Annotated in this window: 42 protein-coding genes; 33 read left to right on the plus strand and 9 right to left on the minus strand. The window is 26.6% G+C overall.

What is annotated here, in order from left to right; translation table 11 throughout:
• The coding region (locus X275_RS08125) for a PD-(D/E)XK nuclease domain-containing protein (protein ID WP_047268354.1) at nucleotides 1-416 on the plus strand (416 nt) is incomplete at its 5' end.
• Nucleotides 417-454: 38 nt separating this feature from the next.
• Here the strand turns inward: X275_RS08125 and X275_RS08130 are convergent.
• The 5 genes from X275_RS08130 to X275_RS08150 are packed head-to-tail and all read right to left on the minus strand — an operon-like array spanning nucleotide 455 to nucleotide 5,103.
• Nucleotides 455-772, minus strand: a complete 318-nt coding sequence (locus X275_RS08130) for a hypothetical protein (RefSeq protein WP_047268355.1) — start codon at nucleotides 770-772, stop codon at nucleotides 455-457.
• Between the two features lie 9 nt (nucleotides 773-781).
• Nucleotides 782-1,246 carry a 23S rRNA (pseudouridine(1915)-N(3))-methyltransferase RlmH gene (locus X275_RS08135; RefSeq protein ID WP_052913747.1) on the minus strand — a complete coding sequence of 155 codons (465 nt, stop codon included), beginning with the start codon at nucleotides 1,244-1,246 and terminating at the stop codon, nucleotides 782-784.
• A gap of 27 nt (nucleotides 1,247-1,273) precedes the next feature.
• Nucleotides 1,274-2,386 carry an FtsW/RodA/SpoVE family cell cycle protein gene (locus X275_RS08140; RefSeq protein ID WP_052913749.1) on the minus strand — a complete coding sequence of 371 codons (1,113 nt, stop codon included), beginning with the start codon at nucleotides 2,384-2,386 and terminating at the stop codon, nucleotides 1,274-1,276.
• A complete protein-coding gene (locus X275_RS11140) occupies nucleotides 2,383-4,422 on the minus strand; it encodes an HD-GYP domain-containing protein (protein ID WP_052913750.1) in 2,040 nt (679 codons plus the stop codon). The genes X275_RS08140 and X275_RS11140 overlap by 4 nt, the downstream gene beginning before the upstream one ends.
• Nucleotides 4,423-5,103 carry a substrate-binding periplasmic protein gene (locus X275_RS08150; protein WP_052913752.1) on the minus strand — a complete coding sequence of 227 codons (681 nt, stop codon included), beginning with the start codon at nucleotides 5,101-5,103 and terminating at the stop codon, nucleotides 4,423-4,425.
• A 201-nt stretch (nucleotides 5,104-5,304) separates the two neighbouring features.
• Between X275_RS08150 and X275_RS08155 the strand changes: the two genes are divergently transcribed.
• The 19 genes from X275_RS08155 to rpsT all read left to right on the plus strand — a co-directional run bounded on the left by X275_RS08155 (nucleotide 5,305) and on the right by rpsT (nucleotide 23,136).
• A complete protein-coding gene (locus X275_RS08155; protein ID WP_052913754.1) occupies nucleotides 5,305-6,012 on the plus strand; it encodes a DUF2520 domain-containing protein in 708 nt (235 codons plus the stop codon).
• Nucleotide 6,013: 1 nt separating this feature from the next.
• On the plus strand, nucleotides 6,014-6,829 hold the full coding sequence (gene panB, locus X275_RS08160) for a 3-methyl-2-oxobutanoate hydroxymethyltransferase (RefSeq protein ID WP_047268357.1): 816 nt from the start codon (nucleotides 6,014-6,016) through the stop codon (nucleotides 6,827-6,829).
• The gene (locus tag X275_RS08165) at nucleotides 6,807-7,553 is read left to right on the plus strand and encodes a biotin--[acetyl-CoA-carboxylase] ligase (protein ID WP_231588303.1); all 747 of its coding nucleotides are present in this window, start codon (nucleotides 6,807-6,809) and stop codon (nucleotides 7,551-7,553) included. The genes panB and X275_RS08165 overlap by 23 nt, the downstream gene beginning before the upstream one ends.
• Complete coding sequence (gene hpt, locus X275_RS08170) at nucleotides 7,554-8,084, plus strand: hypoxanthine phosphoribosyltransferase (protein WP_047266039.1); 531 nt, start codon at nucleotides 7,554-7,556, stop codon at nucleotides 8,082-8,084.
• Between the two features lie 55 nt (nucleotides 8,085-8,139).
• Nucleotides 8,140-8,970: a purine-nucleoside phosphorylase gene (locus tag X275_RS08175; RefSeq protein WP_047268358.1), complete on the plus strand. Its 831-nt coding sequence runs from the start codon at nucleotides 8,140-8,142 to the stop codon at nucleotides 8,968-8,970.
• Nucleotides 8,971-9,072: 102 nt separating this feature from the next.
• On the plus strand, nucleotides 9,073-9,963 hold the full coding sequence (locus X275_RS11145; protein ID WP_156168737.1) for a lytic transglycosylase domain-containing protein: 891 nt from the start codon (nucleotides 9,073-9,075) through the stop codon (nucleotides 9,961-9,963).
• Nucleotides 9,964-9,973: 10 nt separating this feature from the next.
• Entirely contained in the window at nucleotides 9,974-11,524 is a 1,551-nt protein-coding gene (gene fliF / locus X275_RS08185; protein WP_047268359.1) for a flagellar basal-body MS-ring/collar protein FliF, read from the plus strand.
• A 12-nt stretch (nucleotides 11,525-11,536) separates the two neighbouring features.
• The gene (gene fliG / locus X275_RS08190) at nucleotides 11,537-12,499 is read left to right on the plus strand and encodes a flagellar motor switch protein FliG (protein ID WP_047268360.1); all 963 of its coding nucleotides are present in this window, start codon (nucleotides 11,537-11,539) and stop codon (nucleotides 12,497-12,499) included.
• Nucleotides 12,500-12,545: 46 nt separating this feature from the next.
• On the plus strand, nucleotides 12,546-13,232 hold the full coding sequence (locus tag X275_RS08195; RefSeq protein ID WP_047268361.1) for a hypothetical protein: 687 nt from the start codon (nucleotides 12,546-12,548) through the stop codon (nucleotides 13,230-13,232).
• Nucleotides 13,219-14,541 (plus strand): flagellar protein export ATPase FliI, encoded by a 1,323-nt coding sequence (fliI, locus tag X275_RS08200; RefSeq protein WP_047268386.1) that lies wholly within the window; start codon nucleotides 13,219-13,221, stop codon nucleotides 14,539-14,541. Before X275_RS08195 ends, fliI begins: the two co-directional genes overlap by 14 nt.
• A gap of 138 nt (nucleotides 14,542-14,679) precedes the next feature.
• Complete coding sequence (locus X275_RS08205) at nucleotides 14,680-15,981, plus strand: carbohydrate ABC transporter permease (protein ID WP_047268387.1); 1,302 nt, start codon at nucleotides 14,680-14,682, stop codon at nucleotides 15,979-15,981.
• Nucleotides 15,982-15,993: 12 nt separating this feature from the next.
• Nucleotides 15,994-18,213: a carbohydrate ABC transporter permease gene (locus tag X275_RS11370; RefSeq protein WP_084825154.1), complete on the plus strand. Its 2,220-nt coding sequence runs from the start codon at nucleotides 15,994-15,996 to the stop codon at nucleotides 18,211-18,213.
• 2 nt (nucleotides 18,214-18,215) lie between these two features.
• Complete coding sequence (locus tag X275_RS08215) at nucleotides 18,216-18,560, plus strand: hypothetical protein (RefSeq protein WP_047268362.1); 345 nt, start codon at nucleotides 18,216-18,218, stop codon at nucleotides 18,558-18,560.
• Complete coding sequence (locus tag X275_RS08220) at nucleotides 18,487-19,248, plus strand: class I SAM-dependent methyltransferase (RefSeq protein WP_047268363.1); 762 nt, start codon at nucleotides 18,487-18,489, stop codon at nucleotides 19,246-19,248. Before X275_RS08215 ends, X275_RS08220 begins: the two co-directional genes overlap by 74 nt.
• Nucleotides 19,245-20,147: a tRNA (adenosine(37)-N6)-dimethylallyltransferase MiaA gene (gene miaA / locus X275_RS08225; RefSeq protein WP_047268364.1), complete on the plus strand. Its 903-nt coding sequence runs from the start codon at nucleotides 19,245-19,247 to the stop codon at nucleotides 20,145-20,147. Before X275_RS08220 ends, miaA begins: the two co-directional genes overlap by 4 nt.
• Nucleotides 20,148-20,180: 33 nt before the next feature.
• Nucleotides 20,181-20,420 carry an RNA chaperone Hfq gene (gene hfq / locus X275_RS08230; RefSeq protein ID WP_047266047.1) on the plus strand — a complete coding sequence of 80 codons (240 nt, stop codon included), beginning with the start codon at nucleotides 20,181-20,183 and terminating at the stop codon, nucleotides 20,418-20,420.
• 84 nt (nucleotides 20,421-20,504) lie between these two features.
• Nucleotides 20,505-21,497, plus strand: a complete 993-nt coding sequence (locus X275_RS08235; protein WP_047268365.1) for a M23 family metallopeptidase — start codon at nucleotides 20,505-20,507, stop codon at nucleotides 21,495-21,497.
• Between the two features lie 129 nt (nucleotides 21,498-21,626).
• Nucleotides 21,627-22,823 carry a methionine adenosyltransferase gene (metK, locus tag X275_RS08240; protein ID WP_047268366.1) on the plus strand — a complete coding sequence of 399 codons (1,197 nt, stop codon included), beginning with the start codon at nucleotides 21,627-21,629 and terminating at the stop codon, nucleotides 22,821-22,823.
• Nucleotides 22,824-22,854: 31 nt separating this feature from the next.
• A complete protein-coding gene (gene rpsT, locus X275_RS08245) occupies nucleotides 22,855-23,136 on the plus strand; it encodes a 30S ribosomal protein S20 (protein WP_047268367.1) in 282 nt (93 codons plus the stop codon).
• Between the two features lie 71 nt (nucleotides 23,137-23,207).
• Here the strand turns inward: rpsT and X275_RS08250 are convergent, their stop codons facing one another.
• Nucleotides 23,208-25,367 (minus strand): metallophosphoesterase, encoded by a 2,160-nt coding sequence (locus X275_RS08250; RefSeq protein WP_047268368.1) that lies wholly within the window; start codon nucleotides 25,365-25,367, stop codon nucleotides 23,208-23,210.
• A gap of 202 nt (nucleotides 25,368-25,569) precedes the next feature.
• Between X275_RS08250 and X275_RS11155 the strand changes: the two genes are divergently transcribed.
• The 4 genes from X275_RS11155 to sdaAA all read left to right on the plus strand — a co-directional run bounded on the left by X275_RS11155 (nucleotide 25,570) and on the right by sdaAA (nucleotide 29,974).
• Nucleotides 25,570-26,235, plus strand: coding sequence for a TetR/AcrR family transcriptional regulator (locus X275_RS11155; RefSeq protein WP_052913758.1), 666 nt, complete (start codon nucleotides 25,570-25,572; stop codon nucleotides 26,233-26,235).
• Nucleotides 26,235-28,373: an efflux RND transporter permease subunit gene (locus X275_RS08260; protein ID WP_047268369.1), complete on the plus strand. Its 2,139-nt coding sequence runs from the start codon at nucleotides 26,235-26,237 to the stop codon at nucleotides 28,371-28,373. The genes X275_RS11155 and X275_RS08260 overlap by 1 nt, the downstream gene beginning before the upstream one ends.
• Before the next feature lie 91 nt (nucleotides 28,374-28,464).
• Nucleotides 28,465-29,121 carry an L-serine ammonia-lyase, iron-sulfur-dependent subunit beta gene (gene sdaAB, locus X275_RS08265; RefSeq protein WP_047268370.1) on the plus strand — a complete coding sequence of 219 codons (657 nt, stop codon included), beginning with the start codon at nucleotides 28,465-28,467 and terminating at the stop codon, nucleotides 29,119-29,121.
• Nucleotides 29,111-29,974 carry an L-serine ammonia-lyase, iron-sulfur-dependent, subunit alpha gene (gene sdaAA, locus X275_RS08270; RefSeq protein ID WP_047268371.1) on the plus strand — a complete coding sequence of 288 codons (864 nt, stop codon included), beginning with the start codon at nucleotides 29,111-29,113 and terminating at the stop codon, nucleotides 29,972-29,974. The genes sdaAB and sdaAA overlap by 11 nt, the downstream gene beginning before the upstream one ends.
• Here sdaAA and X275_RS08275 read toward each other — a convergent pair whose 3' ends face one another.
• Nucleotides 29,975-30,730 carry a patatin-like phospholipase family protein gene (locus tag X275_RS08275; RefSeq protein WP_052913760.1) on the minus strand — a complete coding sequence of 252 codons (756 nt, stop codon included), beginning with the start codon at nucleotides 30,728-30,730 and terminating at the stop codon, nucleotides 29,975-29,977.
• Between the two features lie 401 nt (nucleotides 30,731-31,131).
• Between X275_RS08275 and nadX the strand changes: the two genes are divergently transcribed.
• Genes nadX through nadC form a run of 3 tightly spaced genes read left to right on the plus strand, consistent with a single transcriptional unit; the run spans nucleotide 31,132 to nucleotide 33,654 of the window.
• Complete coding sequence (gene nadX / locus X275_RS08280) at nucleotides 31,132-31,884, plus strand: aspartate dehydrogenase (protein ID WP_047268372.1); 753 nt, start codon at nucleotides 31,132-31,134, stop codon at nucleotides 31,882-31,884.
• Nucleotides 31,885-31,886: 2 nt separating this feature from the next.
• On the plus strand, nucleotides 31,887-32,825 hold the full coding sequence (gene nadA, locus X275_RS08285; protein ID WP_047268373.1) for a quinolinate synthase NadA: 939 nt from the start codon (nucleotides 31,887-31,889) through the stop codon (nucleotides 32,823-32,825).
• Between the two features lie 4 nt (nucleotides 32,826-32,829).
• A complete protein-coding gene (nadC, locus tag X275_RS08290; RefSeq protein WP_047268374.1) occupies nucleotides 32,830-33,654 on the plus strand; it encodes a carboxylating nicotinate-nucleotide diphosphorylase in 825 nt (274 codons plus the stop codon).
• A 147-nt stretch (nucleotides 33,655-33,801) separates the two neighbouring features.
• Here nadC and X275_RS08295 read toward each other — a convergent pair whose 3' ends face one another.
• Nucleotides 33,802-35,835, minus strand: coding sequence for a methyl-accepting chemotaxis protein (locus tag X275_RS08295; protein ID WP_047268375.1), 2,034 nt, complete (start codon nucleotides 35,833-35,835; stop codon nucleotides 33,802-33,804).
• A 175-nt stretch (nucleotides 35,836-36,010) separates the two neighbouring features.
• On the opposite strand from X275_RS08295, the gene trmB reads away from it, so the two are divergent.
• Both trmB and X275_RS11160 read left to right on the plus strand, forming a co-directional pair.
• Entirely contained in the window at nucleotides 36,011-36,955 is a 945-nt protein-coding gene (gene trmB / locus X275_RS08300) for a tRNA (guanosine(46)-N7)-methyltransferase TrmB (protein WP_052913762.1), read from the plus strand.
• Nucleotides 36,956-36,995: 40 nt separating this feature from the next.
• A complete protein-coding gene (locus tag X275_RS11160; RefSeq protein ID WP_052913765.1) occupies nucleotides 36,996-38,831 on the plus strand; it encodes a diguanylate cyclase in 1,836 nt (611 codons plus the stop codon).
• A 16-nt stretch (nucleotides 38,832-38,847) separates the two neighbouring features.
• Here X275_RS11160 and X275_RS08310 read toward each other — a convergent pair whose 3' ends face one another.
• Entirely contained in the window at nucleotides 38,848-39,975 is a 1,128-nt protein-coding gene (locus X275_RS08310) for an MFS transporter (RefSeq protein WP_047268376.1), read from the minus strand.
• A gap of 622 nt (nucleotides 39,976-40,597) precedes the next feature.
• Here X275_RS08310 and X275_RS08315 point away from each other — a divergent pair.
• The 4 genes from X275_RS08315 to X275_RS08330 all read left to right on the plus strand — a co-directional run.
• Nucleotides 40,598-41,836: a hypothetical protein gene (locus X275_RS08315; protein WP_047268377.1), complete on the plus strand. Its 1,239-nt coding sequence runs from the start codon at nucleotides 40,598-40,600 to the stop codon at nucleotides 41,834-41,836.
• Nucleotides 41,837-41,859: 23 nt separating this feature from the next.
• Nucleotides 41,860-43,614, plus strand: a complete 1,755-nt coding sequence (locus X275_RS11710; protein ID WP_197072629.1) for an HD-GYP domain-containing protein — start codon at nucleotides 41,860-41,862, stop codon at nucleotides 43,612-43,614.
• A 55-nt stretch (nucleotides 43,615-43,669) separates the two neighbouring features.
• A complete protein-coding gene (locus X275_RS08325) occupies nucleotides 43,670-45,250 on the plus strand; it encodes a Gldg family protein (RefSeq protein ID WP_047268378.1) in 1,581 nt (526 codons plus the stop codon).
• A gap of 141 nt (nucleotides 45,251-45,391) precedes the next feature.
• On the plus strand, nucleotides 45,392-46,010 hold a 619-nt coding region (locus X275_RS08330), incomplete at its 3' end, for an AAA family ATPase (RefSeq protein WP_047268379.1).

Genomic DNA, 46,010 nt, shown 5'->3' on the forward strand with positions numbered 1-46,010 from the left:
TATCAGATGGAGAAATAAAAAGCTTTGCCAAAGAAATAGAAAACCTATTGAGCAAAATGGACAACAGAATATTCATGGGATTAGATGAAAAATACATAAAAGCGATAATGTATAGTTATCTAATACTAACGCCATATGCAATGGTAAAAATGGAATATCCAGTAGAAAATGGGTATATAGACATAGCAATGTTCAAAAGATACGAAGAAGTACCATATGAAGCAATAATAGAAGTAAAATACATAAAACAAAAAGAATACACAGAAGAAAAATTAAAAAGGAAAATAAAACAGGCAAAAGAACAAATAGAAAAATACAAGAAATCATATGAATTGGATTATAAAAGAGAAGACTTAAAAAAATTCATAGTTATTTTTGTTGGTAAAGAAGCAAAGTATATTGAGGAAGTAAAATAAATCGGGCATTTCGCCCCGATTTATTATTAAATATCCTTTTATTTCTCTTTTACTTCTATTATAATTTCCAACTTCAGTGCTTGATCTCTAAAATTTGGCGGATTTTTTTTCCACATTTCAAATTTTTCTTTGCTTTTGTCAATATATTCTTCGTAACATAATTCACAACTGCCAGAACGATAGAATTTCAAAAATCTTATACTATCTTCATTTTCTATGAGACTATAAGCTTCATCTTCCTCATCAAATAAAACTTTTTTCATTAAGTCTAAAGCATTTTTATCTTTTATTTCATCTTTAAAATATTCTTCAACTGCTTTATAATTTTCTAATCTTTTAAATACTCTTTTATGCATAGCTACCTCCTAATAATGATATTTTTCATTGTTATTTATTTTAAATGCTCTATATATTTGCTCTAATAATAATAAAACTGCCATTTCATGTGTAAAGGTCATATTTGAAATTGAAAGCAAAAAATCCGCATTTTTTTTGATATATTCATGATGTCCTAAAGGTCCTCCTATAAAAAATGATATATTTTTTCTTCCTATTCTCCATTTTTCAATCTTATTTGCAAAATCTATTGAACTTAATTGTTTTCCTTTTTCATCCAGAACAACTTTAAAAACTTGGGGTAAAAAATATTTTTTTAATTTCATTTTATCCTGATTTTTATATTCTTCAACTGTTATTTTATTTAAATCATTTGATAATGGTAACTCTACCAATTCAATTCTATCATATTTTTTATTCCACTTTAAATATTGTTCTATTCCCATTTTTATAAACTTTGTTTTGGGTTTTCCTATGACATATACTTTTATCATTAAAATCATCCTTTATTCTTTAGTTTTTTATTCATTATCCAGATAATTATTCTCAGTAAACATTTCTGTTGTCGCAATTCCTTTTGTTACCAATCCCAATAAAAAGGAAAATGTTATTATTTGACTTCCACCATATGAAATTAATGGTAAAGGTACCCCTGTAACAGGCATTATTCCAAGATTCATACCAATGTTTTCATATACGTGCAAATATATAATTACTATTGTCCCAAAATATATATATTTCCAAAATTTTCTTTCTGTTTTTTGAGCATATATATATAATCTATAAATTAATAAACCATATAAAAATATAATCAAAATGATTCCTAAAAAACCTAATTCTTCACCAATTACTGCTGTTATAAAATCATTGTGATCTTCTGGAACAAAGTTTGATAGGTTCATAAATCCATTTAAATAACCTTTTCCAAATAACCCACCTGATCCTATTGCTTTAACTGCTTGTAATGTGTTATAAGCCACACCAGCTGCATTTTTTTCTGGAAACAAAAAACCTATTATTCTTGCTCTTTGATAGTCTTTCATAAAATAAAATGCAAATGGCATTGAAAATAACATTAAAAATAAAGATGTTTTCCAGGTTTTTTCATGTTGTCCTGAAACATATGTCAATAAAAACCATAATGTAAAGGTGAATAATGTCATACCTAAATCAGGTTGTTTAAAAATCAATGCAAGACCTATTAATGTTGTAAAGGATAATATATAGTATGCTTTTTTATTTTTTTCTGATAAATATTTTGCTAAAATAATTAGCGTAAATATTAAAAATAAGTGAGAAGGTTGAATTCCAACCGGACCTATTCTTATCCAGCGTCTGGCACCATATCTTGCCCGTTCAAAAAACAATACATATATTAATAATAATAATGTTATACCATATAAATGAGGTATTATACTTTTCAAAATTCTTTCTTTCAAAAAATATGTAAAGAAAAAAACTACTATTCCTAGAATGGAAAAGATTATTTGTTTATAATAATTATCCTCTATATATTCACCATAAGTCGCTGTTCTTACCATAAAAATACCTATAATCAATAAAGAAATATATATTAAAGGAACAATATATTCAAATCTTCTCATTCTTTCAAATGGCTCTACCTTTATTTTCACAGATATTTCCTCCTCAAAAATTCAATAAATTTAGATGCCAAAATAGGATCAAATTGTGTTCCTTCATTTTTTCTGATTTCTTCTATTATTTCTTCAATACTCATTTCTTTTTTATACGGTCTTTCTGTTCTCATTGCATCAAAACTATCTGCAAGAGATATTATTCTAGAAAAGTATGGTATATTTTCTTCTTTTAAACCATCTGGATAACCTGTACCATCCCATTTTTCATGATGATGTCTTACTATTTTTGTATATTCTAAAAGATATTCGCTACTGGAAAGTATTTCATAACTTTTTATTGGATGTTCTTTTATTATTTCATATTCTCTATCATTTAATTTTCCTGGTTTGTTTAAAATAGTTTGAGGAATAAAAAATTTACCTATATCATGTGTTATACTTGCCCAATATATTTTCCTTATTTCTTCTTTATTTAAATTCAAAAATTCTGCAAATTCTGTTGCGTACTTGGCAACTCTCTCAGAATGACCTTTGGTATATTTATCATAATATTCTAGTGCTTTAATAAGCGCTAATATAATATTTTTATGTAACTTTCCCTCTTCCTTAGACAATCTTTTTAATCTTATAAATGCAGATGTAAGACTGCTCAATGTTTCAACAAATTTTATGCTCTCATCTGAAATCTCAACATCTTCATCAGTATCAAGAGAAAGTTGACCAATTATAACTCCTTTTATTTTTAATGGTGACATTATACTTTTTCTTATTGACATACTTGCATTTTTCACTATTTCTAATGTTCCATCATCTAAAAGTTTTTTATCTTTTTGTATAATATTATCCATTACTTTGGTTTTTTTTGCGTATATAAAATTATCTTCAGATAAATTAACTTTTTTTAAAATTTCGAAATTGTGCCCATATGTTGAAATAAATTTCCAATTATTTTTATCTTTAATGGCAATACTGCCATATTTCACTTCAGGGATACTGCTTATTGATATTTTTAAAAATTCATCAAAAAATGTTTTTTCATCTATATTTTCCAAACTAATTTTTCCAATTATCTTAATAATGCTCTCAAACTTGTTTATATATTCTTCCAATCTTCTATTTGTTTCTATTAATTCTTCATTCATCGCATGTGCTTCTTCATATGCTGATTCTAACTCAATTTTATCATTATTTATTCTATACATCATCTTATTAAATGCTTCTCTTAAAATTTCGAATTCATTTATTTTAAATTTTTCAGTATATAACTCTTCTTTTCCTTTTTCTAGATGTTCCGAAAAAAATTTTACAGGATTTATAATACTCTTTTCTAAAAATCTAATAAAAAGATTTTTTACTATATAATAAAATAGAATCACTATAAAAAATAAGCTCAGGGATACTTTAAAAAATGAATAAATCTTTTCTTTAAAATTAACAATATAATAGTATTTTTTTGAATAAAATATAAAATTTTTGTACATTACAAATTTTTGAATAGGTTTATTCAAAGTAATTTTTTCATCATTTAACAAAAGATTTTTTATTTGACTCAGTATAGCTTCTTGATTTATCTCAAAAATCAAAAGGCCCTGAAATATTTTCTGATTAGAAATTAGTTCATAAAAATACGGAACTATATAATACGAACTATTGTCAATATTAATTTGAATATATTTCTCTTTTTCTAATTCATTTAACTTATTTTTTATTTCCAACTTTAGATTATTACTCAATTTCTTTTTTGGATATGTTTTATCAATTATATCAACATACGGCTTATAGTCAATGATTGATACTATATATTTATTACTATTTACTATATCTTCTAAAATTTTTTGAGAATTAACAACATAAGCATACGAATTGGTTATCAATTTTATATTGTTAAAAATCAAATCCTCTTGGATTTTTATTGTTTTTAATATTTTTTTATATTGTATATCCATTCTTCTTTCCGCATCAAAATAAATAATGTGGAAGGTAAATATTACCCACATTAAATAAAGGATTAAAAATAAAGATAAAAATATTAGTTTTATGTTGTTTTTAAACCATTTTTTTAAAGAAATCATCTAATCACCTATTAATTTATTCCTTCTATATTTTAGTATTAAAGGATTTATTTTTTTTAATAATTTTTCTGATCTAGCTCCTATACCTACATCACTTTTTGTTAAAGGCTCGCCATATATTTCAACAGGAAATTTTTTCATCAAATATATTGCATTCACCAAATCAAAAAAAGCTCCATCAACTTTTTTGTTTAAAACAGCATTTAAACATTCTTCATTGGTTTTATATATAGTATAAATAATATCTTTTCCAGATTTTTTCCATTTTAAAACAGTTTTATAACCAGTAGAATCTTTTTTTACAGCAAAAGTTTTCAATTCATTATTTTTATTATCTTTTAATTTTAGAATAACGAGACCTGTTGTTAAATAGGGTATGGAAAAGTTGATATATTTTTTTCTTTCAGTAGTTATGTGAATACCCCCTATTATAATATCCATATCATTCAATGCATTTTCTATTAGATCTGGAAAAGAATAAATATATATATCGACCTTTTCATTTAAATCTTTAGAAAGCATCTTTATTATATCAATATCTATACCTTTTAACAAATATCCATTTGTGGTTTCTTCAAAGTAGGCATAAGGCTCTGTTAATGCTATTCCAACCTTTAATATAGGAAAAGATATTGTTGTAAGTAAAAGTAAAAGTACAATTACTATTAAAAACTTATTCATTTCTTCACCTTCCTAATTTTTTATATTACAATTATATCATACTAATTTTGATTATCTTAATATATAAAATGAATGCTGTAAAAAAAATTGTTTTTTTGACAATAATTTTAAAGATAAAAATCGGGCTACCTAAGTAAATTTGACTTTTTGGATATTCTTAATGTTATAATATAAATGACAAAAAATTTTCAGGAGGTTATTATGATAAATATTATTGGACCGGGTAGGGTTGGAAAAACTTTATTCAACTGTTTTAAAAAGAAAAATATTTCTATTAAATTATTTTCCAAAGATGATGATAAAAGTAATATTTCTGGCATTGTTATAATAACAACACAGGATGAAAAAATTAAAAATGTATGGACTGAAATAAAAAATTACAATATAGAAGCGGTTGGACATTGCAGTGGTATTTTAGATTCAAATTTTTTTGGTGATATTCCTCATTTTTCTATGCATCCTAATTTCCCGTTTTCTTCACCCTTAAAATGTGATGCTTTAAAGAATATAGTATGGGGTATAGAAGGAAATTCTAAAGGAATTGAATATGCAAAAAATTTAATTGATATTTTAGATGGAAAATATGTTATAATACCACAAAATAAAAAAGTTTTATATCATCTGGCTGCAGTTATAGCTTCTAATTTTTCTTATGGATTAATTAAAATGTCAAAGGTTTTATATAATGAAATTGAAATTGATAATATTAACCATTTAATTGACCTTTCCATTATATCTTTAAATAATATAAAAGAAAAAGGTTTAAAAGGCGCTTTAACTGGCCCTGTTTCAAGAAATGATTTATATACTATAAACAAAGAACGTGAAGAATTTAATAAAATTTTTGGAAATGTTGAAGTTTATGATTTTTTTATAGATTTACTCTATAAAATTAAGGAGGATGAATGATATGAGTATAAAAAAAATACTAAAAATGAAAAATAAGGAAAAAATCGCAATGATAACAGCCTATGATTATATCAGCGCCAAAATTGCAGAAGCTGCTGGAATTGATATGATTTTAGTTGGAGATTCTGCCTCTAATGTTATGCTTGGTAATGAGGATACTATCAAAATAGGTATGGATGAAATGTTAATTTTTATAAAAGCTGTAAAAAAAGGGGCTCCTAATACATTTGTTGTTGGAGATATGCCGTTTTTGAGTTATCAAATTTCTGAAAGTGAAGCAATAAAAAATGCCGGATTAATATTAAAAGCTGGAGCTGATGCAGTTAAGCTTGAAGGAGGTTATAATGTTGCTCCTTTAATAAAAAAAATGGTAGAATTCGGAATTCCTGTAATGGGTCATATTGGATTTACCCCGCAATCATATAAACAAATAGGTATTTCTTCTAAAGGTAAAACTAAAACAGAAGAAGATTTACTTATAGAAAGTGCTGTTGCACTTGATGATGCTGGTGCATTTTCTCTTGTTTTAGAAATGGTTACAGAACCTGTTGCAAAAAAAATTACAGAATCTATTTCTATTCCAACAATTGGCATTGGTGCTGGAAGATTTTGTGATGGGCAGGTGTTAGTATGGCACGATTTTCTTGGTCTGAATAAAGACTTTGAACCTAAATTTTTAAAAAAATATTTGAATGGTTTTGATTTATTTAAAGAAGCTATTGAAAATTATTCGAAAGAAGTAAAAAATGGTATTTTTCCTGAAATAAAAAATGTTTTTAAACCCATTGAAGGCAGTGATCAAAATAATAGGAGATAATATTATATATTTTGATACAATAGATTCAACCAATGCATACTTAAAAAAATACTGGAAAAAACTTCCTTCTGAAACTATAGTCTGGGCTTCTAAACAAACAGGTGGTTATGGTAGAATGAAAAGAAAATGGATATCCCAAAGGGGAGGTTTATGGTTTTCTGTATTATTTAAACCAAAAAATCGACCCATGAATCCCTGGCATTATGTAAGGTTATACACCATGTCTATTAAATATGTTTTATCTAAATATAGACTTGAAACAGTTATAAAATGGCCAAATGATTTATTGGTAAATAATAAAAAAATATGTGGTATTTTAGGCGAAGGAATATATGTCGGAAATAACATTTCTGCTATTATTGTTGGCATTGGACTAAATGTGAATAATATAATTCCAGACGATTTAAAAAACATAGCTACAAGCTATGTTGAAGAAAAAAACAAAGAGTTAAATCTAAAAAAGTTGTTAAAACAGATTAATTCGACGGCATATTATAAATATTATCTAAAATATTTTAAAAAAGATAAAATTTCCATTTTCACAAAGTTATGGATAAAAAATCTTAACATTAGACATGGAGATTTTATAAAAATAATATCGCAAAGTATTGAAAAACGTGGTAAAATTGTTTCAATACATGGTGATTATTTGGAAATAGATTTTGATGGGAAAATTGAAAAAATTTATGCTGGTGAAGTTTCAGTAAGAAAGGAGAGGATTTAAATGGAGATTAATCCAAAAAAATTAAAGGTATTATTAACTGAAAAACAAATACTTGAAAAGGCAAAAGAATTAGGAAAACAAATAACTGAATATTATAAAAATATTGATGAAGAGATTGTTGCTGTATGTGCATTAAAGGGTTCTGTTCATTTTTTTTCTGATTTAGTTAAACATATAAATCATGATATGGTATATTATTTTGTAAGGGTTTCAAGCTATCATGGAGGTACATCTTCAACAGGTAAAATAACCGTAAATAGCTGGACAAATGAACCACTTGAAGGAAAACATATACTTCTCATTGAAGATATTGTGGATACTGGCAATACAATTAGATTTTTAATCAATGAATTTAAAAAGCAAAATCCTGCTTCAATAAAACTAACCTCTCTCCTTATAAAAAATGCTCATGATCACGGAATAAATGTAGACTTTCCCGGTTTTGAAATAGATAATTATTTCGTTATTGGTTACGGACTTGACTACGAAGAAAAATATCGAAATTTACCATTTATTGGTTATGTAGAATAATATTTGTGATATAATAATAATATATAATGTTATTATTATCTCTGGAGGTGTTTTTATGAATGATATTAGCGAATATGTAAAGAATGTAAAAGAAGCTTCTAAATATATAAAAGAAAAAATATCAAACCAACCAGAAATTGCAATTGTATTAGGATCAGGACTACACGGTATTTCTGAAAAATTAGAAAATTCATTAAGTATATCATATACCGATATTCCGAATTTTCCTGTTTCAACAGCACCTGGTCATAAAGGTGAATTAATGTTTGGTAGCATATCTGGAAAAAACGTTATGTTAATGAATGGTAGATTTCATTATTATGAAGGATATACTATGAAGGAAGTTACATTTCCAATTAGAGTTATGCAAGAATTAGGCATAAAGATTTTAATAGTTACCAATGCAGCAGGTGGTATGAATCCAAATTTTGAAGTTGGTAATCCTTGTATAATTACAGATCAGATTAACTTTATGGGAGATAATCCATTAATTGGACAAAATTGCGAAGAATGGGGACCAAGATTTCCTGATATGAGTGAACCTTATGATAGGGAATTAACAGAAAAAGCTATATCCGTAGCAAAGAAATTAGGAATTCCTGTATATACCGGTGTTTATCTTGGTATTACCGGTCCTACATTTGAAACGCCTGCTGAATTAAAAATGATGAGAAATTTCGGTGCTGATTTAGTAGGAATGTCTACAGTTCCTGAAGTTATTGTTGCAAATCATGGGGGAATAAGAGTTTTAGGCCTATCCGCTGTTACTGATAAAGCTGTACCGGATGAATTAAAACCGGTTACTGCTGAGGAAGTTATAGAAATAGCAAATAAAACTGGTGAAAAAATAGCTGAAATAATTTTATCTTTATTGGGTGAATTATAGGTGAGAAGGTTTTTTTTTCTAATATTTCTTTTTATCTCTATATTCTCATTTTCAGAAAAAATTGATATATACAATAAGATTTTTTATAAACCTGGATTACACATGGAGTTATATACAGACTCCATGTTTTTGAATTTTGAATACACATTTTTAGGAAAATATTCTTATATGAGTTCATCCGAACTACTGAATTACGTCTGGTCACAGGATAGAAATTTAATAGGAGGCCAGATGTATGTTGAGTCTAATTATTATACACATGCTATTTCTTCAAGTCATGCCGTTGGACTTCTACAATTAAAACCTATAGTTGCACAAGATTTTGGTATTCATAATTTATTTAACCCAATTGATAACATAACTGGTGCCACTGCTTATCATAGTTATTTATATAAAATTTTTCAATCTGAAAAACAGCAGATAGCAGCCTATTATCAAGGACCAACATCTGTTTTAAAAAGTGGTATAAATTCTTCTGGTTTGAATTATTATAAAAAAGTAAAAAAAGCTCAAAAATTTTATAAAAATACCGAAATTTACTCTCCGTTTTTAATTGGGATTAATGGAAAAGTATCGTTAAATTACTTTGAGCTAAATACATATTCTGGACTTGCTTATAAGAATTTTGAAGTTTATTCCACCCAAAATTTATCTTTTATCAAAGAAAATAATTCCACTAAATTTAATAAATTAAGTGTTACCTATGGATTGATGTATTTTCCAAAATCTGATTTCTCAATAGGATCATCATATGGAAATAATTTAAACCTCTATTTACGTCTTGGCTATCCCTGGTCACAAAATATATTATCTTTAAATAACTTAAAATTTATGAATTCTTATTATCTGAATATTGAGTATAAAAATGGAATATGGATAAAATCTTATATAGATAATAATTTTATCTTTATTACTGGTTTTTCTATATACGACATAAAATTCGGAATAATTATAAACTCTGATTATAGAATCGGTATTTATATGAGTCTTTAGAGGTGAGTTCATGGGATTTTTTCAAACTATAAAAGATTATTGGGAAAATTTTTCTCTAAATCAAAAAATTATATATTCTATCTTAATTGCAACTGTTATCTTTTTGTTAACAATTTTAATTATATTAAACTTAAGACCTAATTATCAGGTCTTAATAAGTGGTGTTGACGAACAACAGGGTGGAAAAATTATATCGAAATTAGAAGAGTTAAATATTCCATATAAGGTTGGTCCAGGTGGCTCTATTCAGGTGCCGGAAAAATACAATAAATATGAACTATGGATGAAATTAGCTTTAAATGGTGTTTTAGGAAATCAGATACAGGGGTATGAATTACTTCAAAAACAGAATTTTGGAGCAACAAGTTATGATAAACAGGTAAATTATCAAATTGCTCTTGAGGGTGAATTATCTAAATCTATTTCAACTATGAAGGGCATACAGTATGCAAGGGTGCATATTGTTCTGCCTCCAAGAACTTATTATACTCCTGCTGAACAATCAAAACCAACTGCATCTGTTTTATTATTTCTTGAACCTGGTGCTACAATAGACTCTGCACAAGTTAAAGCTATAATGGATTTTGTTGCAGGCGCTGTACAGAATCTTGAGTCTAAAGATGTAAAGGTTGTCGATAATAATTCCAGAAATTTAAGCGCTCAGGTTATATCAGAAGGTAATATTGCAGATGCAGCTACAAAATTTGATTTAAAAAGAAAGATAGAAGAATATTATACAGAAAAAATAGAAAATAAATTACAAAGAGTTTTCGGTATGGGAGCCATTGTTGTTATTCCTGAAGTTGAATTAAACTGGCAAAAAATAGAAGAAGAAGCAAGAAAGGTTCAACCTGTTAATAAAAATACAGGAATTATTGTTAGTGAACAAAGAGAATCTGAAGAAAAAAAGAATTTTTCAGGTATATCAAATGTTCCAGGTGTGGATTCAAATGTTCCTCCTTATACCACACAAACACCGGATAATCAAAATAGTGATACTTATAAAACCTCTAAAACAATTACAAACTACGATTTCAATGAAATATACCAAAAAGTTACTGACGATAAAAATGGCGAGATTGCTCAAAAATCTATTACTGTTTTCATAGATTTAGATAAGTCACCTATTCCAGAAAATGAAACTACTAAAGCTCAAATTAAAAGTGCTATTTCAACTGCTACTGGCGCAACTCCTGCTAATATTAATATATTATTCACTAAATTCAACAAAGATTTAGAAGCTGAATATCAAAAAATTATTCAACAGTCTAAAAGGGCTAAAACAATTACTGCTATAACCATTATTTCTGTAATTTTGATTTTTGTTTTAATATTGTTGATTATCGGAATAATAAATGTTAATAAGAAAAGAAAAGCAAGAAAAACACTTATTGAAAGAAAGAAAAAACTTGAAGAAGCTGCAAGTAGAATTATTGAGGAAATTGAACCGGAAACTACAGAAATTAGTGAAGATCAAAAGGTTTTTGAAAAACTTGAAAAAACAGTCGATCAAAATCTTGATGATGTTGTCGAAATATTAAAATACTGGATTAATCAATAAAGAGGTGATTTTATGGCTGCAGATAAAGGTAACGCTACTACAGGTTTGAGAAAAGCAGCTATTCTTGTGGTTTTAGTTGGACCGGATAGAGCTTCAAAATTATTACAAGAATTAAATGAAGAAGAGGTGGAAATGCTGACACTGGAAGTCGCCAATCTTGGTAAAATTTCAGAAGAAGAAAAAAGCGCCGTTTTAAATGAATTTTTTGAATTAATGAAAGTAAAAGAATTCATTAAAGAAGGCGGGGTTGATTATGCCAAAAAATTGCTTGAAGAAGCTTTTGGTCCTGAACAGGCAATTAAAATTATTGAAAATCTCGTTACAAATTTACAGGTTAAACCTTTTGATTTCTTAAAAAGAATCGATATTACTCAAATTACAAACGTTTTACAAAATGAACATCCACAAACCGTTGCACTGGTATTATGTTATCTGCCACCATCTGCTGCTGCGCAGGTTATTGCTGGCTTGCCTGAGGATCTTCAGGTTGACGTAATTAAAAGAATTTCTATTATGGATAGAGCCACTCCAGATGTTGTTAAGGAGGTGGAAAGTCGTATGAAAGATAGATTATCATCATTTGCTGCCCAACCTTTTAGTCAAGTTGGAGGAATAGAAACAACTGCCGAAATTATGAATAATATTGATAGAACCGTATCAAAAAATATTTTTGATAGATTATCAGAATCAGATCCAAAATTATCAGAAGAAATTAGAAAGAAAATGTTTGTATTTGAAGATATTCTCAAACTTGATGACAGAACTATTCAAAGAATACTCAGAGAAGTTGATACTCGTGATTTAACGCTATCTCTAAAAGGTGCGTCTGAAGAATTAAAAGATAAAATTCTATCTAATATGTCCCAAAGAGCCAGTCAAATGATTGTGGAAGAACTGGAATTCATGGGACCTGTCAGACTAAAAGATGTTGATGAAGCACAACAAAGAATTGTTGCAATTATCAGAAAATTATAAGAATCCGGTGAAATTATTATTGCTGGTGGAGGAGGAGAAGAATTAATTGTTTAATAGAAAAATAATCAAAGGACAGTATATTATTTTTGAATCACCAGAAAATACACAGGAATTAGAAAAAGAAAGTGCTGAAGAAATTGCAAAAAAAATTATTGAAGATGCTGAAAGAAAAGCCTCAGAAATAATAGAAAATGCAAAACATGAGGCAGAAAATATTGTTAACGAAGCTCATTTAGCCTATGCAGAGGAAATTGAAAAAGCAAGAAGAGAAGGCAAAGAGAGAGCAGAAAATGAGCTTAATTTATTGATTGAGCAATATTCACAACAGCTCAATCAATTATTGTCCTCTTTTGAAAAATCTATAAATTTAGAACTATACAATGTAAGAATGCTTTTATTTAATATATTAAAATTATTAGTCAATAAATTTCTGGATATTGAAATCTTATCTTCTCCAAAATGGATAGAAAATTCATTAAATAAAATTATAGAAAAATTTATTAATTTTAATAAAATAAAAATACATATTAGCTCTAATATTATAAATAATTACTCGCAATTGATAGAAAAATTTGACTCTCTGGATAATATTGAAATAATAGAAGACATCACTTTGCCGGATTTTTCTCTTTCTGTACATACGGATATGGGAAAAATTATTATTAATAAAGATAATATTATTAAGCAAGTTAATACTATAATCGAGGAAGAATTAAATGATGAAAGATTATAATGATATTTATGAAAATATAAACAAAAAAATTACCTCCTTAGATTTTTTTTCGCTGGAAGGAATTGTAGATAGAATCACAGGCGTTGTTATAGAATCCAGGGGACCAGATGTGTCTCTTGGTGATTTGTGTTCTATAACATTAAAAGATGGAAATACTGCACTATGTGAAGTTGTTGGTTTTGTTGGAAATAGAGTTTTATTAATGCCTTTTGAAGATGTTCATGGTCTTTATGTTGGAGCTAAAGTAAAAAAATTAAACAGAAAGGTATCAATTGGAATTACTCAAAATCTATTAGGAAGAGTTTTAGATGGAATAGGAAGACCAATAGATGGAAAGCCCCTACATATTGAAAAATATCGTTCTATATATTCTCCGCCTCCAAATCCTTTAATAAGAAATAAAATAGAAAAACCTTTATCTGTTGGAGTTAAAGCTATAGATGGATTAATAACTCTCGGGCAGGGTCAAAGGATTGGAATTTTTGCCGGTAGTGGTGTTGGAAAAAGCACATTATTGGGTATGATTGCAAGAAATACATCTGCTGATATTAATGTAATCTCATTAATAGGTGAGCGAGGAAGAGAGGTTAGAGAGTTTATTGAAAGAGATTTAGGAGAAGAAGGTTTAAAACGCTCAATTGTCGTCGTTTCAACTTCTGATCAACCAGCTTTGATGAGAACCAAAGCTTTACTCAGCGCAACCACTATTGCAGAATTTTTCAGAGATCTCGGATATAATGTTATGCTAATGGTAGATTCTTTAACACGTTGGGCTATGGCTCAAAGAGAAATAGGGCTTTCAATAGGCGAACCTCCAGCAACGCGAGGATATACTCCAAGTGTTTTTGCGGAATTACCTAAAATATTGGAAAGAGCCGGTAATTCTGATAAAGGTAGTATAACTGCAATTTATACTGTTCTGGTTGAAGGCGACGATTTTAATGAACCAATTTCTGATACTGTTAGAGGTATTGTAGATGGACATATTATTTTATCCAGAAGATTGGCAGAATCTTCGCATTATCCAGCGATAGATGTTTTATCAAGTATAAGCAGATTAATGTCATCTGTTGTTTCGGCCGAACACCTTGATGCTGCTTATACGGTTCGTGACATTATGGCAACATATAATGATGCAAAGGACTTAATAGAAGTTGGCGCATATAAAGAGGGAACTAGCAAAAAAATTGATATTGCAAAAAGGGAAATTGATAATATCAATGCTTTTCTAAAACAGGGAACATTTGAAAGACCTTCATTTGATGAAATAGTAAGTCAATTAATAAAATTAGCGAAAAAATTGAAATAAATGAAAATTGACTTTTTATTATTTAATATGGTAAAATAGGTGTTACAAAATTTTTAGTTGATTGGAGGAAAGTATATGCCAGCTGAGATTCTCATTCCTGTTATAGGCATCGTTATTGCTATATTATTGGCGATTTTTATGAAAGTATCCAAATACTTTCTTTCTCCACATGCATGGAGACGAACGCGTGAAAGTATAACTGCATATTTATATATTTTACCATCCATGATTATTTTATCTATTTTTGTCTTCTGGCCTATTATATATTCATTTGTTTTGAGTTTTTTTAAATGGGATTTTAAAAATCAAGCAAACCCTCAGTTTATAGGTTTTGACAATTATGCTCAACTTTTTAAATTAAAACATCCCGTTGATTTAACATTTAATGTTGCTTTTTTAGGTACTTTTTTTATAGTATTTTTTACAGCATATTTTTTGAATGCTTTATTGGATTTGAAAAGAATTCCTGATAAAAAAATTAAAAATTTTATAATTTTTAATTCTATTTTGGGATTATTTGCGTTTATTCTTTGGAATTATATTAATTATCAATTTCAATGGATTATATTTCTATGGCTCGCTTTTTCATATGTTGCAATTGCTGCAATGAAAAAAATAGAAGGAACACCCGATAAATTATTATTGAGATTAATATTATTTTTAATTATTTATATTGTAGGAATAAAATTTATAAAAATACCAGAAATTGTGAATTATTTAAGTATGGCAAAAGAAGAAGCTGACTTTTTGAAAGCCATATGGAATACAAGTTATTATGTCTTATTATCAATGCCTATAACAATATTTTTATCTTTAATAATAGCTTTATTGTTTTATCAAGAAATCAGAGGAAAAGTTGTTTTTAGAACTATATACTTTATACCTTTTGTAACTAGTGTTGTTGCCGTTTCATTAGTCTGGCAATGGATATTTAATGACAATGGTTTATTAAATTACATTCTGTCATTTTTCGGCGTAGATAAAGTTTTATGGTTAAAGGATGAAAAATGGACAATTCCAACAATAGCTATTATTTCCATATGGAAACTGGTAGGATATTACTCTATAATTTTCCTTGCAGGACTTCAAAATATAGATAAAAGTTATTATGAAGCTGCAGAGGTTGACGGCGCAACAACATGGCAAAAATTTGCTTATATAACATGGCCTTTGCTTTCTCCAACAACATTCTTTATTTTAATTGTTTCTATGATTGGTGCATTTAAAGTGTTCTCTGAAATTTTTGTTCTTTATTCAGGACTCCCAGGTCCATACAACAATAGTGGTTTGACAGTTGTTTATTATGTTTTTGAAAAATTCTATGGTGAACAGAGAATGGGACAGGCAAGTGCAGCTGCATATGTGTTATTTGGTATTATACTGATTTTTACCTTTATACAATTTGTAGCTGGGAAAAAACGTGTCCATTACGATTCTTAAGGGGGTCTTATAATGTCCTGGAATAAATTTGCTAATACTATGGGTACTTTAATTGTATATTTGTTGGTTATTGGTGGAGCTATTGTAATGGCAATGCCATTTGCCTGGATGGTTGTAACTTCATTTAAAACCGGTAGCGAAATAGCACAATGGCCACCAAGATGGACATCAAAAAATTTCAAATCTGAAATTTCAGTAAACATTAAAAATGTACCTTCAACAACACTTGGCAATCAGGGAAGTCTTAGTTTAGCTGAATTCAGAGCCTCTCAAAGTGGAGAGATATATAATCCGTATAAAAAGGTTTTTATCGTTGAAGATGATCCAATAAAAAGAGGTTTAGTTACCTTAACTTTTACAAAAATAAATTATGCTGATAATGAAAACATCAATACTTTAATTAAAGAAATAAAAGAATATAATGCTAAATTTCCTTTGATAAAAGAATTATCCAATAAAATAAATCTATTAAAAGAAAATCCACAAAGTTTTGAGAATTTTTATTTCGGCTTATATTCATCCTCAAATGGATTATTTAAAAAATCTCAAATATTAAAATCACTGGATAAAGAAATTAAAAATTCTATCAATTACATTGATAAATTTTTAAAGATTTCTTTAAATAGAGTCCCATATCTCAGAGTTAAAGATACTGATAACTCAGTAATAAAAAATGAAAAATTAAGAAAAAAGGATGAGTTAAAAAATTATCTTTTAAAATTAAAAAACAGTTTATCCGACGTATCTGCTTTAATAGAAAATTTTTCAAAAGGTACTGGAATAATTTCAAATGATGAAATTTCTCATATAATTGAAAAATTAAATTCTATCAATTTTGTATCATTCACTGATATGTATTTAAGAAATGTCAATAGATTACTGGAAAAAAATATTTATAATTCAATAATCTATAACAAAAATTCTTTGAAATTTAAAGCATTTTTTGAAAATAAATTTAATGATGTTCAAAAATATACCTCTAATGACTTAACAATACAATTCAAGGTTCCAACTAAAGAAATAATGAAAGCTAATTTCCTCAAAAAACTTGAATCATCAGATATACCAGATGAATTAAAAAATGAAATAGATAAAAATATCGATATATTAAAAATTAAAGATAACTTTGTATTAAATTTAGAACACGACTTTAATGACCAAGTATTATCTATTTTAAATATCAATTCAGAAGATTTATCGCGAGCATTGATGATAATCAGAAGTCTTTCTAAAATAAATAATGTAAATGTTGATAATATCAATAACTATTTAAATACTTTTGATCTTGACTTTATAAATGAAAAAAATATCGATAAATCAAAATTATTAAAACTGTCTAGCATCAGAAATGACTATAATAAAATCCTTGAAAAATTCAATAAGGTTTATTCAGATTCAATTTCCATAGTTAATTTAATTAAAGCACCTTCTTTTATTGATAAAGTTTATTATAGAAACTATTCTACTATTGAAATATATTATAAAGATTCATATGCTGTATGGTTTCTTGACGATATACCAACAATGAAAGCTAATTTTACGCCAACAGAAATCTTTTCAAATGTTTTTCAAAACTATGTTGATGCATGGAACGCTGCACCTTTTTCAAAATATTATATAAATACCTTATTCATGGCAACATCTACAACTATTCTTGAGATTATTATTGCATCAATGGCCGCTTTTGCATTTGCTAAACTTGAATTCTGGGGTAAAAATATTTTATTCACATTATTTTTAGCAACAATGATGGTTCCAGGGGAAGTTATGCTTGTTCCAAACTTTATAACAATAAGTAAATTTAGATGGCTTGATACATATTATGCATTAATAATACCGTGGATAGTCAGTGTATTTGCTATATTTTTATTAAGACAACAGTTTTTGACAATTCCAAATGATTTATGGGACGCTGCTAAAATAGATGGGAGTTCAAGCTGGCGATTCTTATGGACTGTTATGGTTCCTTTAAGTAAACCTGCATTAATTACAGGTGCTTTATTAAAATTTGTAGGAAGTTGGAATGCATTCTTATGGGTATTAATCGTTACCAAGTCTCCAGAAATGCGCACCTTAGCTGTAGGATTACAAACATTTACAACAGAATCCGGTACATTATATAATCTATTAATGGCTGCTTCGACATTCTCTGTAATTCCAATAATTATATTGTTTATTTTCATGCAAAAGTACTTCGTGGCAGGAATAGCACGTTCAGGATTGAAAGGATAAATATGGAAAGAAAAAAAATCATTGTCGGTAAAAAAAAGAAAAAAAGAAAAAATATTAATTTTGTAAAAGTTATAATACTATTTTCTATTATATTTGTTATAATATATTTCAGCATTCAAATGATTCGTATGCTATTCATTTATAATGAATTAGTAAATGAATATAAAAAAACTCGCAATGAATTTGAACATTTACAAAAACGTCTTTATGAAATAGAAAAAGAAAGGGATATGATAAAAAAATTATTAGAAGAAAAGGGTGTGACAATAGAAAATGGAAAAATTAATTATAACTACGTCCCACAAACCATCGAAGGAACAACTACAGCGAGCCAAACAACTCGCTAAAAAATATGGTTTAATATATAAAAACAGAAGACATTTAAAAACCGGTAATATATTCTTTGTTGTAGAAAAGAATTTAACCGTAAAAGTAAAAAAGAATGACTTTGAATTTTTCTTTCATCCTTCTATTGTAAAAATAAGAATGAAAAATTTTGTGTCAGATAAAAAAGATTATTTACTGAATAATTTAGAATTAAAAGGAAATGAAATTATTTTAGATTTAACTTTTGGTCTTGGTAGTGAAGCTTTATTAATTGCTTCTCAATTAGACAATGGAAAATTAATTGGTCTTGAAGGTTCATTCCCTATATATTTTGTTGTTAAAGAAAGTATAAATTATTATCCATATAAAATAAAATGGTTAAAAGAAGCTTCAAATAAAATTGAAGTAATAAATGATAATTATAAACACTTTATAAGAAATCAAAAGGATAAAAGTTATGATATTATATATTGTGATCCAATGTTTGAAAATCCCGTATTTGAATCTTCTGCGCTAAACCCATTGAGAAAGTTTGCTGTTTATGAAACATTAGAACCTTCAGACATCGAAGAAATGAAAAGAGTTGCAAAAAGTAAAGTTATTGTAAAAGCTCATGTAAAGGATTCTATATGGAATAAATATAAATTTGATAAAATTGACGGGAGCAAAAATTCAGGTGTGTTTTACGGGGTGATTTATATAAAATGAAAATACCTGTAATATTAGGTCCTACCGCAGTTGGCAAAACTGGAATTCTCACAGAGTTTGGAGATGATTTTGAAGTTGTATCTTGTGATTCAAGACAAATATATAAATATATGGACATCGGTACCGCAAAACCTACAAAATATGAACAGAAAAAAATCAAACATCATTTGATTGATTTTATAGAACCAAATCAATATTATAATGCATATATGTATAGATTAGATGCTTTAAAGAGTATTGAAGATATTTTAAATAGAGGAAAAATTCCAATAATATCAGGTGGAACTGGATTATATTTCGATTCTATATATAAAGGTTTTTTTGAATCACCGTCTTCGTTAACATTAAGAAGTTATTTAAGAAAATTAGAGGAAAAACAACCAGGAATCATAAGAGAAATATTAAAAGATGTTGATCCTGAAAGTTATTTAAGAATACATCAAAATGATTTAAAACGAAGTATCAGAGCTTTAGAAATATATATTATATCTGGAAAAAGAATGTCTGAATTAATAAAAAATCACAAAGCACATTCCCCCTATGAATTTAATATAATTATACTGGATAGAGATAGAAAAGAGCTTCATGAAAGAATAAATTTAAGAGTTGAATTAATGATAAAAAATGGATTAATTGATGAAGTAAAAAAACTAATTGACATGGGATATAACAAAAACTTAAATTCTTTGAATACTATTGGATATAAAGAAGTATTAGAATATATTGAGGGGAAATATGATTATGATAAAATGATACATCTTATAAAAAGAAATACAAGACGTTATGCCAGACGGCAGATTATATATTTTAGAGGATATGATAATGCAGTATGGATAAATTTATCAGAAGAAAAATATGTGATAAAGAAAATTAGAGATTTGATTTTTTTAAATTTATAATTAATTAAAATTCATCTTAAAGGGGGAGTTAAAATGGCTGAAAAATTTAATTTACAAGAAAGATTTTTAAATTTGTTGAGAACAAATAAAATTGAATGTAAAATTTACTTTGAAGGCGGATTTCAAACAACTGGTTTTATAAAATCCTTTGATAATTTTACCATATTACTGGAAAAAAAAGGACAGCAATCGCTTGTATATAAACATGCGATAAAAATGATTGTACCAATGAAATATGTAAGATTATTCCAGCAAGATAACAGTGGACAATAAGCTTAATTTATAATAATAGAATAATCAATTTTATCCAGAAGATTTTTCTTCTGGATAGTTGAGTATATATTTAGGAGGTATGTTATGAAAAAATTATTTATTATTTTGATTATTCTTTTTAGTTTCGTTTTATCTTTTTCACAAAGATTCTTACCACCAGTAAAAGATTCATATCTTACTTCATCTTTTGGAGAATACAGAGATACTGGGGATAAACCTCATTTTCACCTTGGTATTGATTTTTCATCATTTTCAAGAATTGGATATCCTGTAAATGCAGCTGCTGATGGTTATGTATATAAGATATGGTTAAACCACAAAGTTTATGGAAATACTATTTTTCTATATCATCCAGATTATGATTTAATAACTGTTTATGCACATTTAAATTCGTTTAAAGGTATACTATCCGAAATTGCTAATTCTGTAATCAGCGAGGTTGGAAATACTTTTGCAGAAGTTAAATTTCCTGAGGATGAAATTAGAGTATCAAAAGGTGAAGAAATTGCCTATTCAGGAAAATCTGGAGAAGCAGAAGTTCCACATGTGCATTTTGAAGTTAGAGAACTCAGAAAATCTGGAAATGAAGAAATTGAAATTGTTAGAGACGCTTTAGAATTTGTTGATTATATTGAAATGAGACCAAGGAAATTAGAAGCTCTTGAAATCAGGTCAAATAATAGAACATTTAAATTACTTGAAGATCAAATTACTGAAATTCCATTTGCTACTCTTCCAAAATTAGAAGTAAAAGCTGATGAAAAAATTGGAAATAATACGAAAATTATTCCAAGAAAAATTTCCCTACGCGTAAACGATGAGCTTGTTTATGAAATTGAATTTGATGCTATTAGAGCAGATGAAATGTATTCAGCCAATACTGTTTTTGGATATGGATCAAATATTTTTACGTACTGGCTTAAGTTATATTCATCATCATTCATAACTCCTATTAAAGTAAATAGATGGAATGAAATTGCATTTACATTAAAAGATAGAAATCCTGCTGAATTAATTCTTGAAGATATATGGGGAAGTGTAAAAGTTTATAAATTAGTATTGGTAAAAGAAATGTAACTTAAAATACAATAGATTTTATTTTAAAATTAATTTTATATAAGTCTATTGATGTATATTTTTGGTATAATAGTAATCTGGATATCGATTAAATTATAATATAATTAAAAATTAAAAGGAGGAAGAAAATTGAAAAAAAGACTTTTCACAAGTGAAAGTGTTACTGAAGGGCACCCAGATAAAGTTGCTGACCAAATTTCAGATGCAATATTAGATGCTTTATTAGAAAAAGATCCATTTTCAAGAGTTGCTGTTGAAACATTAGTAACAACTGGTGTTGCAATGGTAGCTGGAGAAATTTCGACAAAAGCATATGTTGATATACCCAAAATTGTAAGACAAACAATTTTAGAAATTGGATATACACGAGCAAAATATGGTTTTGACGGTGAAACATCTGCTGTTTTAGTTTCAATTGATGAACAATCACCAGATATTGCTATGGGTGTAGATAAAGCATTAGAAGCTAAAAGTGGAGAAATAAAGGATGAAGACCCCTATGAAAAGTTAGGTGCTGGAGATCAGGGAATTATGTTTGGTTATGCTACAAATGAAACTCCAGAATTAATGCCATTACCTATAGTTTTAGCTCATAAATTGGCATACAGATTATCAGAAGTTAGAAAAAATGGTACATTGAAATTTTTAAGACCTGATGGGAAAACACAGGTTACTGTAGAATATGATGAAAATGGTAAACCTATTGAAGTTGAGACTGTATTAATCTCTACACAACATGAACCAGATTTTACTATAGAAGAAATAAGAGAAGCATTAATTGAACATGTAATAAAACCTATTATTCCAGAAAATTTATTGACAAAAAATACAAGAATTCTGGTTAATCCAACTGGAAGATTTGTGTTAGGTGGTCCTCATGCTGATACCGGTTTAACAGGAAGAAAAATAATAGTCGATACATATGGTGGTTGGGTGCCACATGGAGGAGGAGCATTCTCTGGTAAAGATCCAACAAAAGTTGATAGATCCGCTCATTATATGGCTCGATATGTTGCAAAAAATATAGTAGCTGCTGGATTAGCTGATGAAGTTATGATTCAATTAGGTTATGCTATTGGTGTAGCGAAACCTGTTTCTATCTTAATTGATACCAAAGGAACTGCTAAAGTTGATGAAGAAAAATTATACAACGTTGTAACTGAAATGTTTGATTTTAGACCTGGTGCTATTATTAAAAATTTAGATTTATTAAAGCCAATGTATAAAAAGACCGCTGCTTATGGACATTTTGGAAGAAATGATGTAGAATTTCCATGGGAAAAGACCGATAAGGTTAATGAATTAAAAGCTGCATTTGGATTATAATAATAAAATAATATAAAGGAGGAATTTTAACGTGCCAAATGTAAAATCTGCTAAAAAAAGAGTAAGACAAACAGCTAAAAGAAGATTGAGAAACAAAAGTTATAAAACAAGAGTTAAAAACTCTATCAAAAAGGTATTATTAGCTATTGAAGAAAAGCAGGAAAAAGAAGTTTTAAATGAATTGTTAAGCAATGCTTTCTCTGTTATAGACAAAGCTGCTAAAAAAGGTGTTATACATAGAAATAACGCAAATAGAAAAAAAGCAAGATTGACAAAAAGAGTTAAAGAATATTTAGGCGAAACTGAAAAGTAATAAAAAACTTCCCGAGAACATCGGGAAGTTTTTTTTACATATAAATATTCTCATTTAAAAGTTTTATTATTTTAATATTTATTTAGTACAAAATGATCAAGAATTACATTAACAGGAATAAATCCATCTTCTTTCTTCTTATCTGTTTGTTGTGCAACACCTTTAACAAGAACTTTTACCTGATTTTCTGTAACTATAACTTCTACATAGTGATGAAGTCCTGTAATATCTTTTGTTGTAAATGGATATTTTTCATCATAAGATTTAACCTTTGAATATAATGGAGCTCCACCTCCACCTGTAACTATATAATTAATTTTGTTATTGGTAAATCTTTCATACATATGGAAATGACTGTTAAATACAATATCAACACCATATTTTTCAAATACAGGTTTCCAATAATTAATAGTTGGACTTACAGGTTCTACGCCATACTCAGTACAATTCGTCCAGAAAGGTTCGTGGAAAAATACAAATTTCCATTTCGAATTTTTATTCTTTTCTAAATCATTGATTAACCATTGAGTTTCTCTTTCCATTCCTTCTTTATCTTTCTGCATTAATAATACATCAGCATCTAAAACTATAAAATGAGCATCTCCATAATTAAACGAATAATATTGTTCATTATAATCTCCGCCACCTTGTGGTGTAACAAATGAGCTGAAATAATATTTTGAATTATATTCATGATTTCCTAAAACGGGATAGAATGGTGAATTGGCTGCTATATTCTTTATTGCCCAGAAAAATCCATCCCAATCACTCATAATTCTTCCATCCATTACAAGATCCCCAACATGAACAACAAAATCTGGATTTTCCTCTGCTATTTTATCAGCAACTATTCTATGTCTTTTATTATATGTTCTTGTATCCGCATATACTACAAATTTAAATTCTTTTACTTTTTCAGAAACTGTTTTAAATGTATAAGTTTTTGTTGTTACCCCCTTTGCTGCACCATCTTCAACTATTAATTTATATGTATATTCTTTTCCAGATTCTAACCCTTTTATTTCTAAATGATGTAATACACTTTCATTATTATCTTCATATACTTTTCCATTAACAACCACTTTTCCTTTTGCTGGAACAAGTGTTTTCCAATTAACATATACACTATCTTTAGATACATCTGAAAGATATGGACCCCATAATACTTTATTTTCTTCTGCATATTTTCCAACAACAGTCGCTGCATTCACACTTTCTTCACCTTTAACTATTATCTCAGTTGATTTTATTGTATTCATACCTGGTAAGTCGATCTTAACTGTATAATTTCCTTTTTTAGCAGGAAATGTATATTCTCCATTTTCATTAGTATATGCAACAATATATAATGTTCCATTCTTATCATATATATTAACTTTTGTATCTTTTATTGGTTTTCCATTCTCAAAAGTAGCTTTTCCTTTAACCAAAGTATATTCAACACTTCTTAAATCAAATGCTGTTTTTAATAATGAAGACAAATCTTTACCAACCATGAATATTCTTTGAAATGTTACTTTTTCCCCATTTTTTATAGAAACTGTTTTAATTTCTGGATCTGCAAAAATATAGGAAATATGTATATCTCTTAATTTTCCTTCTTCGCCAGTTTCTGTTGTAGTAACACCATAAGCAATTTCATCACCTTGTGCTCCTAACAAATCTGTATCTATTCTATTTACTTTATAACCGAGACCAAATGTAAATGGTCTTGCATATCCAAAAAATGTTGCGTCTCCCAAAATCATTTTATCTATATCTTTTCCACTTTGATTTTCAAGAGTTGTTTTCATTATTAAATAATTTACACCAGGTAATAGCATATATGTAGAGGTAATTTTAACTCCTGGTATGTCAGAATGATGACCTACTAATTTTAATACTGCAGGTCCTCCATCAGAACCATTATTCAAAACAAATACATTTTCATAAATTGCTTGTTTTGGCCAACCAAAATATGTATGCATTTCATCAAATTGATCTTCTCCACCTAAATAAATAGCATCAAGAAGATTTCCTCCAGACTTCATATATCCGTGGTAATTGCCAAGATTACCGATTAAAAATTCAACCTTTTCATTGGATAAAATATAATCTCCAACCTTACCATCTGCAGCTGGTCCTGGTAATAATTGACTCTTATCCATAATTTTGAATGCTTTAGCATTTGGAAATACAGATACAGCTAATAAAACTACTAACATCAATAAAATATATAACTTTTTATGCACTTTAATACCCCCTTTTTGAATGATAATATATATATACATATATATTATATGTATGCAAAATATAATGCTACACCTTTTTATTCGTTTTGTCAAATATAAAAAACGCTATCTAAATCCTTTGAGATTATTTAAATATAATTATTTCTTATTAATAAATAAAATTTATTTTTTTAAAAATATACTTTAACCTCCTCTATAGGAATTGACAAAAATAAAAAAAAAGAGTATAATAAAATCGAACGAACGTTCGATTGGGGGTGATTATATCGAAAGCATTAAAGAAAGAATTTTTAAAAGTGCTGTGGATTTATTTTTTAAAAAGGGATTTGAAGCTACTGGGGTTAGAGAAATTGCAAAAAAAGCAAATGTTAGTATATCCATGATTAATTATCATTTTGGATCAAAAAAAGGAATTTTAAAAGAAATTATAGAAGTATTTTTTTCTCGAATGAACGAACTGCTTGAAAATGAACATATAATAGAAAAAGATTTTGAAAAGAGATTACGTCTTGCAATAAAATCTTTAATTCAGGCTTTAAGAGAAAATGAAAAACTGTTTAAAATTATAATGATTTATATTCCAGAAAGTGAAAATGAACTTTTGAACCTGCGAACAAAAAAACTTAAAAATATAATTTTCAAAAAAGTACTACAAGATAAATTTAAAAAGGAGAATAAAAATATACGATATGATATCATCGGTCCAGCTTTAAGTGGTATGATTTTTTCACATTTTTTATTAAAAGATTTAATTCCTCAAATTGTAGAAACTAAAATAGATGATGATTTTTATAAAATATATCCTGATTATATAGCAGATATATATTTATATGGTGTTTTGAAAAAATTTGAAGAGGAGTTGGAATAATGGAAAAGTATATTGATTTTTTGTTCAAAAATAAGAAAAAACTACTATTTTTGCTTGGAATTATCAATTTAATTGCCTTAATTGGTTTGTTTCACATAAAAATAAATGTAGATATGAAAACATTTTTACCTACAGACTCAAATTATATAAAAAGTTATGATCTAATAGAGAAAAAATACGATCTATCAGATCAATTAATTGTAATGCTAGAAATTGAAAAAAATCCACTTGAAGATATAAATACATATAAAAAAATCTGGCAACTTCAAAGAGATATTGAAAAAATAAATGGTGTTAATTTTATATCGAGTTTATTTCCACAATCATTACCTGGTTATAACATTAAAAATGCTGATGATATAAATATTTCTTTTTTAAATAGATTAAATCAGATAACATTATTTAAAGAAAAATTTTTAAAAGTGAAAAATAATAAATATTATACATTATTGACAATACCATTAAAAAGTGAAGATTTTAAAGTTGTGGATGAGATTGAAAAAAAATTAAAAGATGTGACATATTATAGTGCAGGTACACTTTTTTTTACAAAAAAACTCTTTGATTATTTATTTAACATGGTTATATTCCTGCCGCCTTTTGCATTTATTGTTATGTTATTTATATTCTCAATGCAATTGGGTTCAAAAAAGGTTGCTTTTTTTTCTGTAATTCCAGCAGGTTTAGGTGCTCTATGGACAATGGGATTAATGGGATGGTCTGGAAAAGAAATGGGAATATCCACAATCTTAGTTCCAATATTTACAATAATAATGGGTAGCGCCGATGGTATGCATTTTTTAACACATTTTATAGAATATAGAGAAAATGGGTTAAATAAAAGACTCGCAATAATAGAAACATTACGAAGTACTGGAATTGCTATGATTATGACAACAATAACAACAATTATAGGTTTTATATCAATGGTATTTATTAATTCCAATATGATGAAAGAAATGGGAATATGGTCTTCATTTGGTATAGGTTTTGCTGGAATTGCAACCTTATATATTTTACCTTTGATTATTTCTGGCAATGTTGAATTAAAAAGAAAAAGACCACATATGTTTAACGTTGATTTTACAAAAAAATTATGGAATAAAAAAGGTATTTTTGTATTTATAATCATTATATTATTTTTTGTTTTTCTCATTCCAACTATAAATATCAAATTTGATCAAATCTCCATGTTTAAAAACTATACCAAAGTAAGAAAAGACTATGAAAAATTGAAAAATATTTTTGATTTTAATATACCTATAATGGTAGATTTTGAAACAGCAAAAGAACCACTTGATAAGATTTATTATAAAGAGATGAAAACTTTAGAGAAAAGTCTATCAAATACAATAAATGAATTTAATTACCCCCAGGATTTTCTTGAAATAATGGGAAAAGAATTCTTTAAATTCAAAACATACCCAAATCCCATACAAATTTTAATAATAAAAAATGCTGTAAAAAATAACCCATCAATTCCTTTATTTGATCTCACAAAAGGTAAAAGTTATTTAGGTATTATAATAACAAAAGATAATTCAGAAAATACTTTAAAAATGGTAAAAAATATCATAAATAAGCTCAAAGCGAAAGAAATATTTAAAAATATAAACGTTACTGGAATGGGATATGTCTTTGATGAAATGAATACAACAGTATTAAACAGTCAGGTTAAAAGTATATTTTTAAGTGTATTTCTGGTATTTATTTCCGTATTTTTCATGATTAGAAAATTAAAAACATCATTTTTTGCAATTTTACCCTTAATAGGTGCTTTGATCGTTGAATTTGGAACAATGGCATTATTGAAAATTCCTTTAAATATTCAAAGTGCTTTAATGGCGAATATAACAATAGGTGTCGGTGTAGATTACGCTATACATATGATAGGAACATATAGGTACTATAAAAATAAGGTAAAAAATCCTATTGAAAAAACATTTGATGTTGTACAGAAACCTATTATGGCAAATGCTCTTGGCCTGGCTTTTGGACTTTCAGTATTGAATGCTTCACCATTCACATTCCATACATACTTATCAATTATAATGTGGGTTGGCATGCTAAGTGCTTCCTTATTTACATTAATATTATTACCAAATCTATTAAAGCTTGATAAAAAAATCTCCCGATAAAGGGAGATTTTTTTATTGTATTAATAATTGAGCATTTTTATTCTTAACATGGTATAATAATATAGAAACTATTAATTTTTGAGGTGATTTTATGTCTATGTTGGATGTTGTTGGCCCGGTAATGGTTGGTCCATCGAGTTCTCATACACTAGGAGCATTAAAAATATCCCGATTTGCTTATAAATTGTTTGGTGAAAAACCCGATAATGTTGAGTTTTTTTTACATGGATCCTTTTCAAAAACATATCTGGGTCATGGTACAGATAGAGCTTTAATTGCCGGCATTTTAGGATTAAGAGAGTATGACTATGAAATAAAAAACGCATATGACCTTGCCAAAAGAAAAAATTTAAAATATAAATTTATAGAAGCAGATTTAGGGGATGTTCATCCAAATACATTATTAATTAGAATGAAAAAAGGAGATAAAATGAATGAAGTTCAGGGAAGTTCAATTGGCGGAGGTTCTATTAAAATAACAAAAATAAACGGCGTTGATTGTGATTTATCAGGAGATTATAATACATTAATAATTGTTAATAAAGATGTGAAAGGTGCGTTAGAAAATATTTTAAAATTAATCCAGGTTAATGTTGCCAATCTTTATTTAAAAAGAACGAATATTCTGGAAGGACGTGCTTTAACCATATTAGAACTTGACGAGAAACCAACCAATTTTAATGAGCTGGAAAATTTAGAATGCGTCATTAAATATTTTTATGTTGGAAGTGATAATAGTGACATTTAAACATATTCTGGAAATGTGGAAAGAAACTAATATTCCATTTGATGAAATAATTTTAACTGAAGAAATGGTTGAAACAGGTATGGATCCTGTTATAATAAAAAATAACCTGAAAAGATTGGTTGAAGTTATGATAACAGAAGCAGAAAAAAATTATGGAAAAAAACATGAAAGTTTGACGGGATTAACAGGAAATAATGCATCTAAATTGATAAATCACAATCCAAAAATATTGGGGGAATTTAATTATGTAGCAACTATAACTGCATTATCAACAGCAGAAAACAATGCATCGATGGGAAGAATAGTAGCATGTCCAACAGCTGGTTCATGCGGAGTTGTTCCTGCAATATTATTTGCCTTAAAAAAAGTTCACAATGCCAAAATGGAAGACATAGTTTCATCATTTATAATTAGTGGTGCAATAGGTAATATTATTGCTAAAAAATCTACAATTTCCGGTGCTGCTGGCGGGTGTCAGGCTGAAATTGGAACAGCAGCGGCAATGGCATCTGCTGCTTTAACCTATTATTTTTCAAAAGATGCTGAAAAATGTGGCCACGCTGCATCATTAGCATTAAAATCATTAATGGGACTTGTTTGTGATCCTGTAGGTGGGTTTGTTGAAATTCCGTGTGTAAAAAGAAATGCATCAGCAGCTAACGTAGCAATTACTACAGCTGAAATGGCATTAGCTGGGATAGAAAGTGTCATACCATTTGATGAAGTTGTAGATGCAATGTATAGGGTTGGAAAAATGATGCATGAAGATTTAAGAGAAACGGGAAATGGTGGAATTGCGACTACACCTACAGCACAAAAATTAGTGGAAGATATTAAAAAGAGATGGAAATAATCATTTCCATCTCTTTAATTTATTTTCGGAATCTTTATAACCCAAATCTATTAATTTTTTGGAATACTCACCTGAAAAATTCAAAGGAAATGGAACTGAATCTGAAGGTCTTATTATGATTACATTTTTCTTTGTTAATAAAAATGTAATTAATAACCAATCTGTTGGGTTATCTATTACTGGAAATACGCCTATTATTTTATCATATCCATATTTCTCTGCCAACAATGCCGGATATACATTTGAAAATACTCCACCATCTGTATATTTCTTTCCTTCTATTTCAATTGCTCCAAATAACGGATAACTTGCACTAGCGAATATATAATCTACCATTCTTCCTTTCATTTCATTCTTTCTGACAAAAACAGGTTTAAAATCTGTTATATTAAATGCTAGTATCCCATAATCATATCTTGAATTCAATATTAATTCTTCAGATATTATCGTATTTAAAAAAGTATAAAGAGGTGAAGGGTCAAAAATAAAAGGCTTTAACTTTTTACTATGATCTTTTATATCAAGATCAAAAACTTTTTCTGCGTTTATATTTTTCCATAATTCTTCAACTTTATCCAATTTTCCCATAACAAACCCTGCACCATTCAACGCACCTGCTGAAACTCCATATATTCCATCTATTTTAATGTTATTTTCAATAATATATTTTAAAATTCCAATTTCATAGGCTCCAGCTGCACCTCCACCACCCAGAACAAGTAAAGTTTTTGAAAATATTATTGTGAAAAATATCATTATATATAATATATATGTGGTTAGTAATTTTTTATTATAAATTTTATCACTCCCCTTAATTTTTATAAATATATAAATATTATAACATATTTATATATTTGTTTATTATTCATTACGAAATTTTTTTCTATTGACAAAAATTTACAGTTGTTGTATAATAAAGTAAAAGGTGTCCAAAAAGTCAAATTCACTCAGGCAGCTCGATTGCTTATCCTTAAAATTATTCATTCTCAGCCGTCGCTCAGATTTTTCATCCATGAAAAAGCTTCACTCAAAAAAACGTCCTGTTTTTTTGACGGCTTTCATTCATAATTTTAAGGCAATCTTCGAGCCTTCATTTCATTTTAGACTTTTTAGACAGTCTTTATAATAAAGTATAATAAAGACATGGAGGCGATATTTTGAAAGTATTTCTTTTAGGAGCGGGAAATTCTGCAAAAATTATTCTGGATGAATTGGATTTCGAAAAGGTTTATGTATATGATAAAAATTTCAAACAATTTGAAAAACTAAAAGAGATACATAATGAAATCGAATATTTAGATATTAAAAACTTAGAAACTACTGATGTTGATTATATCATAGAAGTAGCTTCTGTTGAAGCATTAAAGAATTATGGACTAAAACTCCTTGATATGAATAAAAATTTAATTGTCTTAAGCACAGGCGCTTTTGCAGATAAAACTTTTAGATATAATTTTGTGAAAAAATTAAATAACAAAAATATTAATGTTTACGTTGTATCTGGAGCAATCGGTGGAATTGATCTAATAAGAACTATAAGCAATAAAATAAATACAATCACATTAATAACCCGAAAAACACCAAAAAGTCTTGGAATTGATATTACAAAAGAAAAAATAATTTTTGAAGGTAATTCAATAGAAGCTATTGAAAGATTTCCTAAAAATATAAATGTTGCTGTTACGCTGGCATTGGCAATAAAAAATTTTGAAAAGGTAAAAGTTAAAATTATAGCAGATCCTTTTATTGAAAGAAATGTACATTCAATAGAAATAAAATCAGAGGTTGGAAATTATACCTTTAAATTTGAAAATTATCCATCAAAAAATCCAAAAACCAGTTATCTGGCACCATTATCTATAGTTGGATTATTGAAAAACATTCACTCAAATTTCAAAATAGGAGGATAAAAATGATAACAGAAACTGTTGTTGAAAAAGATTTTTTAATAAAAAAAATAAAAGAGTTAAAAAAGAAAAAGGATTATACAATATTAGCCCATAATTATCAAATTGATGAATTACAGGATTTAGCAGATATAACAGGGGATTCATTACAACTTGCAAAACTTGCAACAGAAATAGAAAACGATAAAATACTATTTCTTGGTGTGGATTTCATGGCAGAAACATTGAAAATATTAAACCCAGAAAAAAAGATATTAGTTCCAACAACAGGAGCCACATGTCCAATGGCAAATTCTCTAACACCAGAAATAATAAAAGAATATAAAAAAAGATTTTCAAATGCTCCTGTTGTATTATATGTAAACAGCACTGCAGAATGCAAAGCACTTGCTGATTACACATGTACATCAGCCAATGCCGTTGATGTGGTAAAAAAAATAGATGCAGATACAATATTATTTGGTCCAGATAAAAACCTTGGTTCATATGTCGCAGAAAAAACTGGGAAAAAAATTATTCCAATTCCTGGTGGAACGGGATATTGTTATGTACATAATAGATTTTCAACAGAAGATGTAAAAATAGTAAAAGAAAAGTATCCAAACGCAAAAATAATAATACATCCAGAGTCGCCTAAAGAAGTGAGAGATTTATGTGAATATATTGGCAGTACAGGTCAGATGATGAAATTTCCAGAAACAGATGGATCCAATGAGTTTATAATTGGAACAGAAATTGGAATGATTCATAAGTTGCAAAAAACATTTAAAAATAAAAAATTCTATCCATTAAAAGAATTAGCAATATGTAATAATATGAAGAAAAATAATCTGAAAAATGTATATCTTTCTTTATTGAATGAAGAACATGAAATTACCTTACCACAAGAAATTATAGAAAAGGCAAAAATTCCAATTCTAAACATGTTTAAAATAATGGAGTGATTATATGTTTGAATATGAAATAAATCTATTAAAAGAATGGATAGAAAGAGATAATCAATTTTTTGACATTGCTTCATATGAATTAAGAAGAAAAGAAACAAAAGGAACTATAATTTTAAAAAACTCAAATGTTATATTATCTGGAATAGAAATAATAGAAAAGTTATTAAAAGAATATAAAATAAAAACAGAGTTTTATTTTAAAGATGGTAATTTTGTTAAAAGTGGAATTATAGGTAAAATAAGTGGGAATGCTTATAATATTTTAACGGTTGAAAGAACAATGTTAAACATACTTTCTTTAATGAGCGCTATTGCAACAAAAACAAATAAATTAGTTAGTAAGATTAATGGAAAAACAAAACTTGCTGCTACAAGAAAAGTATTTCCAGGACTGGGAAACCTTGAAAAAATTGCTGTGTTACATGGTGGTGGCGATACTCATCGATGGAGTTTATCAGAAAGTATAATGATAAAGGATAACCATATAAAATTATATGATGGTGTGGAAAATGCCATAAGTGCTGTGAAAAAATATAAATCTTTTACAAAAAAAATAGAGATAGAAGTTGAAAGTAAAGATGATGCATTTCTTGCAATAAAATCTGGTGTAGACATTATTATGCTCGATAATTTTGATTCAAAAAATGCAAAAATTCTTGCCCGAGAATTAAAAGAAAGATATCCGCAAATAATTATAGAAGTTTCTGGTGGAATTAGTGAAGATAATTATCTTGAATATGTTGATGATAATATTGACATAATTTCAATGGGAAAATTAACAACAGAAGTAAATTATATTGATTTTTCATTGGAAATAACAAATTGAGGCATTCCACCTCAATTTGTTTTAATTTATGCAACATTCTTAATTTAAACCTATAATAGAGATAAAATCACCCTTTTCAAATTTAAATTTTTTAAAGCAATTTTTTCATTAACATATTCAAGAGATAATTTTATAAATAATCCACGGTTATTTATTCAATATATTGATAGCTTTATCAAGAAGTGTTTTTAAACTTTGTGATGTTTCCTTTACTTCATCAAGCAAAGCGATATTTTTTTCTTTATTTTTATACTCAAAACTATTTGCATATTCATGCAAATCTTTGTGCAATTTTAAAATATCTCCCCATATTGATTTTAATTCATCTGGAAGATTTTGAGATATAACCCTTATTAAAATACCAAAACCACACTTATCAGAACTACTTTCTGATAATAATCTTAAATTTTCATTTGTTGATTTCTCAAATCTTTTCACCCAATCTGTATGTGACTCTTTTGCTTTTTTTAATTCTTCTATTAAATCCTGTTTTGTAAATAACTTAAATGATGAAAATATATCTACTGTTTTTATTAATTCAAATGATTCTTTTTCTACTGTATTTAGCAACTCTGTATTTCTATCTTTTATATAAATCTGCTCTTCGATTACTTCTTCCATATCTTCTTTTAAAGCATTTACAAGTTCTGTAATATTTTGTGATGATGCTGTTAATTCCTCAACTGCTGCTCCCTGCTCTTGAGCACTTGCAGCTAAATTATCTGAATAATTAGAAATTTTTTCAACAGAATCTATAAGTTCATATAATTGATTCGCTGTTTCTTCGTTAACAGAAGAAACACCTTTTATATTTTCAGACATATCCATAACCATTTCTGATGTTTCATTTACACCAGTCATAACCTCTCCAAGATTTTCTCTTATACTTTCAGCAGCTTTTCTACTTTCCTCTGCTAACTTTCTAATTTCATCAGCAACAACAGCAAAACCCTTTCCTGCTTCGCCTGCTCTTGCAGCTTCTATTGCAGCATTTAACGCCAATAGATTTGTCTGTTCAGAAATATTAGTTATAGTTTCAACTACATCATTTATGATTTCAGCTTTTTCAGCTACTGACTTTACTTTATTAACAATTGGTATCATGTTTTCAGTAATATTTCCCATAGTTTTATTAATCCTATCAAGACCAACTTTACCATTATTAGCAACTTCATTGATATTATGAGCAATTCCACTTAATTCCACAGCTGTATTGGCTAAACTTTGAATATTATCTGATATTTCATAAGTACTTGCATTTTGTTGTTCAACATAATTTGTTATATTATTTAAAGACTCTATATTATTTTTTAAAGAATTAAGAGCCTTTTCAAAATTATCATCAAAATTCTTTAATTCAAGGTTTATTGAATTAAATTGGGTTATATTATTTCTAAATCTATTAAAGAAATTCTTTAATGATTGTCTGAATGAATCAATAAATATATTAAAGAATTTTGATATTTCACCTATCTCATCGTTCTTAGAATACTCAAGTTTAGAAACTAAATCTCCACCATTTTCCGATAATTCACCCAATTTATTCCTGACAATATACAATGGGTTCATTAATTTTGAAATAAATATATAGAGTAATATCAATGCTAAAATTATTATTATTGATATTCCAATTATTATCATTTCAAGAGATAATATAGAACTTTCAAAATCCTCTGTTTTTACTTTTGTAAATTGTGTATTGATTTTTTCTAGTTCATCAAAGGCATTTAAAGCCGGACCATCATCTATTTTTATTTTTTTATCTATTTCTGATATGCTTAGACCCTGTTTTTTCAATTCGGCAGCTAATTTTATATTTTCACCATATAATTTAAAAGTTTCTTCAATTATTTTAAGATATTTTATCTCTTCCTGAGTAATATCTGGAATATTTTTATACATTTCAAAATCTTTCATAACTTTTTCTTCTCGATCAAAAAATCTTGTTACATATTTTTCATTTCCTCTTAAAACATAATTTTTGAATAAATGTATACCTCCACCATATCCAAATTGTTCTTTAATATCCGAAAGGAGATCCTGCCTCTTAGTTACTGTATTTACATAATCTTCCCATTTAAGTTTTAATCCTCTCGTTTCTTTAACAACAAAAAATCCAATAATCGAAAAAATAATAATACCTAAAATTACCATTATAGATATTTTTGTTTTTATTTTCATTTTTTCACCCCTTTTTCAATTTAATATTATTTCTTTTTTATATTATATCATATTTTTATATCATTGTAAAAATTTAATTACTACATCAACTATTATTATTTTTACAGAAAAATAATAATATCTTTTATTTATTATGATAATATTAAATTTAGACTTAAAAAAAGGAGGATTTTTAATGCATGATAAAATTGGGGTGTTAAAATATTTTATGAAACCCCAGCAATATGATACATATCCTATAAAATGGAACGAAATATTTGGAAATAAAAGAAAAATATATGTTGAAATAGGATTTGGCAGTGGAGAATATATGACTGCACTTGCAAAATCTAATCCGGACATTAACTTTATTGGATTTGAAACCTCTTTGACAGCTTTGTACAAAGCACAAATTAATTTCCACAAAAATAATATTAAAAATGCTCGTGTTATTCAGGGAGATGCTCGTCTTTTAATAAGAGAATTATTTCCATCTAATTCAATTTCAAAATTAATAGTGAATTTTCCCTGTCCATGGCCGAAAAAACGACATAAAGAAAGAAGAATTTTTATTACATCGTTTATTAATACTCTTGCTGATGTTTTAAAAAAAGGCGGAACAATAGAATTAGCAACTGATGTAGATTGGTATGCTCAAGAAGTTTATGAGAATTTCAGTAATTCTGAATTTTTTGAAACGCAGGATATTATCAAAAATTTTAATAGACCTATAAAAACAAAATATGAGTTAAAATGGGATAATGAAGGGAGAAATAAATATTTATTAATTGCAAAAAAATTAAAAAGTTTTAAAATCAAAAGAGTTCTGGAGGGAGTGAGCGAATTGCCTCATAAAAATATAAAGGATATTGATATAGAAAAATTAAAAAGTTTAAAAGATAAAACATTCAAAGATAACAACATAACCTTTACAGTAAGCTCTGTATATGAGGATTTATTAAATGATAGATTCTTACTCAGGGTTGTTTCTACTGATGATGACTTCATGCAACAATATTATATATCAATATATAAAAAAACAAATGATTGGCTTGTTAAATTAGATTCAACAACAATTCCATACAGAACCCCTGCTGTAAAATACACTGTTTATAAAATTGCAGAATTAATTGAAAAATAAATCTTAAATATATTATAAAAATTATTATGTGGTGATTTATATGAAAACAAAAACTTTTAATCTTATCATTGTGTTATTACTTATACTTGGATTACTAATTATTTCCGTAAACTCATTATTTCAGATGAATAATGATAAAAAATTGCTCAATAATATGAAAAACTCAATATCTCTAATAAAAAATATATCTTCAGCTGTCTTTCATCTTCAGAATGAAAGAGGACTTGTTAATATGTATGTAAATGGTGAAAAAAGCGTTTACGATGAATTGGTAAAAGAAAGAAATCTATTTAATAAATATCTTGAAAATATTAAAAATTTAAACCTCGAAGATTTTTATTATAAAAAATTGGAGGATATTGAAAAAAAACTCAATTTATTGCGAAAAAATATAGGAAAAGATAATAATATAGATATTTTTATAAATTACACAACAATAATAAATGATCTCCTTGATTTTTATAATTATTCCATAAAGCAAAAAACTGTTTCAGAAACAGGAAAATGGTTGTCTTCCATATACTTTCTCGAAAGGATTAAGGAATATTCTGGTGAATTTCGAGGTATATTTTCCGCTATTATATATAAAAAAATGAAAATAAGTGAAAAAGAATATTATTTACTTGATAGAAGTTTTTATTCACTTAATGAATTTCCGAAATTTAAGGGTTTATCATTTACAAAAGACACATATGAAAAATTAAATAAATTTTATACCTTTGAAGGTTATAAAAATTTATGGAATTATTATGAACTTTTTGAGAAAAAATCTCCAAAACTATATGAATTAAATTCAAAAGATGTTTTTAAAAATCTAAGCATGCTTGTAAATTATTTTCAAAACATAATAAATTATGAACTATCAAGTCTGGATTCAAATATATCTTCTATTTTAAAGGAAAAAATAACTTTTTTATTTATTGATACTTTTACGCTATTTTTTAGTATTATTATGGCTATATTTATTATTATTAATTATTATAAACTAATAAAGGTTAAAGATGAACTTGGTAAAAATCTGAGTTTATTTCAAACAATATTTGAAAACTCTCCTGTTGGAATAATAATTTTTAATACTAATTTAAAAGTAATTATGGCAAATCCAAGTTCGTTAAATGTCTTAAATTTGAAAAAAAATGATATTATTGAATTTGATTTATCCACACTATCAAATAAAATTATAAAAGATAATATTTTTAATGTTTTAAAAGATAAAATTTCTTATTATGAAGGAGAATATACATCTTACATTTCTGGAAAAAAAATCATTTTACGGGCTAAATTTGCCCCTTTAAAAAAAGATAATTATATTATTGGAGGTATAATTATTATGGAAGATTATACCGAAAGAAATAATCTTGAGAAAAAACTTAAACATCTGGCTACTCATGATATATTAACGGAACTGCCTAATAGAACTCTATTCTTTGAAAATGTTAAAAACATACTTGCAATTGCAAAAAGAAATAATTTAAAATATGCTTTAATGTTTATTGATATTGATAATTTTAAAAAAGTGAACGACAATTTTGGACATGATAAAGGAGATGAAATTTTAATAGAATTTTCAAATATTCTAAGAAATTCTTTAAGGAATTCTGATCTTATTTCAAGATTTGGTGGAGATGAATTTGTTGTATTAGTCCAATATAAAGAATTAAAAGATATACATACAATAACAAAAAAAATGTCAGAAAAAATATACAGGAAATTTAGTACAAATAAATGTTCTTTTTCTATTTCATTAAGTATTGGTGTTTCATTATTTCCTGAACACTCTGAAAATATAGATACATTAATAAAATATGCTGATATGGCAATGTATAAAGCTAAAAAAATTAAAAATACAGTTATTATATACAAAAAACCCCACTAAGGGGTTTTTTATTAATTTATATTTCTTTTACTTCATCAAAATTTTTTTTATAATTAAATAAGAATGCCGTTGATACTAAACTAATCATAGATAATATTAATATAAAGAAATTCATACCACCCATTGAATAAAAAATAGACAGATATGGCCCAAAAAAGTTTCCACTTATCCTAAAAGCTGAAAATACTGCCATTCCTTTTTCTTCAAAACCAACAGATAGATATGACGCATATTCACTACTCATTGTTAAAGATAGACCAAGGAATAATCCTGATATAATTATCAAAAATAGGAATAAAAACATCGATATTGAATTAGCAAACATCGCAAATATTAAAGTTGAAAATGTAGCAAGAGGTATCCAGATTCTCACTCCACTTATTTTATGTTTAAATAAATTTCCTAACATTAAAGATAATGCAAATATTGATATATATATTTTTCCAAATATTGGATTATTAATATACTTTTCTATAAAAAATGGCATTGTAGCCTGAAATCCAACTATAACTGCTAATGTTAAAATACCAAAAAAAGCAGCTAAAAATATTCTTGGCGAAAATTTTGCTACCTGTTTTTTTACTTTTTCAGGATGAATATCTATAACAGGCAACTGTTTATAAACAAACAACGTAGCTATAAATAATATTACACCAACTGTCATCAAAATATAATGTGACATATAAATAAAACCCGTACCTATTACAAGAGGACCCATAACTGCTCCGAAACTTGCCAAAAATTCAACTAAACCAAAATATTTTGACTGTTCTTTTGCAGAAAAATTTGATTTTGTTATTATTGTTAATGCATTAGAAAATAGTGCAGAATCAGCTACTCCCTGGATTGCACGAAATATTATTGCCAATACTGGTAATTTTAAAGATAATCCAGATAAATATAATGCTGTAGTCCATAATGCCATTGAATATAAAAATGTTTTACTTTCACCTTTTCTCTCTAATATCTTTCCCCAAAAAGAACCAAAAATAATGGATATTAAAGGAGTTATTCCTATATATGTACTTGCTAACAATGTTGAACCAAAAATTTCAGTTAATTGTGGAAAAGATGACGCTATTCCCACCTGAACAAATACCTGTAAAAATGGTAATGCGAGAATATATTTCAATGTGTTTTTCAACCGTCTCAACCTCCTGATATTATCTATTCTTAATCTTTACAGTCAACTTTAAACTATAAAGATTAAATTATGATGTATATTTTTTACTCACATATTAAATATATGATAATTATTGTTTCTAAAACTCTTTTTAAATCAAAGTTTAATCATCATGTAACGATATATGTATTCATAAAAGTTTTTATTCTGTTTTTTTTATTTTCAACGCAGTATGTTATAATTGTAATGTATTTGTTTATAGTTATGAACTTTTGTTATCCTATTAAATTTTCTAATAATACTAATTTCAGAAGTTAACAACCAAAAATGTTTATAACTATTATAATTGTTGTTAAAACTTTCAACATATATATTTTTATGGTTGATAAATTACAACAGGAATATTAACAATCAACGTTAAAAGTTATTTACTTATGAACAATTTAAATATTATCAACTAAAAATATAGAACATATATTCGTATTATGTACTTTGAACCAAAATAATAAAAGTTACATTTAATTATTTTCAAAACTTTCAACACATTAAAATACTCTATTATAAACATGTATACACTGTTATTAACTAACAACACTATCATAGCACCTGCACCAATATAAATAATATATAAAGGAGAAAAAATATGAAAAAAATTTTGTTGTTTATTTTAATAATAATAGTAATTCTTTTTTCAATGGACATTATATATATATATTCATCAACTAAAAAAGCTTTGATTCCTGTAAAAACAAAGAACACCAATAATCTTGAAAAAGATATTTTCAAAATAAGCAGTAAAGATATAGAAGAAAATATAACAGTTGAAACATGGTTTAAAAAAATGACAGAAGGTAAAACATTAATATTAAAAGACATTGTGACTGTTAATAAAAAAATTTATATTATAGGACAAAATGAAAGAATAAATCAAAATATAATAATAATAAGTCTTAATGAAGAAGGAGACATACTTTTCCAGAAAGAAATAAACATATCATCTAATGCAAAAATAAATACAGTAGAATACATAAATAATAAATTTTACATAGTAGGAACACAGGATTACAAACCTGTGATTTATATAGTAAATAACTTAGGAATATTAATAAAATCAAAAGTATTCAATAATAAAGGTGAATTTATAAAAATTATAAAAGATGATTTCGAAAATATTTATGTTACAGGATTCATAATAGAAAAAAATAAAAGAACGGGATATCTAATTGAAATTAATGAAAATCTTGATAAATTAAACGAATTTAAAATTACATGGTACAATGAAGAAATTATAACAGATATAAATTATGATAAAAACTATATATACTTACTTGGAAATACCAATTCTACAGCAAATAATAATAATAATATTTTTATTATTAAATTAAATAAATTAAATTACGGTAATTACACAATATCAAAATATGGAAAAGAACAGTTAAATGAATATGGTAATACTATTTTAAAAGACAATAAATTTTTCTATATTATTGGCTATAGTACAACAATAGATGGATTTCCATGGAAAGTATTAATAATTAAAACAGATAAAGATTTCAACGAAATATGGAGAAAAGATTATCTTTTAAAAAAATCTGCAAGAGGATTATCTGCAAATATCATAAATAAAAAAATTATTATATCAGGATATACATTAGAAAAAAATAATGACTTTGATGGATTTATATTACTATTAAATAAAGATGATGGTGTTATTATAAAAGAAAATTATTATGGTGAAACTTTTGATGAAAGAATTTTAAAAACAATATTGTTTGATAATAAAGCTTTAATATCAGTAGGATATCAGAAAAAAACAAATGATATTTCAGGAATAATATTATATTCAGATATAAACGGAAGATTAAATGGATTTATAAAGTAATCAACGATAATTGGAGGTTAAAAATGAAAAAAGAAAAATTATCTTTATATCAGTTAATATCAAAAAGTATAATGACAATAGTTATAACAAGTATTGTTTTAGTATTAATTTTAATCAGCATATTTAGCTATATAAATTTATTAAAAGTAGAAAAATCACTAAGAAATAATACAGAAAGTCTAATAAGATTTGCATTTAATTCATTATATAATACACTATATGATTTTGATTCTGTTTTTTATGAAAAATTAGATACATTAATGAATGAAATCAAAACATCACAGAATATAAATGAATCAATAGAAAAATTTGTTTCAACATCATACAAATCAAATAGAGAAAATAATGTCATAAAAAAAGTAAATATTGAGTCTATAGATATAAAATTAAAGAATAAACTGATTAATCTTCAAAAATATAATTATCTAATAGAATTAGATTTAAAATCTGACAAATTACTAAGAAATATATATATAAAAACAGATGAGAATTTTTATGTTTTAAGTTCCATTCTATCTATTGATAGAATAAAAAACACAATAAATAATTTAGCAAATTTAAAAAATGAATATGACTTTATTTCAGATATCAATATATGTACACACGAATTTGAAGGATTGTCACAAAACTTTTCTAATTTAACAGATGAAGATAAAAAGTATTTAGAAAAAGTATTTTCTACTGAAAAAGATATCGTTATAAAAAATAATGAAAAAGTAAAATTTTACTATGTATGGAAATATGAAGATGAAAAAACATTATTCATGCCTATTGGTATAATATTAAAATTAGATTTTAACAAATATCGAAGTTCAATAATAATAAGTATTACTTTATTTTTTATATTGTTAAGTATAGTTATTATAGCAATAGTTAAAAAAGCACATAAAGTATCAAAACAGATATCAAAACCATTTGAAATAATGCTTGATAATATGAAAAATTTTCAGAAAATACGTTATCTTGAATTTGATAAAATTATGGAAAAGTGTGAAATTAAAGAAATTAATGAGTTGATGACTGAATACCAAAAAATGGCTGAAGATATTATGACATCATTTGAAGAAATTAATGCTATGAACGAAGAATTAGAATCTTCTTACAAAGAAATTGAAAAGATTAACAATGAATTAGAAGATGCTTATCTTAATTTTAGTACACAATTATCCATCATCGCAGAAGGTTATGATGAAACAACAGGTAATCATGTAAATAGGGTTGGAGAATTATCCGCTTTTATTGCAGAAAAACTTGGTTTAAATAATGATTATGTTGAGAAAATAAGATATTATGCTCCTTTACATGATATAGGAAAGATAATGATACCAAAAGAAATATTATTGAAAAAAGGTCCATTAACAGAAGAAGAATGGAAAGTTATGGAAAAACATACAATATATGGTGGTGTTTTAATTGGAGATTCTCCAAAATTCAAAATAGCAAAGAACATTGCACTTTATCATCATGAAAAATATAACGGTGAAGGTTATCCATATGGACTAAAAGGTGATAAAATTCCAATATGTGCAGCAATTGTTTCTGTTGTTGATGTTTATGATGCTCTACGTTCAGAAAGACCTTATAAACGTGCATTTTCTCATGAAGAAGCTATAAATATAATATTAAATGGAGATAATAGAACTAACCCTCTGCACTTTAACCCTGAAGTTTTAAATATACTGAAAAAATACGAAAAAGATGTTAAAGAACTCTGGAATATTATTGATAAAAAATCTTCTAAACTATTAGAACTTTTAAAAAATATTGAAAAAATATGATATAATCCCATGTTAAATAATATTAAAAATTGGACGCTAAAAAAGGAGGATAAAAATGAAAAAAATCATAACACTTATTATTATTATCTTAACTACTTTAAGTTTTGCAACTATATCAGAAATTTCAAAAGTTCGGGAATTAAAAGACTTGCAAACTGTAACAGTTAGGGGAATAGTAACCGTTGAGCCTGGTCCTTTTGATGTCAACATCATTTTCTTACAGGATAAAACAGGTGGAATTAATCTTTATTTTAGAGGAGGACAGTTTGAAAACGTAGAAAGAGGCGATCTTGTAGAAGCAAAAGGTTATTTATGGACACACAAAAACAATAAAGAACTTGTTTTAGAAAAAGATAATTCTTCACACTATTATAAAATAATATCAAAAAATAATCCTTTACCAGAACCAATTAAAATAAAAACCGTTGATATTAATAATGAAAATTATGAAGGAATGTTTTTAAAGGTTAAAGGAAAAATTGTTGAAATTGATAAATTCGATATGAGAAAAATATATATTGATGATGGTAGTGGTAAAGGTATGGTATTTATTAGAGAAAATACTGGAATAAATCCATCATTTTTTAAGGTTGGAATAAACATGGAAGCCGTTGGAGTATTAGGACAATACATGTCGTATTATGAACTCTGGCCAAGAAATATGAATGATATATATGTTGATGATGTATTTCCACCTGAAGTAAAAACATATGCAATTAGAGATAATTATATTTATGTTGAATTTAACGAACCAATTTTTGAAAATAGCATTATCTTAAACAAAACAGTTAGAGTTTTAAAATCAAATATTTTAGAATATGAATTGAGTATGGATAATAAAATTCTAAAATTAAAGTTAAATTCATTAAATAATGCTTCAAAATTAGTTTTAAGATCAATTTCAGATAAAAATAATAACAAAATGGGAATGAAAATTATAAAGTTGAATTTAGAAAAAGATTCATATGCAAATAGAGTATTATTTGACAACAACCATGGTCAAACAGCAGGAAATGCAGATTGGGTAATCAATGGTGGATATTCAGATTTTGCAGATGCAGCAAAAAATCTTGGTTTGAAGGTTGAAGAAATAAAGGAAGATTTCAATGAAGATATTTTAAATATGTATAAAATTCTGATAATTCCAGAACCAAACAAACCTTTCAAAGATTTTGAGGTATCAGCTATACTGAAATTTGTAAAAAATGGCGGATCATTATTTATAATATCCGATCATGGAAATTCAGATAGAAATGGAAATGGTTGGGATTCGCCAAAAATTTTCAACACATTCGTTGAAAAATTTGGGTTTAAATTTGCTGGAGATGATTTAGAAGAAGCACCATTAGCTTATGTTTATAATCATGAAATAACCAAAGGAATAAAAAAAATAGGTGTATGGAATGGCTCATCAATAGAAGTATTAAATGACAAAGTGAAAGTGTTAATTGCTAATTCTGAAAACAAACCATATATGGTTGTTACTACATATGGAAAAGGAAAAGTAGTTGCAATTGGAGATAGCTCTCCATTTGATGATGGAACTGGAGATACCGGTGACTTGCTCCACAATGGCTGGCAATGGGGAGATGATGCACAACTTGCTATTAATACAATTAAATATTTAATAAAATAACAAAGCAAAGTTTCTCTTGTATTTATCGCTTGAATAATAAAACGTATATACAAATATCTTAAATCTCGTTAATTAAATTTTCGTAGAATACATTATATGCTATAATAATACTAAGAAAAAACAAGTGTGGAGATGATGAAAATGAAAAAATTACCAATAGGAGTGCAGGATTATAAAGAAATAATAGAAGAAGATTATATATACGTAGATAAAACAAAGTATATATATGATCTAATAAACAGTGGAAAGTTCTATTTTCTCTCAAGACCAAGAAGATTTGGAAAAAGTTTAACAATATCAACATTATATTATCTATTCAAAGGAGAAAAAGAATTATTTAAGGGAACATACATATATGACAAATGGGAATTCAAGGAATATCCTGTAATAAAACTCGATATGTCAGATAATACAATGAATAATATTGAAAAATTTGAAAAATCATTAAATAACACTCTGGATAAATTGTATAAAGAATATAATATAATACCAGATATAGATGATGTGCCAACAAAATTTGGAAATTTAATAGAAGAATTAAGTAAAAAATACAAAGAAAAAACAGTAATACTCATAGACGAATATGAATCACCAATATTAGAACATATAAACAATAAAGAAAAAGCAGAAGAATTTAGAGCATTTTTAAGAGAATTCTATAAAAAAGTAAAAACAAAAGATGAATACATAAAATTTGTATTCATAACGGGCATTACAAAATTCACAAAAACAGGAGTATTTTCTGCACTTAATAATTTAA

Source organism: Marinitoga sp. 1197, assembly GCF_001021165.1.
Classification (GTDB): Bacteria; Thermotogota; Thermotogae; order Petrotogales; family Petrotogaceae; genus Marinitoga.

Excerpts from the sequence above, each read along its gene's own strand:
- X275_RS08130 (WP_047268355.1), bottom strand. The coding sequence starts at position 772 with ATGCATAAAAGAGTATTTAAAAGATTAGAAAATTATAAAGCAGTTGAA.
- X275_RS08135 (WP_052913747.1), bottom strand. The coding sequence starts at position 1,246 with ATGATAAAAGTATATGTCATAGGAAAACCCAAAACAAAGTTTATAAAA.
- X275_RS11140 (WP_052913750.1), bottom strand. The coding sequence starts at position 4,422 with ATGATTTCTTTAAAAAAATGGTTTAAAAACAACATAAAACTAATATTT.
- X275_RS08150 (WP_052913752.1), bottom strand. The coding sequence starts at position 5,103 with ATGAATAAGTTTTTAATAGTAATTGTACTTTTACTTTTACTTACAACA.
- X275_RS08155 (WP_052913754.1), top strand. The coding sequence starts at position 5,305 with ATGATAAATATTATTGGACCGGGTAGGGTTGGAAAAACTTTATTCAAC.
- panB (WP_047268357.1), top strand. The coding sequence starts at position 6,014 with ATGAGTATAAAAAAAATACTAAAAATGAAAAATAAGGAAAAAATCGCA.
- hpt (WP_047266039.1), top strand. The coding sequence starts at position 7,554 with ATGGAGATTAATCCAAAAAAATTAAAGGTATTATTAACTGAAAAACAA.
- X275_RS08175 (WP_047268358.1), top strand. The coding sequence starts at position 8,140 with ATGAATGATATTAGCGAATATGTAAAGAATGTAAAAGAAGCTTCTAAA.
- X275_RS11145 (WP_156168737.1), top strand. The coding sequence starts at position 9,073 with ATGGAGTTATATACAGACTCCATGTTTTTGAATTTTGAATACACATTT.
- fliF (WP_047268359.1), top strand. The coding sequence starts at position 9,974 with ATGGGATTTTTTCAAACTATAAAAGATTATTGGGAAAATTTTTCTCTA.
- fliG (WP_047268360.1), top strand. The coding sequence starts at position 11,537 with ATGGCTGCAGATAAAGGTAACGCTACTACAGGTTTGAGAAAAGCAGCT.
- fliI (WP_047268386.1), top strand. The coding sequence starts at position 13,219 with ATGAAAGATTATAATGATATTTATGAAAATATAAACAAAAAAATTACC.
- X275_RS08205 (WP_047268387.1), top strand. The coding sequence starts at position 14,680 with ATGAAAGTATCCAAATACTTTCTTTCTCCACATGCATGGAGACGAACG.
- X275_RS11370 (WP_084825154.1), top strand. The coding sequence starts at position 15,994 with ATGTCCTGGAATAAATTTGCTAATACTATGGGTACTTTAATTGTATAT.
- X275_RS08215 (WP_047268362.1), top strand. The coding sequence starts at position 18,216 with ATGGAAAGAAAAAAAATCATTGTCGGTAAAAAAAAGAAAAAAAGAAAA.
- X275_RS08220 (WP_047268363.1), top strand. The coding sequence starts at position 18,487 with ATGGAAAAATTAATTATAACTACGTCCCACAAACCATCGAAGGAACAA.
- miaA (WP_047268364.1), top strand. The coding sequence starts at position 19,245 with ATGAAAATACCTGTAATATTAGGTCCTACCGCAGTTGGCAAAACTGGA.
- hfq (WP_047266047.1), top strand. The coding sequence starts at position 20,181 with ATGGCTGAAAAATTTAATTTACAAGAAAGATTTTTAAATTTGTTGAGA.
- X275_RS08235 (WP_047268365.1), top strand. The coding sequence starts at position 20,505 with ATGAAAAAATTATTTATTATTTTGATTATTCTTTTTAGTTTCGTTTTA.
- X275_RS08260 (WP_047268369.1), top strand. The coding sequence starts at position 26,235 with ATGGAAAAGTATATTGATTTTTTGTTCAAAAATAAGAAAAAACTACTA.
- sdaAB (WP_047268370.1), top strand. The coding sequence starts at position 28,465 with ATGTCTATGTTGGATGTTGTTGGCCCGGTAATGGTTGGTCCATCGAGT.
- X275_RS08275 (WP_052913760.1), bottom strand. The coding sequence starts at position 30,730 with ATGATATTTTTCACAATAATATTTTCAAAAACTTTACTTGTTCTGGGT.
- nadA (WP_047268373.1), top strand. The coding sequence starts at position 31,887 with ATGATAACAGAAACTGTTGTTGAAAAAGATTTTTTAATAAAAAAAATA.
- nadC (WP_047268374.1), top strand. The coding sequence starts at position 32,830 with ATGTTTGAATATGAAATAAATCTATTAAAAGAATGGATAGAAAGAGAT.
- X275_RS08295 (WP_047268375.1), bottom strand. The coding sequence starts at position 35,835 with ATGAAAATAAAAACAAAAATATCTATAATGGTAATTTTAGGTATTATT.
- trmB (WP_052913762.1), top strand. The coding sequence starts at position 36,011 with ATGCATGATAAAATTGGGGTGTTAAAATATTTTATGAAACCCCAGCAA.
- X275_RS11160 (WP_052913765.1), top strand. The coding sequence starts at position 36,996 with ATGAAAACAAAAACTTTTAATCTTATCATTGTGTTATTACTTATACTT.
- X275_RS08315 (WP_047268377.1), top strand. The coding sequence starts at position 40,598 with ATGAAAAAAATTTTGTTGTTTATTTTAATAATAATAGTAATTCTTTTT.
- X275_RS11710 (WP_197072629.1), top strand. The coding sequence starts at position 41,860 with ATGAAAAAAGAAAAATTATCTTTATATCAGTTAATATCAAAAAGTATA.
- X275_RS08325 (WP_047268378.1), top strand. The coding sequence starts at position 43,670 with ATGAAAAAAATCATAACACTTATTATTATTATCTTAACTACTTTAAGT.